Below are 55,604 nucleotides of genomic sequence, written 5' to 3'. Positions count from 1 at the left end.
CGGGGAAACCTTCATTGCTTTCTCCAAAAATTGCATCGAACTTTTTCGATCAAAAGCGAAAGCAGTTAAAATAAACGTAACTTCCTGCAGGCAGGTTTCCGGTCACACAACCGGAGTCGGAGCATAATGCCCAACCCTCTTTCAGTGATGTCATCCTCGCCAACCGCAACCGCCAAACCCCACGGAATCAATCCCGAGCAGGGGGATGAAAGTGGCGCTACGTTTGAGGCCGTGCTCAATCAACACAAAGGTGAGAACAAAGAAGAAGCAGCCGCTCTTACAGGCGCAGAACCGGACGTGGACGTTGAAACGGACGAGGCTGTCTTGCTTGAAGATGCAGAAGTGCCCGCTGATCTCAACCAGAGTGAGCGGACACCCCTTCTGGACACGCGTCTTGAAGTGGGCACAAAACGCGATCCCTCCGAAACACCCGTGTCAGCTGCGTTAACCGACCCGCGCAGTCCGAAAGTGCCTGAAACCGAGCAAACCGGCCTATCCAACAAGGTCGATAGACTGGATGCAGGCATCAATGATTCGCGCATAGTCACCCCGGATTTTCGGCACAGCGCGGCTTTGAGCCCTGCGTCACAACCAATTGCTGCGCGGGGAAAGGTGGACCTTGCGGCTTTTGCGTTGCAACCTGTGGGCGTATCCCGAAAAGAGACCGCAGACCGGACCGTTCATCCAGAGCGGCACCGGCATGAAACGCAACATCCGCCGCAAAGCAATCTTGCACCTCAACAAACGACCAACCCGGATCGCGCACCAAGCATCGCTCAATTGCAGATGTTCGCGCCGGAAAAAACCCGTGCTCAGACTGACGCGCCAGCATTTCACGAGGTCGAAGACGTTCACGCCCTCAGGGCAGATTCGCCCGTTTCGGCGGGGCGGGATCCGGTAACTTTTACACAAGCCATGGCACAGACTGCCCGGGCCGAGACAGCGCGCGCCGTCGCCGGGCAAATGGCTGCCGTCATCACCACACAGCCGAAATCCGGTTCCGTTGAAATCGCGCTGAACCCCGAAGAACTGGGGCGGGTGTCCATCATGTTGAACGGCCGCGATGACGGATTGCATCTGACAATTTCCGCCGAGCGCCCGGAAACCCTCGAGATGATGCGCCGTCATTTGGCGGTGTTGGAGGAAGAGTTCAAAAATTTTGGCTTAGGCGATCTGTCATTTGACCTCGGGACATCCGGAGACGCCGAACAGAATCAGGCCGGCCACCAGGAAGGATCGCCTGCTGAGACCGCGCAACTCACCGATTCCTCTTCAAACGCGCCACCCATTCCCAAAACCGGCCCCGTTGGCCGCATCGACATGAGGTTGTGAAATTGATTACCCCGACCCAATCCAACGCCCAACCGTCAGCCACAGTTCAAACCCAAGACGCGTCAAAGCAAACAGGTCTGGCATCGGACTTTGAGACATTCCTGACAATGCTGACCGTACAGGCCCAGAATCAGGACCCGTTGAAACCGTTGGATGCCTCGGAATATGCATCGCAACTGGCGCAATTCTCGATGGTCGAACAACAGGTTCAGACAAATGATTTGTTGGCGACACTTGGACAGGCGCTGGGTGGCGCAAATCTGGACAAACTCGGCAAATGGATCGGGATGGACGTGCGAGCGCCCGCGGCTTTCCAATATGAGGGCGAGCCTTTGACGCTGTTTGCCACACCCGCACCAGATGCTGACAAGGCGGTCATAGTCATCCGCGACAGTGACGGAGCCGTTGTCGATCGTGTGGCTGTTTCCACGACCGACGATAGAACGGTTTGGACTGGTCAGGGAAGCGATGGGCAGCCTCTGGCGGCGGGGAGTTACTCGGCCACACTGGAAAGTTATGATGGCGACGAGCTGTTATCGACACAGCTGGCAGAGACCTATGGCGAAGTTGTCGAAGCTCAGGTTACGGACAATCAGGTTATGCTGACCCTCGAAAGCGGGAAGGTTGTCGCTGCTACGACGGTAACCGGGGTCAGAGCCGGAACTTGATCTGCCGGGCAAGACAGTTCAAACCTTGGCAGATTCGACTCGCTAACTGCATTGGTGAAACTCCTGCCTGCCCCAACCCGCCCCCCTTCTGATCTGGTCGACGATCTGCGCGCCCGTGACTTTGTTCAGCCCGGCGCAGAGTTTCAAACGTTGTATGGCGGGCGAACAAATCAGGTCTGGAAAGTACTGGGTGGCAGCGGTGACAAGGTTCTGAAGCTGTATCGCGCAACACCGCGCAATCCGCTGTTTCGCAACGACCCGGAACTCGAAGCGCTATGCTTACGCACCCTTGAGCCAACCGGATTTGTTCCTCGCCTGCGTGCGACAGGAACACATGATACAGGCCATTGGGTGTTCTACGATCACGCTCCCGGATCACCGTGGCAAGAAAGGCCTGAGAGTGTCGCTGGTTTGCTGAGTGAACTACACAGGCTTGATGTTTCGGTCCAAGCGCCGGATGGCTGCAATGGCAGTCGGGACCTGGCTGAACATGCCGAGCGTATTCTAAGCGTCTGCACCTCTGATACACGAGCACGGCTCGCGCAGCTGCGCCCCAAAGGCCATGTGCCCGCGACCGCACACACATGCCTGATCCATGGCGATACCGTGGCCGGAAACATCCTTGTCGCGGCGACCGGCATAACCCTGATCGACTGGCAGTGCCCGGCTTGGGGCGATCCGTGCGAGGACATTGCGATGTTCCTGTCCCCAGCCATGCAACGGCTTTACCGCGGCGCACCCCTGAGCGTGACCGAGGAAGAGCGGTTTCTGGCAGCATATGGTCACGATGAAACTGTCGCGCGATACCGGGATTTGCGCCCGTGGTTTGCATGGCGCATGGCTGCCTACTGTTTGTGGCGCATCGAAAACGGGGCTGCAGATTATGCCCAAACGCTCGAACTGGAAGTCGCCGCGCTTTAGAGCGATAACCGATCCGCGATTGCCATCGCAGCATAGGCGGGCGGCATCAAGGCGCGCCGCCAGAACCCAAGAGGAAACCGTCCCGGCGGCTGTGCAATCGGCGCGGGCAACTCGGTCTGTTTATCCAAAACCAGGCGGGCAAGGGCGCGCCCGCAATACGTCCCCATGGCAACGCCGTTCCCGTGATAAGCAAAGGCGGCAAACATTCCGGGTTGATCGGGAACCGGCCCGACATAAGGCGTCAGCTTGCGCGACAGGCACACCATTCCGGACCACATATGGGTCACATCCACATCTTTCCATTCTGGAAACATGGCCTGAAAGTCCCGACGCATTGTCCGGCGAATGGCGGCCTCGGCCCGAGGGGACGACTGTAACCCTCCGCGCATGCCGAACAGGAACCTCCGATCAGGCATCAGGCGGAAATAGTGCAGCAGGTTTCGGGTGTCATAACACATCTGCTCCGAAGTCCACCCCTGCGCTTGCAACTCAGCGTCTGACAATGGCCGGGTCACCAGAACCGTGGATTGCGCGGGCATGTATCGTCCCGACAACCAGGGCGGCATATCCTCGCTGGAGTATCCGTTCGTACAAATCAGAACATTCGTGGCGCGGATTTGACCTGATCCGGATTCAATATCGAACCCGGCCTGAGCTTTCCTGATGGTTTCAACTGGCGATTTCTGGAAAAGCTGTACGCCCCGCGCCTGGGCCGCACCTGCCAAGCCAAACAGGTACTTTCGAGGGTTAAGAGCGAAACCAACCGGATTTGTATAGGCACCATGAAAGGAACCGCCCAGACCCAGGTGCTGCAGGTCATCAGAACCGTGCAAGACACCTGATGCTTCTGCGTTACGACGTAGCTTTTCCATCGCCCGCACCGAATGGGCCAGTTGGGTTTCCCCTTTCGAATGGGTATCGGCGTCGATCTGATGCTGTTCCAGCAAATCTGCGACAAGCTGAACAGCATCTTCTTCCGCTTGTTCGTAGGACTGCGCAGCCTCAGCGCCAAACCCACGGACCAAAGACCCATGGCTTAGCTTGGACCCTCCGAGACAGCAAAATCCGCCATTCCGGCCCGAGGCACCCCACCCCGGGGTTGCGGCCTCAAGAACCGCAACTTTCACACCTGCCTCGGCCAGATGCAGGGCTGCCGAAAGCCCCGTGAAACCGCCGCCGACGATTGCGACGTCAACGTTCAGATCACCTTTATGGGTCGGCCAATCAGGTGCCGAAATTGTCTGATCCCACCAGCAGTTCTGACGGGGTCCAGGCCCATAGGTGTAGTCCGGAAAAAGACGCTTCATTCGGTGCGCGCAGCGGCAAGTTCATCCTGCTTTTGCCGAACCATTGCGCGTTTCGTCACCAGCGAGGCGGTGATAACGCCAACCGTGACGACTGCAATCATGATGGTAGACAGCGCGTTGATCTCGGGGCTGACGCCCAGACGCACCGCCGAGAATATCTTGATCGGCAGCGTTGTCGCCGACGGGCCCGAGGTAAAGGACGCGATAACCAGATCGTCCAGCGATAGGGTAAAAGCCAGCAGCCAGCCTGAAATCACCGCGGGCGCAATGATCGGCAGTGTCACAAGACGGAACGCCTGCGCTGGCGAACATCCCAGATCCAAAGCGGCCTCTTCCAGCGATTTGTCAAAGGTCACAAGACGCGAGGACACGACGACCGACACAAAGCACATCGAAAAGGTTGTGTGGGCCAGAACGATGGTCAGAATGCCCCTGTCCAGCCCAATGCCGATAAACAGCAGCAGCAACGACAGGCCGGTGATCACTTCGGGCATTACCAGAGGCGCGTAAATCATTCCGGAAAACAGTGTCCTGCCAAAAAACCGCCCGCCTCGGACCAGAACATATGCGGCAGCGGTGCCAAGAACCGTGGCCAATGTGGATGAGAACACCGCAACCCGTATTGTCACCCAGGCCGCGTTCAGAAATGCCTCATTCTGGGCAAGCTCACCGTACCATTTGGTCGAGAACCCTGCCCATACTGTGACCAGCTTGCTTTCGTTAAAGCTGAAGATGATCAGGATGACCATCGGGATATAGAGGAACGCAAAGCCCAGTGTCAGAGACACCGCGTTGAACCAACTCAGCCTGTTCATTGCTCGGCCTCCGTCTGTTTCTGCTGGTTGCGCTGGAACAGCACAATCGGGATCACGAGGATAAGCAACAACACAACGGCAACGGCACTGGCCACCGGCCAATCGCGGTTTGAGAAGAACTCTTCCCACAGCACCTTGCCGATCATTAGCGTGCTGGACCCGCCTAACAGCGACGGGATCACGAATTCACCGATCACCGGGATCATCACCAGAAAACAGCCGGCAATGATGCCGGGGCGCGACAGCGGTATAGTCACCAGCCAGAACGCCTTCAGACGGGAACAGCCCAGATCTTCGGCTGCTTCGATCAGGGATTCATCCATGCGCTCCAACGACGAATAAATCGGCAGGATCATGAAGGGCAAATAGGTGTAGACGATACCGATGTAGACGGCAGTGTTGGTGTTCAAAATGGTCAGCGGGGTCGAAATGATACCCAGCCACAACAGAATCTGGTTCAGATAGCCTTCATTGCTGAGAATTCCCATCCACGCGTAAACGCGGATCAGGAACGAAGTCCAGAACGGCAGGATCACCAGCATCATCAGCGTCGGGCGCCATTCGGCTGGCGCACGAGCCATTCCATAGGCAATCGGATAACCCACCAGCAACGTCAGAACCGTCGAGATCAGAGCGATCTTGACGCTGGACAGGTAGGCTTTCCAGTAAAGGTCATCTTCGGTCAGCCAGACGAAGTTTTCGAAATCCAACTGGCTGAAAAAGTCGGTTATCCCGGACCAACCCTGCGACAGATCCAGTGTCGGCGTATATGGCGGGATCGCCAGTTCGACATCCGACAGCGAAATCTTCAGAACGATGAAAAACGGTATCAGAAACAGGGCCAGCAGCCAGACGTAAGGAACAGCGATCAGAAGGGCGCGGCGCATCAGTTTGCCAACAAAACCGCAGCCGTTGCCGTCCACGACAGCCAGACCGGGTCTTCCCATGTAAACGAACGGCGCGAGATTCGGCGCGTGTTGGCCGATTGCGCCCTGATGATCGTGCCATTTGGCAGTTCCACGTAATAGGTGGACAAATTGCCCAGATAGGCAATGTCAAGCACCTTACCCTGTACCGCGTTGATGGCATCCGCCGGGCGGTCGGCCGAGATCGTCACCTTTTCGGGGCGGATCGCAAGATGGCAGCTTTGCCCGTTCGAGAATTCTGTCGACGAGGTTGCGGTCAGCGGCGATTGCCCCTCGGCCCAGTCGATTTGGTAGGCTTCATCGCCGTTCGCAGTCGCCCGGCCTTCGATGATATTCACATCCCCGATAAAGTCAGCGACATAGACTGAGTTGGGGTTTTCATAGATCCTGTCCGGCGTCGATACCTGCATTAGCTTGCCCTGATCCATCACGGCGACGCGGCTGGCAACAGTCATCGCCTCTTCCTGATCGTGGGTCACGATCACAAAGGTGGTGCCGGTCTTTTCCTGAATGTCCATCAGTTCGAACTGAGTGTCCTGCCGCAGTTTTTTGTCCAGCGCACCCAAGGGTTCGTCCAGCAACAGCAGTTTTGGCGCTTTTGCCAGTGACCGTGCCAGCGCGACCCTCTGCCGTTGGCCACCAGAAATCTGGTGCGGTTTACGGCGGGCGAATTGCTCAAGCCGGGTCAGGCGCAACATCTCTTCCACGCGGTCTTCAAGATCCCGCTTGGGCATGTTGTCCCGGCGCAAACCGAAGGCAATGTTCTCCCAGATGCTGAGGTGAGGAAACAGCGCGTAGGACTGGAACATCATGTTCACAGCCCGTTTGTTTGGCGGGATCGGGTCGATGTCCTGCCCGCCCAGCATGATGTGCCCTTCGGTAGGTTTTTCAAACCCTGCCAGCATCCTCATCATGGTCGTTTTGCCGCAACCGGATGGACCGAGCAAAGCAAAGAATTCCTGTTCGAAGATGTCCAGTGACAGGTTGTCGATCGCCGTGAATCCGCCAAAACGCTTGGTCACATTCTGGAATTGGATCAATGGTTTCGCCTGTGGATCTTCCCACGGCGCAAAGACGTTTGTGTTCAAGGCGGCCCCCGTTCGACGGTCTGATTGAAAGGGCAAGGCGGTCGGGCCGCCTTGCTCAAATACTTCGGTTCAGGTGCCCGATTTGATTTTGGTCCACAGACGGGTCACGCTCCGCTGTGTTTTGACCGGATAAGGTGTCGTGATGTACAGATTCTGCATCGTGGCATCACTCGGATAGATTGCCTGATCACCAATCACGTCTTCCTCAAGGAATTCCTGAGAAGCCTTGTTGCCATTGGCATAGTACACATAGTTCGATGCGGCAGCCATGTTGTTGGCGTCCAGAATGAAGTTCAAGAACTGGTGTGCGCCTTCCGGGTTCGGAGCATCTGCCGGGATGGCCATCTGGTCGAACCACATTAGCGAACCTTCAGCGAATGGGTGGTATTCAATTTCCACGCCATTTTCGGCCTCGGCCGCGCGATCCCGCGCTTGCAGGATGTCACCTGACCAACCGACAGCTACGCAGATATCGCCATTTGCCAGCGCGTTGATGTATTCCGAGCTGTGGAATTTCTGGATATGCGGGCGAACGCCAGCCAGGACTTCTTCGGCTTTACCGATCACATCGGTGTCATGGCTGTCCGGATCTTCACCGATATACTGCAGCACCATCGGAATAATCTCGGCCGGAGCGTCCAGGAAATGGACGCCGCACGAGGCCAGCTTTTCCATATTCTCTGGTTTCAGAACCAAGTCCATGCTGTTCAGAGCAACGTCATCGCCCAGCACTTCCTTAACCTTACCAACGTTAACGCCGAGGCCGGTCGTCCCCCACATGTAGTTGATCGAATAGGCGTTGTTCGGGTCATAGCCTGCGGTACGTTCCTGAATCACGTCCCATAGGTTTCCTGAATTCGAAAGCTTTGCTTCGTCCAGTTCCTGAAAAGCGCCAGCCTGAATCTGACGCTGTAGAAACGTGCCCGACGGCACAACCACGTCATAGCCTGATCCACCGGCCAGCATCTTGGTTTCCAGAACCTCGTTGCTGTCAAACACGTCGTAGATCAGGGTCAGCCCTGTCTCTTCTTCGAATTTTTTCAGCAGATCCTCGTCGATATAGTCGGACCAGTTGTAGACGCGCACCTCTTCGGCAAAAGCCGCCGAAGTCCCCAGCGCGACAATCGCTGTCATCGTCAGCGTTTTGATTGACATATTTCTCTCCCTGCAAGTGTACGGGTATTCTCCCGTTTTTTTTGATTTGATCAAGTTTTGCGTTTTCCCCCGATCCATCGTATGGTTTCACGAGGTCAGGCGTCTGGCAAGTCGACACCACGCGAAACAGGGTAAACCACTTGGATTTGATCAAAAATAAAGCATCCAGCTCGAAGGTGGATGAGGGAAAAAGACCGGCTCATGAACAGGTGTACCAAACCCTGAAATCTCAGATCATGTACGGTGATCTGGTCCCGGGACAACCCGTCACGATACAGGGTTTGACCGAATCGCTCGGGGTTGGAATGACCCCCGTCCGCGAGGCGATCCGGCGGCTGATTTCGGACGGCGCGCTGGTGTTTCAGGGCAATCGACGGGTCAGCGTGCCGTTATTGTCGGGCACCGATGTCGAGCAGATGATTTTTGCCAGAATATCAATAGAATCAGAGCTTTCCAAACGGGCAACCGCAAATTTAAAGCCTGCTGATATCGATCAGCTCGAGAAGCTTGATCAGCGATTGGATCAGACCATCACAGACGGCGACGTCAGTGGTTACCTGCGCTTGAACCACCAGTTTCATGAAACGTTATATGCGCATGCGGATGCTCCAATTCTCAACGATCTAGCCGAGAGGCTTTGGCTGCGGTTCGGCCCCTCACTACGCGTTGTTTGTGGACGATTCGGAACACATAGCCTGCCGGATCGACACAAGGACATCATCGCAAGTTTGCGGGCGAACGATGCGGAAAAGGTGGCGAAAGCAACTGCTCAGGACATTGAGCAGGGTATGGAATTGATGTCGGACGCTTTGATCCGCGCCTGATTCAGCTCGATTCGATTGACAGCAAAAAATTTGATCATATTGTGACGGGTAACCGCCTTTTGCAGGAGATTCTCTGATGTCGACCATCACCAATCACATGCCAACCGCCGAATTGCAGGCGCTGGATGCGGCGCATCATATGCACCCGTTTTCGGCCAACGGATCATTGAGCGAGGAAGGTGCGCGTGTCATCACTCGTGCCAAAGGCGTGTACCTGACCGATAGCGAAGGCGAAGAGATTCTGGACGCCATGGCGGGTCTTTGGTGCGTCAATATCGGTTACGGTCGCGATGAACTGGCTGAGGTTGCGGCCCGTCAGATGCGTGAACTGCCCTATTACAACACGTTCTTCAAAACGACCCATATTCCGGCCATCGCTTTGGCTGCCAAGATCGCGGAACTGGCGCCGGGGGATCTGAACCATGTGTTCTTCGCGGCGGGCGGGTCCGAGGCAAATGACACCAACATTCGTCTGGTGCGCACCTACTGGGCCGAAAAGGGCCAGCCGGACAAGAACATCATCATCAGCCGCCACAATGCCTATCACGGGTCCTCCGTCGGTTCGGCCTCGCTGGGCGGTATGGCGGGCATGCATGCGCAGGGCGGCATCCCGATCCCGAACATCCACCACATCAACCAGCCGAACTGGTGGGCAGAAGGCGGCGACATGGCGCCGGAAGAATTTGGCCTGGCCCGCGCGCGTGAGCTGGAAGAAGCCATTCTGGAACTGGGCGAAGACCGCGTCGCGGCCTTTATTGCCGAACCCGTGCAGGGTGCGGGAGGGGTGATCGTTGCCCCCGATACCTACTGGCCCGAGATCCAGCGCATTTGCGACAAATACGATATCCTTTTGATCGCCGATGAGGTGATCTGCGGCTTTGGACGCACAGGCAACTGGTTCGGGTCCGAAACAGTTGGTATCAAACCGCATATCATGACAATCGCCAAGGGTCTCAGTTCGGGTTACGCGCCCATCGGCGGATCCATTGTGAATGACGAGATTGCCGAGGTGATCGGCGGCACCGAGTTCAATCACGGCTATACCTATTCCGGCCACCCGGTTGCGGCGGCTGTCGCGCTAGAGAATCTGCGCATCCTCGAAGAAGAAGGCATCGTCGACCACGTCCGCGACGTGGCCGCCCCCTATCTGAAAGAGAAATGGGAGGCCCTGGCCGATCATCCACTCGTCGGTGAGGCCAAGATCGTCGGCATGATGGCCTCGATCGCGTTGACGCCGGACAAGGCCAGCCGCGCCAAATTCGCGTCCGAGCCCGGTACGGTCGGCTACATCTGCCGCGACCGCTGTTTTGCCAACAACCTGATCATGCGCCATGTGGGTGACCGGATGATTATCTCACCCCCGCTGGTCCTGACCCCTGCGGAAATCGACGAGATGTTCGTGCGGATTCACAAGTCACTGGACGAGGCGCAGGCCGAGATCATCGCGCAGGGTCTGATGAAGGCGGCGTCATAGCCCAGATTGCTACTATTCAGGTTTAAGGGGCGCACTGGATGCGCCCCTTCCCACTTTCTGAGTCGCAATTGCCCGTCAATCGATACAGCTCAATTCCTGAACACAACTAGATTCGATCAAATCGAGCGGCAAAAAGAAGTAATTTTGTATCGCGCGACAACCAAAAATTTATCGCGCGATAATTATCTTGATTTGATGTAATTCAGATTCAAGTATGCGAATGCGACTCGGTTAATTGTATTACCTCTACCGGCGTCGCGACCCGCTCTTCTGCTGGGTCCACCTCCCGTCTATCGTAGTGAGTGCCGGTAGTCGGGAGGTTGCACAGCCAATACCTGAGAGAGTATCCGCAGTGCATACCCAGGCAATAGATCAACGCCCCTACATTGTCACCGCAACGCTTCCAAGAGGTTCAGACTGGCGTATCCGTCTGGCAGCAACCCCTGCGCCAATTGATACGCCCGAACAGCTTTGACTGTGTTTGGCCCTGTGCGCCCGTCGACGCCTTGGGTATCAAAGCCAGCCTCGGTCAGGCGGGATTGCAATTCCTTTTTCTCGGTGAAACTCAACACCCGGTCACCACGCGGCCATTCGGTTTGGAACGCCCCCCGTCCGGCAAGACGGTCAGACAGGTGTCCTATCCCGATCACATAGGCGTCGGCACCGTTGTATTCCTCAATCACCTTGAAATTGTCGAAGATCATCAGCGCGACGCCCCGCCCTCCGGCGGGTAACAGAATTGCCGCTTGTCCGTGATCCGAAATGTGGGCGCCACTCGCCGCCACCACGCCACGTGCGGCCCATTGTGAGGGCATCAATGTGTGATCCCGCCTTGCAGTGGAATAGTCGAACCCTTTGGGCAGGGTCACCTCAACGCCCCACGGCTGCCCCTTGGTCCACCCATGCCGCGCCAGATAGGCGGCGGCCGAGGCCAGCGCATCGGTTGGATCGTCCGACCAGATATCGCGCCGCCCATCCCCGTCGAAATCAACTGCGTGGTCCAGAAATGAGGTTGGCATGAACTGCGTATGCCCCATCGCCCCAGCCCAGCTACCCACCATATTGCGCGGGCTGACGTCGCCCGCCTGAATGATCTGCAATGCGGCGATCAACTGGGTTTCGAAAAACTGCGCGCGTCGTGCGTCAAACGCCAATGTCGCCAGTGATCGGATCGTGTGATCACTGCCCCGGTAGGTCCCGAACGAGGTCTCAAGCCCCCAAATCGCCGTTACCACCTCTTTTTCAACGCCGTATTTGGCTTCGATACGGGCCAACGTTTCACCGTGACGTTCCAGCCCGGTCTGGCCGTTTCTGATCCGCGTGTCCGAAACGGCGGAATCCAGGTATTCCCAAATGGGTTTCGAAAACTCTGCTTGGTTGCGGTCGCGCCTGATCACGTCCTTATCGTAGGTCAAACCTGCCAGCGACCTGTCCAGTGTTGAGGCTGATATCCCCCGCTCGGACGCCCGTTCACGAAATGCTCCAAGCCACGCCTGGAACCGCGCGTTTCCTTCCGTCGACACCCGGTACTCCTTAGCTGAGGGTCGTAAAACTGGCCGGATGGATATCGCCACGCCAGCTGACGCCAGCTGTATGGCCTGTGATCCGCCCAGAGTATTGATAGATTCCGCCTGCACAATGGATGCCCATAATGCGGCGGTCATAACGCCACCTATGCATTTACGCATTCCGAATTTTCCTGGTTTCTGCTCAACCTCAGAATACCGCAGAATTGGAATTTTCCAAAGCGTTCAGCTTGACCCTTCGCGATCTTTTGCTTTGTGCTGTGCGCGGATCTGGGCAAGGGCTTCTCGCAGCAAGGGGATACGGTTCGGCCTAAAGCTTTCATCTGTCACGGACATTTCGCGGATCCGGTCTAGCCGGAAGACCCGGAAATCCTGCCTCAGATGGCACCAGGAAATCAGAACGTTGGAGCGATCCATATAGACGATACTCAGCGGGTTCACCTTACGACGGGTGTCATCGCCCTTGGCATCGGTATAAGCAAACTCGATCGTGCGCTCATCCCACGTGGCTTGTCGCAAGTCCCCGACCGTGATGGTGGGCTTGGCCGGGCGATCAAACCGCGTCGCTGTCAACACGGCATGGGTCAGCCGGTGCGACTGACGCTGGGGTAGGCGTCCCTGAAGTTTTCGTAACGCATTGCCTGCCGCATCCGCTAAACCGGGGTCGCCAATGGCCTGCACCTCTCGCAACCCCAACACCAGCGCTTCAAGCTCATCATCTGTGAATCCAAGCGGCGGCAGTGTTGCGTCTTCGATCAGGGTAAAGCCAAAACCGGCCTCACCGTCGATCACCGCCCCAAGCCCGCGTAACGACTCAATATCGCGATGAACGGTGCGCGGCGACACGCCCAGATCCTGCGCCAGTTGTTGGGACGTTCTTGGCGAAGGGCCAGAGCGCAAGGCTTGCATCAATTGGAACAGACGGGCGGTTCGGGACATAATGCAGGTTAATCTAAACCTGATGACAGAAACTGTCATCAGGCAAAGGTATCCCTCGGGCATCCCTGATAATGGAGCCCCCGATGCTGACCCTTTTGATCTACCCTTCTGCCTTCGGCCTGTTCAGCGCCAGCCCCTTCTGCGTCAAGGCCGCATATATGCTGGAACACGCGGGCCAACGCTGGCAGCGGTCCGATATGCTGGACCCCCGAAAAATGCCCCATCAAAAGCTTCCTGTTCTGCGTACGCCAGAGCGTCTTGTCCCGGACAGCGACCTTATTCGCGATTGGCTTGAGGCGCAGGGCGCGGACTTCGACCATGGGCTCAGCGACGTACAAAAGGCGCAGGCGCGGGCGCTGATCCGCATGGCCGAGGAACATATCTATTTTCAGGTCGTGATGGACAGATGGGCCAATGACGAGGTCTGGCCAATTCTGCGCGACACCTTCTTTTCGGTCATTCCCGCTTTGATCCGCACACCTGTTTCGAACTCCATCCGGAAAAAGGTTGTCCAGGGGTTGGGATTCCAGGGTGTTGCCCGTTTCTCACCTGTCGAGAGACGGGATCGGCTAGAGCGGGACCTTGAAGCGATATCCGCCTATCTGTGGCAATCACCCTACCTTCTGGGCGACAAACCGACCTCGGCAGATTTGAGCGTTGGACCAATGCTCGCCGCAATGCGCGCGACACCAGTGGAAACACCGCTGACCCGGCGGATCAAACAAGATAGGCTGCTCAACGATTACATCGACCGAATGGAACAGGCGATACCGCTGCATGACACCATTTAATGATCCCGCCGTTCAGGCCGCCTTTGAAGCACTCCCCGAAAATACCCGTTCGGGCGCGATTGCTTTGCGTGAACTGGTGTTTTCAACAGCCGGGACATTGCCCAAAGCGCAGCCATTGAATGAAGCACTGCGTTGGGGGCAACCCGCCTATCTTGCCCCCAAGGGATCAACCATCCGCTTGGGCGGTCACAAATCGGCGTCCTTTGCGTTGTTCGTGCATTGTCAGAGCCGGCTGATGGGCGATTTAAGCACCGCCTTTCCGGGCGAAGATCGGATCGATGGCAATCGGGCCATCTTGTTTGATGACCCGGATCAGATCGACGAAACCCGCCACGGCTGGCTGATTGCTCGGGCGCTAACGTATCACCTTTGACGGCGTTTGCGCTCGACCTTGCGCTTGATCTTGTCCTTCTTGCGCTTGGTGCTGACCGCCTTGCGCCGTGTACCCCGCTTGGTGGGCCCGCCCCGCCCCCGCGGTAGGGCCTGATCATCGATAGACAGCAGCTCCAGCTCTAGCCCTCCGGTGACCGGCGTGGCTTCGGTCAGGCGCACGGTGACACGCTGGCCGATGGCGATGATCAAGCCGGTGTCTGATCCCATCAGTGTTCCCGCTTCGCGGTCGAAATGGAAAAACTCGCGCCCCAGTGATCGGACGGGGACCAGCCCATCCGCACCGGTTTCATCCATCTTCACAAAGGCGCCAAACCGGGCAATGCCACTGATACGGCCTGAGAATTCATTGCCCACGCGCTCACTCAGATATGCGGCAAGGTAGCGATCCGTCGTATCCCGTTCGGCCATCATTGAGCGGCGTTCGGTGTCCGAGATATGCGTGGCCGTTTCATCAAGGCGCGCGATTTCATCCTCGGTCAACCCGTCGTCACCCCAGCCATGCGCCGTGATCAGCGCACGGTGCACGATCAAATCGGCATAGCGGCGGATTGGAGAGGTGAAATGCGCGTAGTTGCGCAATGCCAACCCAAAATGGCCAAAATTCTCGGGGTTGTAATAGGCCTGCGCCATCGACCTAAGGGTGGTCAGGTTAATCAGCTCTGCATCCTCGGTCCCGGCGGCCGCGTTCAACAGCGCATTCAGGTGTCGGGTCTGCAGAACCTGCCCCTTAGCCAAATTCAACCCAGCAGCCTGAGCAGTCTCCCTCAGGCTTTCCAGCTTTTCTTGCGCCGGTTCCTCGTGCACGCGGAACAGCAACGGGCGGCGCTTGGCGATCAATGTCTCGGCGGCGGCGACATTGGCGAGGATCATAAACTCCTCGATCAGCTTGTGCGCATCTAGCCGGTCACGGAAGGCCACACTTTGAACCTCGCCCGCGTCGCCGAGAACGATCTTGCGTTCGGGCAAATCCAGCTCCAATGGTTGCCGTTCCGCCCGCGCTTTCTTGAGCGCGGCATAGGCGGAGTAGAGCGGCTTCAAAACAGGTTCCAACAAAAGCCCAGTGCGGTCATTTGTATTGCCGTCGATAGCGTCTTGTACTTCGGCATAGTGCAGCGAGGCGGCCGAACGCATCAGACCACGTACAAAGCGATGACCAATCTTGTTTCCATCCGCATCGATCTGCATCCGCACAGCGATACAGGCGCGCGGAACGCCTTCGTGCAGCGAACACAGGTCTCCAGAGAGGCGATCCGGCAGCATTGGCACCACCCGATCCGGGAAGTAGCTGGAGTTGCCGCGCTTGCGCGCCTCACGATCCAGCGCGGTACCGGGCTGCACATAGGCGGCAACGTCGGCGATGGCGACCCAGATCACATGCCCGCCAGGGTTCTTGGGGTCATCGTCGGCATGGGCGTAACAGGCATCGTCATGATCCCGCGCATCTGACGGATCGATGGTCAGCAGCGGCATGTCCCGCAGATCTTCGCGGCCTTTCAGCCCCACGGGTTTGGACTTGTCAGCTTCGTCAATCACCTTGTCGGGGAAATCATCCGGAATGCCATGCTGGTGGATGGCGATCAGCGAAACGGCCTTGGGTGCAGACGGATCGCCCAGCCGTTCCACGATACGCGCACGCGGCAAACCCATGCGGTTCTTTGGCCCGGCCTGTTCGGCTTCGACAAGCTCGCCGTCCTTCGCACCCAGTACGGCACCGTCCGCAACCAGCCATTCGGTCTGCCCGGCTTTGTCGATTGGCACGATCCGACCGCCTTCGGCCCCTTTGCGAAAGATGCCGACGATCTTGCGCGGGTTGGTTCCGATACGGCGGATCAGTCGTGCCTCGTAATTGTGGTCTTCCTCATGCACCACCGTCAGGCGGGCCAGAATTCGGTCGCCCTCTCCCAATGCAGGATCACTGGCGCGGGTGATGATCAGAACAATGGGCTCGACGCCTTCGCCATGCCATTCCAAAGGTCGCGCGAACAGGTCGCCATCCGCATTCGGAGCCTTCACCTGCAGTACGCTGACCGGTGGCAGGCGGTCCGGGTCGCGATAGCTGCGCTTACGCTTTTCCAGATGCCCCTCGGCCTCTAGCTCTTTCAGAATGCGTTTCAGATCGATCCGGTCCGCGCCCTTGATACCAAAGGCTTTGGCGATATCGCGTTTCGAGGTCAGGGTGGGGTTCGCCGAGATCCAATCGAGGACCTCCTGCTTGGTGGGTATCCGAGTCATACTTCCGGCCTATCACGGGTATGCGACGGCGTCATGATCAAAAAGCTCAGGGTCTCAGGTCGGCCACCGTATCAACGTCGCGCAGATGGTCCAGCAATCCTACGCGGCACCCCGGAACTGAGGCCAGAGTGTCGGCCAGTGCGGTTTCAGTAGACCAGCGCACATTACGAAACAAGTTGTTCGGCAACGCCCCGTATCGTTGGGCCCCTACCAGCCAATAGCCCCCGTCCGGCGCAGGGCCAAAAACGAATTGCGACCGCCCCAATTCCTTGAAGGCCCGTGCGACATGCTGCGATGTGATCCCGGGAATGTCCGCGCCAATCAGACAGACCGGTCCCCGCGGCATGCCGCGCAGCATGCGCCCCATGCGGTCGCCCAGATCACCGCGCCCTTGCGCCGCGCGGGGCAGATCAACGGTCCAGATGCGGCTGGTCAGGCCTTCTCGATCCGGAGCGACGGCCAGCACTATCTGCCAGCGTGGGTCCCGCAATCGCCGGATCAGCGCGCGTGTCTGATGGCGGAACCACCACGCGGCACCAACCATGCCGATGTCGCGCCCCAACCGCGTCTTGACCCGACCCGGGCGGGGTTCTTTCACCATGATGACCAATGTGCGCTGCATGGTTCAGGCGAAATAATCTCGAAGGATGCGCGTATATATCGCCTTGAGCTGCTCGATCTGCGCCACCTCGACGCATTCATCGACCTGGTGCATTGTTCGGCCGACAAGGCCAAACTCAACCACTGGGCAATGGTCTTTGACAAACCGCGCATCAGATGTGCCACCTGTTGTCGACATCTCGGGGCGCACACCGGTTTCGGTCTCGACCGCTTTCGCAACCAGATTAGACAGGGGGCCGGGCGGGGTCAGAAAGCTCTCACCTGAGATCTTGATCCTGACGTCGACTTCGACATCGTAGGTTTCAGCCACGGCGTTGGCCTCGACCTGCAACCACTCACTGAGGCTGGCGCCCGAGTGCAGATCGTTAAAGCGGATGTTCACCGCTCCGGTACATTGCGCCGGGATCACATTGGTAGCTGCGTTGCCCGTATCAATGTTCACAACAGCCAGGGTTGAGGCATCGAAATGGTCCGATCCCTGATCCAGTTCGTGGCTGGCCAGCTGATGCATCAAACGCGCCATGGCGGGCAAAGGGTTCTTGGCCCGGTGCGGATAGGCCGAATGCCCCTGCACGCCGGTCACTGTAAACCAGGCGGTCATCGAACCACGCCGCCCGATCTTCATCATCTCGCCCATTGTGTTTGGGCAGGTCGGCTCGCCCACCAAACAGGCAGACATGTGTTCTCCAGCCTCGGACATGTAATCAAGCAGTGCCGTAGTTCCGTCCACCGCGTCCGCCTCTTCATCGCCCGTGATCGCAAGAATAATCGCCCCGTCCGGGGGGGTGTCGCGCACGAAATCCACAGCGGCCGCCGAAAAGGCCGCCACGCCGGATTTCATGTCTGTGGCCCCGCGCCCATACATCACACCTTCGCGGATTTCTGCGCCAAAGGGGGGCATCGTCCAGGCCGCTTCGTCCCCCACCGGGACAACGTCAGTATGCCCGTTGAACCCAAAGCTGCGCGGATGGTCTTTCGGCCCCCAGCGCGCGTACAAATTACTGACATCGCCCCGGTCCGCGCGGGTGCAGTCGAACCCTGCGTCGGACAGAAGCTTCTCCAACAACACAAGCGCGCCACCTTCCTCAGGTGTGACTGATGGGCAACGGATCAGGTCCGCCGTCAACTTCACCGGATCTGTCATTTCTGGGCCCTTTTGGTTGGTTCAATCGCGGGATCGTGCACAGATTCAACGAATTGGACCAATTGCCAACCCCTCGCCACCGGATTCCGGGCGCTTTTTTCCGCGAGTCTTGAAATGACACCCCAATAAAACATGGCGGTTTACCTTGCGGCCACCTTGCCGTGCCTTTCAAATCTGCGTTAGAGGGCCGCGAAACAGGTGAATTGACGATGATACGTGCGCTTCTCGTTTGGATCTGCCTGACTTTCGCCGTTCTTGCACAGCAAAGCCAGGCGCAGACGCTTTCGGTCACGACCGTGACCCGCCCCCCGTTTTCCTATGTCGAGGACGGGGCCCAAACCGGTTTTTCAATGGACTTGTTGCAAGCCCTGTCCGAGGCACTGAATTGGGACTACTCAGTCACCAGGGTCGAGGCCTTCAGCGATATGCTTGGTGCCGTGCAGGATGGAACCGCGGACCTGGCTGTAGCCAATATCTCGATTACGGCTGCACGTGAAACGCAGATGGATTTCAGCCAGCCCATATTCGAGGCCGGCTTGCAGATCATGGTGCCGTCGGATGCAGCCCGCAGACCATCGCTGCTGCATGCCTTACTGTCTGTTGAGCTGTTCATTGCTATCGGTCTGGCCTTTGCAATCCTGCTTGGCGGCGGGATGCTGATGTGGGGGTTTGAGCGTCGGGCCCAGCCGTATTTCGACCGTAAGCTGAATGAGGCATGGTTCCCGTCCTTTTGGTGGGCGCTGAATCTTGTGGTCAATGGCGGGTTCGAGGAACGCATGCCGCGCACACCGTTCGGACGGTTGCTGGGCGTGGTACTGGTGGTGTCCTCACTGTTCATCGTATCGGTCTTCACAGCGCGCATCACGTCGGTCATGACCGTGGATGCCATCAGCGGCAACGTGAACTCGGTCAACGATCTTTACGGCAAGCAGGTGGGCACAATCTCGAACTCGACTGCCGCAAACTTCCTGAACCGGCGCGAGATTGAATTTTCCGGTTATGAAAACCTGGATGATGTGCTCACCGCATTCCGGGATAAGGAATTGGACGCCGTCGTCTTTGACGCGCCGATCCTGTCCTATTTCACCGCGCATGAAGGACGCCGGATCGCGACGATGACTGGCGGTATTTTCCTGCGAGAGAACTACGGGATCGCGTTCCCGACCGGCTCGCCACTGGTCGAGGACGTGAACCAGGCCTTGTTGGCGCTGCGCGAAGACGGCACCTATGACGAAATTTACCGCAAATGGTTCGGGGTCCGGAACTAAGCCGGTTCTTCATCCCCGAAAAACGGCGTCATTTGCGCCACGATAACGGCGTTTTCGTCCAGCGCCCTCTGCATCAGGGCGCGTTCGTCAGGATCAATATCGTGACCTTGCGCTTCACGCTCGGCCAGGGTGCCGTATCCTGTAACGTCCAGTGGCGCAGTGTCCGCCTGCTTCAGAATCGCAACGGTTTCACGCACGGCCTCGGCCTCATCCACACCGCTGGCAAAACACATCAGCGCCGCTCCGGTCGCGCCTTCGGGCAGGCCGTCGCCTTCTTTGCGGCCGATCTGAACGAGCAATGTATAAACTTGCTGACGGGACGGTTTCTTTTGCTTTTCCATGCAGGGGGCCATAGCTGCGCGTCTGTCCGCGGTCAAGCAGCCGGGAATTGCGGGAAGCCCTAAGCGCGTCCATAGTACCCGCGAAAACCCATTTCAAACTGCAAAGGATTTTTCATGGCCTACCCAGATTTCATCACAGACTTCCCTAGCCTCGACGTGCCATTCCCCGAGGATGTGGTTCAGACCGCCGTCGTCCGATCAGATGCGGGTTTGGTTGCGTTCTTCACGTTCCTCAAAGATTTCGAACTGCCACCGCATTCACACAAGGCGCAATGGGGCACGGTGGTCGAGGGCGAGGTTGAACTGACAATCGGCGGAGAGACTAAGACCTATCGACCCGGCGACAGCTATTCGATTCCGTCGGGCGTGGAACATGGCGGAAAAATCAAGGCGGGCTCGCGGGTGATCGACGTATTTGAGGAGCCTGACCGCTATCCAGTCAAAGGATAAACAGAAAAGGGCTGCGGCGAGATACGCCACAGCCCCGTTTCAAATCCGCGCTTAATTTAGTCGCGCAGCAGTTCGTTGATCCCGGTTTTCGAACGAGTCTTCTCGTCCACGCGCTTTACGATCACGGCGCAATACAGGTTGACGTTGTTCTTGGATGGCATCGAGCCCGCGACAACAACCGAATAGGGCGGCACTTCGCCATAAGTGACTTCGCCGGTTTCGCGATCCACGATCTTTGTGGACTTGCCGATAAAGACGCCCATTCCCAAAACCGAGCCTTTGCGCACGATGCAGCCTTCGACCACTTCCGAGCGTGCGCCGATAAAGCAATTGTCTTCGATGATGGTCGGGCCAGCTTGCATTGGCTCCAAAACTCCGCCGATGCCAACACCGCCTGACAGGTGTACGTTTTTACCAATCTGCGCGCAGGAACCAACGGTGGCCCAAGTGTCGACCATGGTGCCTTCGTCGACATAGGCGCCCAGGTTCACGAAGGACGGCATCAGAACCACGCCGGGTGCGACATAGGCGGATTTACGGACGACACAGTTCGGCACCGCGCGGAAACCAGCGGCACGCCACTGGTTTTCACCCCAACCGGCGAACTTGCTGTCCACCTTGTCCCACCAGCCGCCGTCCTGCGGACCACCGGTCTGGATTTCCATATCCTTGATGCGGAAGCCAAGCAGAACCGCCTTCTTGGCCCACTGGTTCACATGCCAATCGCCGCTCTCCAGCTTTTCAGCAACCCGCAACGTGCCGCTGTCCAGCGCGTTCAGTGTGTCTTCGATAGCTTCACGTTGTTCGCCGGTGGTGGCGGGCGTGATGGTGTCTCGCGCCTCCCAGGCGGCTTCGATAGCGGTTTCCAGTTGCGCGTTGGACATCGGATGGCTCCCTGCAGAATCTGTTCACGTTTGTTTGGCCTATACGCAACTGCATCTCGCGGTGCAATGCGACGCAGAAGGTACGATTTGCGGCTAGCTTGACCTGTGTTCAGCTGGCGCGGCGGATATGGCGCGTCAGAATGGCCGTCGCCGTGGCCGCGTCCTTGCGCTTGAGCGCCTGAACGATGGCTGCGTGGTCACCATCCGCGCGGTGTACCCACTTGGGGCGCCAATGGGCAAACAGATGGCGCGCGCCGGCGATATGCAGGTCATCAATCGCATGCAGCAGGCGTGGCAACCCGCATGGCGTCAGGATCGAGCGATGAAAGGTACGGTTGCACGCTTCCCACTCGGGCATCGTTTGCGCGGCATCACAGGCGATCCGAGCGTCATCCGCCTCTTTCAGCGCACCAGGCGTCATATTCTGTACCGAATGCTGCAAGGCGAGAGATTCCAACACGACGCGCATTTCAACCACTTCGCGCACTTCTGCCGGGTCCAGCGCCGAAACACGCATACCGCGGCGCGGCTCACTTTGGGCCAACCCGTGCGCTTCGAGTCGCAGCAATGCCTCGCGCACCGGTACATGGCTGGTCTCAAAGGCCCGCGCGATGTGATCCTGACGCAGCTTTTCACCGGCAAGCAGTTCGCCGGTGATAATCTTCTGTCTAAGATTTTGGTAGATTGTGTCAGCGATCGTAGTGGTCATAGATTATCGATAAAATCCTTAACCACCTTCCACAAGCCGATAATTCACCCCATCAGCGGGTCCGGGGCGATATTTCCCCCGCACACCAGAGCCGCCACGCGTTCGTCCGGTTCTGGCTTATATACACCTGAGGTCAAAGCCGCCAACGCGGTCGCACCGGCCGGTTCGACCAATACGCGATGGTTCCGCCATAGCGCCTTTTGCGCATCGGCAATCGCCTCATCAGAGACGAGAACAGACGTCATTCCCTGTGCAAGATCGAAACAAATCCCTCCGATCCGCCGCGCGCCCAGCGCATTGGCTGCAATCCCCGAGACCGAGACATCCACCGGTTCACCCGCCTGCAGCGCCGCGTTCAGCGCGCAGGAGGTTTCCGGTTCGACTGCTGCGACCTTGCGAGCGCCATCAAACCAACCCAAAGCCCCGCCAATCAAGCCACCGCCGCCCACGGCCACCAGAATGGTGTCAGCCTGCAGTCCCTGTGCCTCCCATTCGGCAAAACACGTGCCCTGCCCTGCTACGGTTGCCGGTGCATCATAGGCGTGGATTTGCATCGCCCCGGTTGCTGCCTCATGCGCTTGGGCCTCGCTCAGCGCGTTAGCGTATTCACCCTGTACAACTGTCAGATCTGCGCCCGTCTGTTCAATCAGGGCGATCTTGGATGGTCCGGCAAGGTCTGGCACGAAAATCTTGGCCGGATACCCCAGCGTTTGTGCCGCATACGCCGCCGCCGCACCGTGATTGCCGCCAGATGCTGCCACAACGCCAGCCTCGGGCACGTCCAAACTGAGCAGCGTATTGAACGCCCCACGCGCCTTGAAGCTGCCCGTGTGCTGCATATGCTCCAGCTTCATTTCGACCGGATAATCCAATCCGGGCACGCGGATTTCAATCACCGGTGTCACCTGCGCATAGCCATCGATCCGGTTGGCTGCGGCTGAAATTTCACTCTTCCAATTCATTCTTGTTCTTCCGTGACTGGCACTCTGCCTGCGAACACTATAGCTGTTTTATGAACACGCAAGCAGGGAACCATCACCCATGAGAGAAGACCGCCTCAGCCCTTTCCGCGACGCCCAGACTGACCGCTCGACCGCGAGCGAGGTGCCGGACACGCCGCAGACGCGTTCACCCGCCTATCGCCTTGCCTTTGCGGACGATGATTTCCTGTGCCGGGATGAGCTGCGCCCCGTGCGCCTGCAGCTGGAATTGCTGAAGCCCGAGATGATCATGACCAAGCGCGAGATCACCTCGACCATCGTCATGTTCGGTGGCGCGCGCATTCCGGAACCCGCGCAAAAACACACCGCGCGGACGGATACATTGGCAGGATTGTCAAAATACTATGACGAAGCGCGTGAGTTTGCCCGCCTGATGACCGAAAAGTCCAACGAAACCGGTTGCCGGGAAAACGTGATCGTCACCGGTGGTGGCCCCGGCGTGATGGAGGCCGGAAATCGCGGTGCCCAGGATGCCGGCGGTTGTTCGATTGGCCTGAACATTGTTCTGCCGCACGAGCAGGCGCCGAACCTGTATGTAACGCCCGATCTCAGCTTTAACTTCCACTATTTCGCCATTCGCAAGATGCATTTCCTGATGCGCGCCCGCGCCATCACCATCTTCCCCGGCGGCTTTGGCACGCTGGACGAGTTGTTCGAATCCCTGACGCTGATCCAAACCGGCCGGATGGAGCGTGTGCCGTTCCTATTGTTCGGCCGCGATTTCTGGGAAAAAGTCATCAACTGGGAGGCGCTGGCTGATGCGGGCACGATCTCGGACGAGGATCTCGACCTGTTCCGCTTCGTGGATACCGCGCAAGAGGCGGTCGAGATTATTGAAAACTGGGAACCGGCCCCACCCCGCGATGAAATTCCGGGGCGCTGAGACATGAAGCCGCCAAAGACCGGTGAGATGTTGCACCTGCGCGGGAACGCATTGAGCAAGGGCGATCCGGTGGCCCTGCCACTGACACAAAGCAGTATGTACCATCTGCCCGGCGCACCTGACGGACACCCGACCTATGGACGGGTCGACAACCCGACATGGGTGCATCTGGAACATGTGTTGGCGCATCTGGAAGACGCGCCCTGTCTGACCTTTCCGTCAGGCATGGGGGCGATTTCTGCCGCTTTGTTAGCGACGGTGAAAGCCGGGTCTCATATCCTGATCCCCTCGGACGGGTATTATGTCACACGACTGCTGGCCGACCGGTTTTTGGCCAATCTTGGCATCTTAGTTACTGAACGTCCGACGACGGCGTTCGCTGAGGGCGGGTTTGACGGCTTCGACGTGGTCTTTTTGGAAAGCCCCTCGAACCCAGGGCTGGATATGATGGACCTGCCCGCGATCGCTAGCGCCGTTCGCGCGGCGGGCGGTCTCACGATTGCCGACAACACAACGATGACCCCATTGGGTCAACGCCCGTTGGATTTGGGCATCGACGTGGTGGTCGCTTCGGATACCAAGGCAATGGGCGGACATTCGGACCTGCTAATGGGTCATGTCGCCAGCCGCAACGCGCAGATCATGGAACGGGTCGAAGAATGGCGGCGCGTTTCCGGCGCGATCCCCGGCCCGCATGAGGCATGGCTGCTGCATCGCGGGTTGGAAACGCTGGACGTTCGTTTCGACCGGATGTGTGCATCGGCGCAAGTGCTCGCGGAACGGTTGGCAGAACATGAGGCCGTGAAACAGATCCGCTATCCCGGCCTGTCGGATGACCCGTCCTATGCTCTGGCCAAAGCGCAGACGTCCCGGTTCGGGTTCTTGTTGTCGATCACGTTAGAGACCGAGGAAAAGGCCGAAACTTTCATCAACACCTGCCCGATGCTGCGACCGGCCACATCGTTCGGCGGTGTTCACAGTTCTGCCGAACGACGCGCACGCTGGGGCGATGATGTCGATCCAGCCTTTATTCGTCTTTCAATAGGTTGCGAACCAACGGATGAACTGTGGCAGGCGATGGAAACCTGCCTGAACGCGTTATGATTTCTTCTTAGGCTCGCGCAGTTCGGTGAACACATAGATCGGCAGCACAATGCTGGCGATCAGTGCGCCTAGCCAAACCAGCAGAGTCGCCGCCAACAGGTTGGCAACGCCGCCAACGGTCAACCCGGCCGTAATCAGATCGGTCACCAACAGGCCGACGAACGTCACGATCAAGGCAATCCCACCTTTGATCGAGGGGGCTTTTTTCTCACCCAGTTTCAGGATCAGCGGCTCGGCCACCACCTGCACCAGTGTGAACACGATCACCACGACGATGAATGAAATCGGCTTGATCGCAAACCCCGACAACAACAGCGTTGCAAGCAACAACCCGATGGCATTCCCGGCCAACAGGGCCAGTGCGGATTTTATTCTGCGCGTCATGGGGTTCTCCGTGAGTGATCAGTTAGAAACATGCAGATGTTAACAGACCCGAAGGAATTTGCGAGCGGTTTCAAAAGCCACTTCCTTTTGGGTCATTGAAATCGCATGATAAAACACATTCATCCTGTTCAGACCGACCCGCGAGAGGTGAGATGAGCGACGATCCCTATACCATCCTTGGCGTCGCCAAAGACGCCAGCGCCGCCGAGATCAAAAAGGCATATCGGCGCATTGCAAAAGAATGCCACCCGGATCTCAAGCCCGGGGATGCCGAGGCAGAGGCCAAGTTCAAAGGCGCGGCATCGGCCTATGACCTATTGAAAGACCCGGACACGCGCGCGCGGTACGATAGTGGTGAGATTGATGCCTCGGGTCAGGAACGTCCCCAGCAGCAGTATTATCGCGAATATGCCGAGGCCGCCGGGAACCCTTACCGTGGGCGCGCAGCAGACCCGGATGACATGTCAGACATCTTTGCCGAATTCATGCGTGGCCGCGGAGGATACCAGCAGCGCACGCACGAATTTCACGCACCGGGGCACAATCGCGCTTACAATCTGCAGATCAGTTTTCTGGACGCGGTGTTCGGCGCCAGCCAAAAGCTGACGCTGCCAGATGGTGACCGGATCGAGGTGAAGATTCCTGCGGGCATCACCGATGGACAAACCATCCGCCTGCGCGGCAAAGGCGATCCGGGTTTTGGCGAAGGCCCGCCCGGCGATGCTTTGGTCACTGTGTCAGTGGCAAAGCATCCGGTCTTTGATCGCAAGGGCGACGATATTCATATCACACTACCGATCACGATCGATGAGGCCATTCTGGGTGGCAAGGTTCCTGCCCCCACGATTGACGGTGGCGTCAATGTCAGTGTCCCGGCTGGAACCAGCAGCGGTAAAACCCTGCGCTTGCGTGGCAAGGGAGTTAAGAAGCGCGGCTCGTCTGATCGCGGGGATCAGTTGATCGAACTGACCGTGTACATGCCGGACCAAATTGATGATGATCTGAAGCAATTCATGAAGACATGGCGCGAAACCCACAGCTATGATCCGCGGAAAGGAATGCCGTCATGACCCGCACCCTGACCGAGGAGCAGCTGATCGCAACCGTCACCCGCCTGACCTCGACCCGCCTGACCGAATACCTGGCTGCCGAGATCGTCATTCCCGAGCAAACCGAGCAGGGACTGGTGTATCACACCCTTGACGTTGCGCGGCTGGAGCTGGCATGCGAGCTGCACGACCAATACGAGATGGAGCCTGATGCGCTGTCGATGATGATCTCACTGATCGACCAGATGCACGGCCTTCGGGCCGAGTTACGCGAGGTTCTGAATGCGGTAGAAACGCAACCGGAGCCGGTGCGTCAGACATTGATCGAGGTGATCGGTTCGGCGCGGTTCGGTCGCAAGTGACCCGCGCTTAGTTGCCGACAACATACTCTTCGGGAACAAAGAACGTGTAATCCCGATCAGCCACCGCTTCGTGACAATCATGGCAATAGACGACAGCGTCCGAACGCGCGCCCATCGTGTCACCAAACAGGGACCCATCCGGCATCACCATGATGTAACGCCAGTCCGCTGTTTCCGGGCTGGTACCTTGTGCCAGTTTTTCCATCACGAACAGGGCACCGGGATGGACGTTGCCCTCGTCGGTGACCGTGACACTGTCCTTGGCCAGCACTGACCCCATCGGCAGCTTTTCACCCTCGGCCAAAGTGCCATAGTTGTGCGCCATGCGGTTGGCATAGCTGTTCACATAGCGCTGCCCATGGGTTGCCGAGATGTAAGGCGCGTCGTTGAACAGTGGCCATGCCTGATAGTTCATCAGCAAATCCAACTGCGCGGCTGCATAGCCACGCTCCATCCGGCGCTGCAGGGACTTGTAGATGCCCAAGGCTTCTTCTTTGGACAGCTCGGCAGGATTTTCAATGGCAAGGTGAGCATCCTCACCACTGGATTGAGCGCCAACCTGATGCGCAGCAAGCCCCACCACAAACAAAGCCGCAAGAGATGTCGGAAACAGTCTTGAAAATCGTACAAACATTTATTTGGCCCACCTGGTTCAAAAGGTTCGCCTGAACGCCGCAAATTTCGTCTAAAATGATAGCGGCCATGAACAAACGCGCCACGACCGGAATGCGACTCTCACTGCTTTGTGCGCAAGCGTGAGGCCTAGGCAGCCGGTTTCAGCCCATAAAACATATCAAATTGTGCATACAAATAACAGCGGCCAGAACATTAATTTCTTGGCGTAGTTTGCACGAAAGCTGGATGTGTTAGCTTTGCAATCCCGCTTCGGCTTCGATCTGCTTCCGCGACTTGCGCGCGCGCTCTGTGGCCGATTTCAACTGACCACATGCCGCCATGATGTCCTCGCCACGTGTTTTGCGAATGGGAGAGGCATAGCCTGCCTGATAAATAATGTTCGCAAACGCCCGAATGCGGTTATTCGAGCTGCGCTTATAAGGCGCCCCGGGCCATTCGTTGAACGGGATCAGGTTGATCTTGGCGGGAATGTTGTGACTTTTGATGTGGTCGATCAAGCGATGCGCATCTGCGTCACTGTCGTTCACGCCATCCAGCATCACGTATTCAAAGGTGATCCGCTCGGAATTCGACACTTTGGGATAGTTTGCCAATGCCTGCAGCAGCTCTTGGATCTTCCAGCGCTTGTTGATGGGCACCAGAACATCGCGAGTTTCATCCGTTGTCGCGTGGAACGAGATCGCCAGCAAACAGCCGATCTCGTCAGCTGTGCGCGCAATTTCCGGCACCACGCCCGACGTCGACAGGGTGATCCGACGGCGCGACAGGGAAATCCCTTCGGGATCCATGGCGATCTTCATCGCGTCGCGCACGTTTTCAAAGTTATACAGCGGCTCACCCATGCCCATCAGAACGATGTTCGACAACAGGCGCGTTTCGTCCTTGGGCGCACCAGGGGTTGGCCATTCGTCCAGATCGTCGCGGGCCATCATCACCTGACCAACGATTTCTGCAGCCGTCAGGTTGCGCACCAGTTTCTGCGTGCCCGTATGGCAGAAGGAACAGGTCAGCGTGCAGCCAACCTGAGACGAGATACACAGCGTCCCGCGATCCTCTTCGGGGATGTAGACAACCTCAACTTCATGGCCACCCGCGATGCGGCAAAGATACTTGCGCGTGCCGTCCTCGGACACCTGCCGGGTCACGACCTCCGGGATTTCAACAACGAAATTCTCAGCCAGTTGCGCACGATACGCTTTGGCGAGGTTGGTCATCTCGGCAAAATCGCGCACGCCCCATTGATAGATCCACTGCCAGATCTGCCCGGTCCGCATCTTGGCCTGCTTTTCCGGCGTACCATGTGCGATCAGAGCGTCACGCAACTGATCACGGGTCAACCCGACAAGGTTGATCTTCCCCTCGGGCAGTTTGCGGGGGATGGTCATGACATCTTGAGTGATCGGCGCTTTGGGCGACATGTTGCTATCTCAACGAATTCGGGCTTGGGATGCGCCTCTATATAGGATCGCGCGCAAAGATCAAAAGAATTCGTATCGTTTAATTTGCCATACGCAGCAATTCGTCCGCACGCGCCCGGCCAAGATCGACGCGACAAGACGCGATGGCGATGCCGGTACCAGAGCCGCCGCCGTATGAAGCACCCACAGCTTCACATTGCGCATCGCGATATCCTCTCCATGCCTCTTGCGCAGCCTCAAGCGCCGGTTGTGCGACCACACGGTCTGTGACCTCGTCCAGCTCAACTGCGGACTGCATGGCGAAGCCATAGCTTGTCTCAACAGCCATATTCACGCGTTTCTCCATTTCCCCAACGCAGGCTCCGATTTCGACCTGCGAACCTGCGTCGTAACATTCCAGGCTGGGATCCGCCCACGCGGCCGACGAGAAAAACACTGCAATCAAGACGTAACGCATTATCCGTTTCCACATATGAACCCTTGTATGTGGCCACCGTAGCACGCGTTGCGCTGTGGTCCCAATTGCAAGTCGGCCGCAAAGGCCAAACCGATGCGGCCGAACTATCTGCATTACGATTGCGAGGAATCAGATCAGGTGAACATGTCAGATCCCTGCAGGGAGGATGTCGCAATCATCCGCGTCCAAAGTTTGCACGGGGTCTTTCGGGCCGCATTGCTCGCCAGATACCGGATATGTTTCGTTGTTTTTTTCACATGCACTCAAAAACACGGCGGCAACCACCAACACGACAGCAAGGGGTTTGTTCAGCATGGATAAGCTCCTTCCATATATTTGAACTGATTGGTTCAGAAAAATGGATCGCTTGCCTTGATGCGGATCAATTGGGGGGGGTGGACGTAACGTAATGATCAGATGACACGTATGATCGCCCACGAAAAAGCCCCGCCAAATGACGGGACTGCGCGAACCTGTTGTCCTTGCTTATTGGGTGCAGCGCTTTTCGGCGTCTTCGATCGCAGCACTGAAACCCAACAGCGAGAAGGTGTCTTTGGTCTGGGTGCCGCGCTCGGACCGGGCGGTCAGAACAGCCTCGGTGCCGCGCTTCATCGCTGCGACGACCTTCAGATCTTCGCCTTCGGTTGCCGGCCAGGCCCATTCACCTTCGGTGATCAAAGCGAACTCGGTGCCGTCAATCTCAAGGGTGACCGTCGATCCTGCCGCGAAAGGATAGCCGCCAGTAAAGGTCACCTGACCTTTGACTTCGGCATTCGGGCGGTAGAATACGAACAACAGGATGTCGCTGCGGCGCACCGAAACCACGCGTCCACCTTTGGTGTTCACAGTCTCTTTGGGCGCGGATACGCTCCAGCATTCTGTGGGATCTTTCTCCACAAAAACGCTCCAGTCGGTCTTCGCAGCAACCCGATTGGTGCTGGTCGCCTGCTGAGCGATTGCGGTTGTGGCCATCCCTGCCACGCACAGACCCGCAATTGTGCGGACGAGTTTTGATCCCATCTGTCCAGCCTCCTAGCTCGACCTAATACCTCATACCCATCGAGACCGCATACGAACTCTGTCGGTTCGTCTGTAAGTTGCGTATTCCGATGATTGTCGACATACACACACTAACGCAGGTTTCGCCACAGGCGAAAGGGCGATTGGCAGATTTTTGCGCATATAATGGAGGGGCCAGATGACGCAGCCGGTACCAATGACAGAACTATGGCGAGGCCCCTTGTTGGAAAGCCTGCATCTGGGCCACGCAGTGATCTGCGACGACAGCGGTCAAATCGTACGCAGCTGGGGCGATCCGGACGCGGTGATTTACCCTCGGTCTTCTGCGAAAATGATCCAGGGGTTGCCGCTGATCACATCGGGTGCAGCCGCCAAATATGGCCTGAACTCCGAGCATCTGGCCCTCGCCTGTGCCTCGCATAGCGGCGCACATATCCATACCGACAGGGTTACTGCCTGGCTGGATCACTTGGGCTTGACCGAACACGATCTGCGCTGCGGTCCGCAAGAACCGCAGGACATGGCCGCGCGCGACGGGCTGATACTTGCCGATGACACGCCCTGCCAGATCCACAACAATTGCTCGGGCAAACATTGCGGGTTTCTGACGGTCGCACAGCACATGGGCGCGGGACCGGAATACCTTGAGATCGACCACCCCGTACAGCAAGCCTGCCTGTCCGCGCTGGAAGATACCACTGGAGAAACCAGTCCTGCCTATGGAATCGATGGATGTTCGGCCCCGAACTTTGCGACATCACTGGTGGGACTGGCGCGATCCATGGCGTGGTTTGCCTCGGCCGCAGATCGGTCGGACCGCGCCAGCGACGCGGCACAGCAACTGACGGCTGCGATGATCAAGCACCCGGAGCTGGTGGCGGGCGAAAGCCGCGCCTGCACCGAGTTAATGCGCGCCATGGACGGCCGTGCCGCAATTAAAACCGGAGCCGAGGCGGTGTTCATCGCCATCATTCCAGAAAAGAGAATGGGTGTTGCGCTGAAAATCACTGATGGCACCACCCGCGCCAGCGAATGCGCAATCGCCGCGATTCTGGTAAGCCTTGGTGTGCTGGAGGCCGATCACCCGGCCACCCGCAAATTCATGAATGCCACGCAATACAGCCGTCGCGGGCTGGAATGTGGCGAGATCAGACCTGCGCCGGGGTTCCCCGGCTAAGGTTACATTTCGATTTCATGCACCTCGGCCACCTCGACCGAGCCTGAACCGTTGACCACCATGGGACAGCCCTTGGCCATTTCGGTCGCGGCATCAATGCTGTCGGCCTTTACGACCGTAAAACCGGATGCCGGGTTTGCGCCGCCATTGTCGACGACGCTTCCGTTGCTGACCGTATAGGATTGACCAACCGGGTTACCGGGAATGTCCAGCGCCTCGCCCATGCCTTGGAACCATGCGCCCCACGCGGCCATGGTTGCTTCGACTTCGGCGGGGTCGGTTGGTGTGGTTCCGCCGTGATACACAAACAAAAATTGTGGCATTTTATTTCCTCCCTAATGAAAACTTATCCAAACTGCGCCTCAAGCTTGGCCAGCGACGATGTCCAGCCCATGTTGTGGTTTGCTGCGGCCTCGGCATCTGCCAGTTCGCGGTGGTCCAGAACCAACCGCGCGCCGTTTTCCGTTGCGACGACCGAAAACGTCACGTGGCTTTCCGCCCCGCGCTGATCCTGATCGTCATGCCAGGCCCAAGTAAACCCAACCGAATTGGGCGGATCAACATGGGTGACATGACCGGACACCTTGAATGTCTGGCCTTCTGCATTCTTCATTATTGAATACCAAGGCCCCGTGCGTGAGAAATTCAGGTCATGCTCGGGCACATGCACCCCTTCGGGCCCCCACCACTGCAACAGTTTCGCCCCATCGCTGATCCAGGCAAACAGGTTTTCTGGGGTGGTCGGGAACTCACGTTCCAGTTTCAGGTCGGCCATGAGTTTTCCCTTTCAATGAGGTCGCCCAGACGATCGAGGCTGTTTTCCCAGAACTGACGTTTTGAGATGGTCCATTCCGCAATCGCCCGCAGCCCGTCGGGCTGGATAGAATACATCCGCTGGGTGCCGTGGACGCGCTGTTGCACCAATCCGGCCTCGCGCAGCACTTTCAGATGGCGCGAAATCGCTGCGCCCGACATACCGCGCCCTTGGATCAGGTCACCGGCAGGCAGCTCTCCGTCCTGCATCAGTTGCTCAACGATCGAGAACCGAGTGGAATCGGACAAAGCAGAAAAAGCATTTATCAGAGTGTTCATAGCCTTTATTTAACACGTAAGTTAAATAAAGGGAAGACCTTTAATCGGACACAAATTCCGAGCGGCTATAGCCCTGAACGTACAGCAATGCTGTCAGATCGCCATGGTTGATCCGAACCTCGCATTGCTCGGCAACCGTGGGCTTGGCATGCAGGGCCACCCCTGTTCCCGCGCGGTGCAGCATCCCCAGATCGTTGGCCCCGTCGCCTACGGCAATAACGTCTTCTTCACGCAAACCCAGTCGCGCGGTGATCTGTTCCAAGGCATCCACCTTGGCTTGACGCCCCAAAATGGGCCGCAGTACATCCCCGGTCAGTTTTCCGTTTTGGGCCAGCAGGGTGTTGGCACGGTTCTCGTCAAAGCCCAGCACCTCGGCCACTTTTGCGGTAAACGCCGTGAAACCGCCCGAGACCAAGGCGGCATAGCTTCCGTTCTGGCGCATCGTCGCGACCAGTTCCTTGCCGCCCGGCATCAGAGTGATGCGTTCATCCAGTACTTTACCGATCACCGCCTCATCCAGACCTTTCAACAGACCAACCCGTTCGGTCAGCGCGCCCTCAAAGTCCAACTCGCCATTCATGGCGCGTGCGGTGATATCCTTAACGCGGTCGCCGACGCCGGCCTCATCCGCCAGTTCGTCGATGCATTCCTGTTGGATCATGGTGCTGTCCATATCGGCCAACAGCATCTTCTTACGGCGGCCTTCGGTCGGTTGGACAACCAGATCCACGCCCATTTGCTGCAGGTCCGCCCAGGCATCCCACCGGTTGCCCGGCATTTCGCTAAGATGGAACTCTGCTGCTTCATCCGGGCTGAGCCAAACGATCTCACCACCGCCCCATGCGTTCCGCAAGGACTCGACCAGCGACAATTCCAGATTAGACACATCGGGGTCGGTCAACAGGGTGGCAACGTACATATTCGATCTCCGGCAAGCTCACCTGCGCATATCGCAGGTGCAGCATTTTCGCCAGAGTCTGTTTCGAACTAGCCCAAAATACCCGGCAGGCGCAGCCCATGGGCCCGCGCGCAATCCTTGGCAATGTCGTACCCTGCATCCGCATGGCGCCAGACGCCCGAGGCCGGGTCGTTCCAGAGAACCCTTTCCAACCGCCGCGCGGCATCTTCGGTGCCATCGGCACAGATCACAACACCCGCATGTTGGCTAAAGCCCATCCCGACGCCACCACCGTGATGCAGAGACACCCATGTCGCCCCGCTCGCCGTATTGATCAGCGCATTCAGCAACGGCCAGTCGCTGACCGCATCCGAGCCATCCAGCATCGCCTCAGTCTCGCGGTTGGGGCTGGCCACAGACCCCGAGTCCAAATGGTCGCGTCCGATCACCACCGGCGCCTTTAGCTCGCCATTGGCGACCATCTCATTGAACGCCAGCCCAGCCCGGTGTCGGTCACCCAATCCAATCCAGCAGATACGCGCAGGTAGACCCTGAAACGCGATCCGCTCTTGCGCCATGTCGATCCAGCGATGCAGGTGCTCATTCTCGGGGAACAGTTCCTTCATCTTGGCATCGGTTTTGTAGATGTCCTCGGGGTCGCCCGACAGAGCACACCAGCGGAACGGGCCGATGCCTTTGCAAAACAGCGGGCGGATATAAGCGGGTACAAAGCCGGGGAAGGCAAAGGCGTTCTCAAGCCCCTCATCCTGAGCGACCTGCCGGATGTTATTGCCGTAATCCAGCGTCGGAACGTCCGCGTTCCAGAAATCCACCATCGCCGCGACATGCTGCTTCATCGAAGCGCGAGCGGCTTTTTCCACCGATTTAGGGTCTGTTTCACGCTTTTCGCGCCACTCTCCCATAGTCCAGCCCAATGGCAGATAACCGTTAATCGGGTCATGCGCGCTGGTTTGGTCGGTGACGATATCAGGACGCATCCCGCCCGCCTGCATCCGGGCGTAGATCTCGGGGAAAACCTCAGCGGCGTTGCCCAGCAGACCAACCGACTTCGCTTCGCCCGCCTTGGTCCAGCGGTCGATCATCTCCAACGCTTCGTCCAGCGTCGCGGCTTTCTCGTCGAGGTATTTGGTCCGTAGGCGGAAATCGATGCTGTCCGGGTTACACTCAACAGCCAGACATGAGGCGCCTGCGAACACGGCCGCCAGCGGTTGCGCGCCGCCCATTCCACCCAGACCTCCGGTCAGAATCCACTTGCCTGTCAGGTCACCGTCGTAGTGCTGACGCCCTGCCTCGGCAAAGGTCTCATAGGTGCCCTGAACGATACCCTGCGTACCGATATAAATCCACGAGCCAGCGGTCATCTGGCCGTACATCATCAGGCCCTTCTTATCGAGCTCGTTGAAGTGATCCCAGGTCGCCCAATGTGGGACGAGGTTGGAATTGGCGATCAGCACCCGAGGCGCATCCTTGTGCGTGCGGATGATCGCGACCGGCTTGCCGGACTGGACGATCAGCGTTTCGTCTTCCTCCAAATCCTTCAGACCGGCAACAATAGTGTCGAAATCCTCCCACGTGCGGGCCGCGCGACCGATACCACCATAGACCACCAACTCATGCGGGTTCTCGGCCACATCCGGGTGCAGGTTGTTCATCAGCATCCGCAGCGGGGCCTCGGTCACCCAGCTTTTGGCGTTCAACTCGGGGCCGGTCGGTGGATAGATGTCGCGGGTGTTTTTGCGCGGATCGCTCATTTCTGGGCTCCTTGTCTGGTCAATTCGCCCGAGAGGGCAAGATCGTTGATGCGGGTCAGCATAGTTGTCAAATGGGGGCGCAGTTTCGCAGCGCGGTCCTCGCGCCATGTCCACGGGGGTGTCTCGTCCATGTAAGCCCGCTGCGCGATCTCCATCTGGATGGCGTGTATGCCATCAGAAGGGCGACCATAGTGGCGGGTGGTCCATCCCCCGCGAAACCGGCCATTCAGGACCGAAGTGAAACCTTCGGCCTTGCTCGCCACGTCGTGCACGGCTTGCTCAATGGCCGCGTCACACGTCAGCCCATCATTGGTTCCAGTGTTGAACACCGGCAATTCGCCTTCGAACAGAAACGGGATCAGCGACCGGATCGAGTGGCAGTCAAACAAGATCGCCACACCGTGCCGGTCCCGAACGCAGCTCAGTTCATCCAGAAGGGCAGCGTGATAAGGTGCGTGGTATTTGCGCCGTCGATCTTCGACTTCATCCTCGGATGGTGATTGCCCGTCATTCCAGATCTGCTGCCCGTCGAAATCGGTCAGAGGCACAAGTGTAGTGGTATTCTGGCCCGGATATAGCGAGGCGCCGAACGGATCACGATTGGCGTCGATGACGTAGCGATGAACATGCGACCGCACAACCGTGGCATCATCCAATATCCCTTTATAGAGCCTATTTATGTGCCAGTCCGTATCCGCCAAACCGCGCCCGTTGTCATTCAGGCGGGCCTTTATTTCGTCTGGCACATAAGTTCCGCCATGAGGCTGGCCCAGCACAATGGGACCGTCCCCGCGCTGCACGCTGAACACCTGCATCAGAACAGCCCCGGCATCTGGGCACCCACTGCCCCAAGGATGTCACCCTCAGCCACCAAGCACTTGGATGTTTCCAGATCGGGTGCCAAATAGCGGTCTTCGTTCAGTGTTGGTATCTCTGCCCGTACTCTATCCATTACCCGTTGCAACGGTTCGCTGGTTGCCAGCGGTGCGCGGAACTCCACGCCCTGAGCAGCACAAAGCAACTCAACTGCCAGAATGTAATTCAGGTTCTCGACCATCCGTGTCAGACGCCGCGCGCCATGTGCAGCCATCGACACGTGATCCTCCTGGTTGGCCGAGGTCGGTGTGCTGTCGGTCACGCAAGGATTGGCAAGGTGTTTGTTCTCGCTCATCAAGGCGGCGGTCGTGACTTCGGCAATCATCAGGCCCGAGTTCAACCCGGGATCAGGTGTCAGGAACGGCGGCAGATCAAAGCTGAGCGTCGGGTCGACCATCAAGGCAATGCGCCGCTGCGCAATCGCGCCAACTTCGGACACAGCCAGCGCGATCATGTCTGCGGCAAAGCCGACCGGTTCGGCATGAAAGTTTCCACCTGAAACGATGGCACCCGCCTCAGTCAGAACCAGCGGGTTGTCGGTGGCCGCGTTCGCCTCGATCTCAAGCGTGGTGGCCGCTTGGCGCATGACGTCCATGGCCGCGCCGGTGACCTGCGGCTGACAGCGGATGCAATAAGGGTCCTGAACGCGCGTGTCGCCATCCCGGTGGCTTTCGCGGATCTCGGACCCGGCCAGTGTGGCACGCATGGCGCTGGCGGCTTCGGTCTGGCCGCGGTGCCCACGCAGGGTATGGATTTCGGGCTGCAAGGGCGCGGTCGACCCCATGATCGCATCCGTCGACAGGGCCGAGATGACCAGCGCGTTTTGCGCTGCACGCCAGGCATCGAACAGACCGGCCAGCGCGAATGCAGTCGAGAATTGCGTGCCGTTGATAAAGGCAAGCCCTTCCTTTGGACCGAGTTGAATAGGCTCTAATCCAGCTGATTTTAGCGCTTTTCCCCCCGGCAGGATGGTACCGTCAACCTCGGCTTCACCTTCGCCGATGACTACGGCTGTCATATGCGCCAGGGGCGCAAGATCGCCCGAAGCCCCGACCGACCCCTGCGCGGGAATAACCGGGGTCACGCCCTTGGCCAGCATCTGCTGCAACAGCTCGATCAGTTCCCAACGCACGCCCGATGCTCCACGTCCGAAGGACAACAGCTTTAGCGTCATCATCAGCCGGGTTACACAGCGTGGCACGGCCGAACCAACGCCGCAGCAATGGCTAAGGATCAGGTTGCGCTGAAGGGTCGAAGTGTCCTTGGCCGCGATCTTGTGGCTGGCCAGCTTTCCGAACCCGGTGTTAACGCCATAAACCGGGTCTTCCCCGGCCGCAGCTTCGAGAATGCGATTGGCTGCAGCCTCCACCTTGGGTTTGCATCCGTCATCCAGCGATACTGCAGGCTGCGACCAATACACTTCAGACAGATCTGACAGCGTAACCTGACCGGGCACAAGCGACAGCGTCTTCATTACAAACCTCCGAAAATGCGGGTGTGCAGCGGGTTGAAGCCGATCCGATAGGACAGCTCGGCTGGGTGCGTGATGTCCCATACCGTCAGGTCTGCGCGCTTGCCTTCAGTTATTGTGCCAGTGTCGGTCAGGCCCAAGGCTTGCGCCGCATTGCGGGTCACGCCAGCCAATGCCTCTTCCGGCGTCAGGCGGAACAGGGTGCACGCCATATTCATGGTCAGCAGAACCGACGTCAGAGGGGACGAGCCGGGGTTGCAATCCGTCGCCAGCGCAATCGGCACCCCATACTGGCGCAGCAGTTCAACCGGCGGCGCCTGCGTTTCGTGCAGCGTATAGAACGCCCCCGGCAGCAGCACGCCCACGGTTCCGGCTTGTGCCATGGCGGCCACGCCAGCCTCGTCCAGATATTCGATATGATCTGCCGACAACGCCCCGTACGAAGCCGCCAGGGCTGCCCCTCCGAGGTTCGAAAGCTGCTCCGCATGCAACTTGACCGGAAGGTTCAATTCTTTCGCCACATCAAAGACCTTAGCGATCTGAGACGGATCAAAGGCGATCCCCTCGCAAAAGCCATCAACGGCATCCACCAGACCCTCTTCATGCGCCAAACGCAGAGTCGGGATGCACACATCGCGAATGTAGGCATCGGCGCGACCCGGAAACTCAGGCGGTACCGCATGAGCTCCTAGAAAACTTGTTTTCACTCGCACCGGGCGCACTTCGCCGATCCGGCGCGCGGCGTGCAGCATCTTGAGCTCTGTGTCGGTGTCCAGGCCATAGCCCGATTTGACCTCGATGCACGACACGCCCTCGGCCAACAGGGCGTCCACTCGCGTCAGGGCATCCTCTAACAGGGCCTCTTCGCTGGCCGAACGGGTCGCTGTGACCGTCGACAGAATTCCACCACCTGCGCGCGCGATCTGTTCATATGAGGCACCATTCAGGCGCATTTCGAACTCGACCGCCCGGTTGCCACCAAAGACGACATGGGTGTGGGCGTCGATTGGCGCCGGCGTTATCAGCCGGTCGCCATAGTCCACGGTCGGCCAGTCAGAATAGTCGGCAGGCAGCGCATTCCGTGGTCCGATCCAGGCAACATTCTCACCATCAACAGCAAGTGCTGCGTCCTGAACCATCCCATAACGTTCGGCGCCATCGTCCATGGTCGCCACCCGCGTGCTCAAAAGGACAGATTTTTTGGCCATATCGATTCTTTTGGGCTCCCTTTGTCGTTAGATTTTTCGTATACGTATAAAAGTTTAAAGTCTACACAAAATGGAAATGCGATGACCATCCATGCGAAAACGGCTTTATTAGGCTCTGATTGGGTCAGTAACTTGCGGGTAGAAATCGCGCACGGTCAGATCCAAAGCTTGGAATCACAAGCGACCGCGCGATCCGGAGACACACAGGTTGATGTCTTGCTGCCAGCCTTGGGAAACCTGCACAGCCACGCCTTTCAGCGCGCGATGGCCGGTATGACAGAAGTGCGCGCCGCCGGCCGCGAGAGCTTTTGGACCTGGCGCACCCTGATGTACCGGTTTCTGGACAGATTGACGCCGGACCACGTAAAGGCCATTGCCGCTTTGGTCTATATGGAGATGCAAGAGGCCGGATATGCCTCGGTCGGTGAGTTTCACTATGTCCATCATCAGCCGGGCGGCGGGCGCTACGACCACGTGTCGGAACTGAGCCAGCGCATATTTGCCGCAGCCGCCCAAACTGGAATCGGGCTGACGCACCTTCCGGTTCTCTACACCTACGGCGGTGTCGAACAACAACCCTTGGCTGGCGGTCAGCTGCGCTTTGGCAATTCTGTGGATCAGTTTCTGAATTTGGTCGACGAATGCCGCATGGCCCTACCGCATGCGGATTCTGTGATCGGTATCGCCCCGCATTCACTGCGGGCAACATCGCCTGACGATTTGCGCGAGCTTCTGAATGCCACTTCTGATGGTCCCGTCCACATCCACATCGCCGAACAGCTAAAGGAAGTGGCCGATGTAGAGGCCGCGCTGGGACAGCGGCCGGTCGAGTGGCTGCTGGACCATGCCGACGTCGATGACCGGTGGTGCCTTATCCACGCGACTCATATGACAGATGCCGAAACACGCGCCGTTGCGCGCTCGGGCGCCGTAGCCGGGTTGTGCCCGATTACCGAGGCGAATTTGGGCGACGGTATTTTCAACGGTGCAGTTTATGTCGAAGAAGGTGGTCGCTTTGGCGTGGGATCAGACTCTAACGTGAGGATTTCTTTGCCTGAGGAACTGCGGGCTTTGGAATATTCCCAACGCCTGCGGGACCATGCGCGAACGGTTTTGGTCAAAAATGAAGGCTCAGTCGGTCAGGCGTTGTATACAGGGGCCGCACAAGGGGGCGCGCAGGCATTGGGACGAAATGCCGGGGAAATCGCAGTCGGCAAGCTGGCCGACCTTGTTGCGATCGACCGATCTCACCCCACGATCTGCGCACTGACTGACGAACAGGTGCTTGACGGGCTGTGCTTTGCAGCGCCGGACGGGTTGGTGACGGATCTTTGGTCAGCAGGGCGCCACATTGTGCAGCAAGGCCGCCACATCGAACGGGATCGGATAATTCCCACGTACCGGTCGGCGATTGCCGATCTTTTGGCAGACGTCTAAACGCACCTACTCAGGTAACCAGAGGCACCATGACCCAATCTAACGAAACCACCAGCTACAGGGACATCAAGGAAACCGTGCTGGCGCGCATTCGGTCGGGTGAGTGGCAGCCGGATTCGCTGCTGCCCAACGAGCAGGACCTGGCCGTCGAATTCTCGTGCACCAGAACGACCGTGAACCGCGCAATGCGAGAGCTGGCGGACGAAGGATTTCTGGAGCGTCGTCGCAAAGCCGGTACACGGGTTTTAAGCGCGCCGCAAAGGCAGGCCCGTTTCACGATCCCCAAGGTGCGGGACGAGGTTGAGGCGTTGGGCGGAATCTATCGTTACGCGCTGGTCTCGTCAGTTGCCGGGCAAGCGCCCGATTGGCTGTCCGCAAGACTGGCGCTAAAACCGGACCAACACGTGATGCACGTGCGCTGCATGCACTTTAACGGCAACACACCTTTTCAGTACGAAGACAGATGGATCGTCATAGACTCGGTTCCACAGGTGGTAAATGCGGACTTCGCCTCAATAGGCCCGAATGAATGGCTAATACAGACCGTTCCCTTCACCAATGTCGAGCTGAGTTTTCTGGCCAGTCGCGCCGATGAATCGGTGGCCGCGTTCCTGGACCTGCCCATCGGTGAGCCGGTGTTTACGGGCGAACGGATCACATGGCTTGAGGGCCAGCCTGTCACCTTTGCAAAGATGTACTTCGCCGCAGGGTACCGGATGACCACTCAGTTCTAAACCTGACCAAGATTTCCGCTTTACCGTGCCTCTAATCCACGCCAGATTCGGGGCAATCTGGTCCTGCGAGAAGGAAGTATGGGATGGGTAACCCGCTCTATGATCGGTTGTTTGGTATCCATGCGGGCAAGGATACGCCGTTTCTTCACCTGCCTGACGGCCAAACCATTACCCATGCAGCTTTTCTGGACATGGCGTCGCGCATAGCAAACACGTTGAACGGGTACGAGCTTGAGCCCGGAGACCGAGTTGCTGTTCAGGTGGAAAAGTCGCCAGAAGCGTTGGCGCTCTATGCGGCTTGCGCGCAAACCGGATTGATCTTTTTGCCGTTGAACACGGCCTACACATCCGGCGAGCTTAGCTATTTCATCGAAAACAGTGGGGCTGCGCTGGTGGTTTGCGATGCCGCCAAACAAGCGGAACTGACGCCCATCGCCGAGGCGCAAAACGCAAGGTTAGAGACGCTCAACGCTGACGGCTCGGGCAGTCTGATGCGGCGGGCTTTGGGCATGCTTCCTGCTTTCGGACCGGTTAAGCGGACAGAGAATGATCTTGCCGCGTTCCTATATACGTCTGGCACGACCGGGCGCTCCAAAGGTGCGATGATGACGCAAGCCAACCTGCTGTCCAACGCCGAGACCCTGGTGGACGAATGGCGGTTTACGCAGGATGATGTGCTGCTGCACGCCTTGCCGATCTTTCATACCCACGGGCTGTTTGTAGCGACGAACGTTATTCTGGCCTCGGGCGGATCGATGATCTTTTTGCCGAAGTTTGATCTGGATGACGTTCTACGCCTGATGCCCAATGCGACCTCGATGATGGGCGTGCCGACCTTTTATACCCGATTGCTGGCGGATGATCGGTTCACCGGTGATCTGGCGCAGCACATGAGGCTGTTCATCTCGGGTTCGGCCCCGCTGCTGGCCGAAACGCATGAACGTTTCGAAGACCGGACCGGACACCGCATCCTGGAACGCTATGGGATGACAGAAACCAATATGAACACCTCGAACCCGTATGACGGTGAACGTCGCGCAGGAACTGTCGGGTTCCCGTTGCCGAGTGTCGAGCTAAAGGTAACCGACCCTGAATCCGGCGAGGCGTTGCCACTGGGTGAAATTGGCATGATCGAAGTGCGCGGACCCAACGTCTTCAAAGGCTATTGGCAAATGCCCGAAAAAACCGCCGCGGAATTGCGCGAAGACGGGTTCTTTATCACCGGTGATCTCGGGCGCGTGGATGCGGATGGTTACGTACACATCGTGGGTCGCGGCAAGGACCTGATCATTTCTGGCGGGTTCAACATCTACCCCAAGGAGGTCGAGCTGGTGCTGGACGACCAGCCCGGTGTTTTTGAAAGCGCCGTGATTGGCGTACCACACCCTGACTTCGGCGAAACCGTTCTGGGTATTCTGGTTGCAGAACCGGGCCGAGCGCTTGATCTTGATGCCATTATGGCCAGCGTTCAGAACCAACTGGCGCGGTTCAAACACCCCAGCCAACTGATCGTGCTGAATGAGCTGCCCCGAAACACCATGGGGAAAGTGCAAAAGAACGCCTTGCGCGAGCTTTACAAAGATATGTTTACCGCGGATTAGGCTCTAACGGGACTCGACCGGCATCAGTCAGCAACCAGCACTGACGCCCTTCGAACACAGCTGTGGCTAGTGGTCGACTATAGCCTGCCCCTGCGTCCAGATTGACGCGATTTCCGTAATGCTCGGCCCGGTCCACCGGAGTATGCCCATGCACAATCAGCCAGGGGTACGCACGTGCATCGTGCAGGAACTCCTGGCGTATCCAAACCAGATCATCCTCGGATTGCTGCGCCAAAGGGACACCGGGCCGGATGCCAGCGTGAACGAACAAAAGCTCACCCTCTTGGTGATAGGTCGGCAGAGCATTGATAAAGTCTAGATGTGCCGGCTGCAGAGCGGCGCAGGCCCGTTCGTGAACCTGAAAGATCCGGTCATTGTCCGTGACCTCGACACCGTAAGATGCCAGCGTCTCCTGACCACCAAGCCGGGGATTCAGCCAGTTCAAAGTAATCGGCAACTGCTTGTCTGCAATCTCGCAATCCTGCACGAAACGGACCATCATTCGGTCGTGGTTGCCTTTGACCATAACCCAGTTTCGCCCGGCGCGTTGGCCTTCGATCAGCAGATCCAGCACCTCGCGGCTGTTCGGGCCACGATCCACGTAGTCCCCCAGAAAGACAACCCGCGCATCCGGCCCGCCATCCGCCTCGATAAGGGATAGCGCGTTTTGCAGCATGCCCAGTTGCCCATGGATATCGCCGACCGCGTAAATTGGGATGCTCAAAACGTTGCCTCTTGGAATATGTCAGACACTTTGTGCAACAACTCGGTTGCAGAAAAAAGACAATGCCCGCACAAATTTTGCACGGGCATCGCTATGGTCACAATCTTCGGGCCAAAACTCAGGCCACGTCAAATTCCAGCGGCTTGATCTGAGTGAACAACCCAGTTTCCGCCAGTTTCGCGCGCGCTTCGGCGGGAACCGGCTCGTCCACATAAAGGAGCGCAATCGCTTCTCCGCCCGCCTCGGCACGGCCCAGAGTAAAGTTAGCGATGTTTACGTTGTTCTCGCCCATGGTCTGACCCAGCGCACCGATGATACCCGGAACGTCTTCGTTGGTAGTATAGAGCATGTGGGCACCGACCTCGGCATCGATATTGATGCCTTTGATCTGGATAAAGCGCGGCTTGCCATCGCTGAAAACCGTACCCCCGATTGAGCGTTCGCGCTTGTCGGTTACCACAGTCACCTTGATGTAGCCGTCAAAGACACCGGTCTTGTCCTGATTGGTGGTCGACAGCTGAATCCCGCGCTCTTTCGCTACAACCGGGGCCGACACCATGTTCACTTCCGGGTTGAACTTTTTCATGATCCCGGCAACCACGGCGCAGTTCAGGGCAGCCAGGTTCATCTCAGCCGCGACGCCATCATACAGGATGTTGATTGCCTTAACTGGTTCATCGGTCATCTGACCAATGAAACTGCCCAGGTGACCGGCCAGCTTAATCCATGGACCCATGATCTTGGCTTCTTCTGCAGTGACGCTGGGCATGTTCAGCGCGTTTTCCACCGCACCAGTCAGCAGATAGTTCGAGATCTGTTCAGCCACCTGCAGGGCAACATTTTCCTGTGCCTCGGTCGTTGCAGCGCCAAGGTGTGGCGTGCAGACGACGTTCGGCAAGTTGAACAGCGGGTTGTCCTTTGCCGGTTCTTCTTTGAAAACATCAAACGCGGCCCCTGCGACATGCCCGGATTGCAGCATCTCGGCCAGTGCCTCTTCGTCGACCAGACCACCACGGGCGCAGTTGACGATGCGCACGCCAGGCTTGGTCTTGGCCAGGTTTTCGCGGCTCAGGATATTACGGGTCTGGTCTGTCAGCGGTACGTGCAGGGTGATGAAATCGGCGCGGGCCAGCAATTCGTCCAGCTCGACCTTTTCGACGCCCATCTTGGCGGCTTTCTCTTCGCCCAGATAGGGATCGTAGGCGACGACTTTCATCTTCAGGCCCAGCGCGCGTTCACAGACGATGCCGCCAATGTTGCCCGCGCCAATTACGCCGAGGGTCTTGTTGGTCAGCTCGATGCCCATGAATTTGGACTTTTCCCATTTGCCTGCATGCGTCGAAGTGCTGGCCTCGGGGATCTGGCGCGCAACGGCGAACATCATCGCAATTGCGTGTTCGGCGGTGGTGATCATGTTGCCAAACGGCGTGTTCATGACGATCACACCCTTTTTCGACGCCGCATCCTTATCGACATTATCGGTGCCGATACCGGCGCGGCCGATGACCTTCAGATTGTCGGCTTTTTCCAGCAGCGTCGGCGTGACCTTTGTGGCCGAGCGGATAGCCAGACCGTCATACTGGCCAATCAGCTCGGCCAGCTTGTCCTTGTCCTTGCCCAGGTCGGGCATGAAATCCACGTCGATGCCGCGGTCGCGGAAGATCTGCACGGCGGTTTCGCTGAGTTTGTCGGATACGAGTACTTTGGGGGCCATGTTTGAGGTCCTTGAATTTCATGAAAAATCCGGGCCTGAAACGGCCCGGTAAAAAGGGTCAGGCGGCTTCTGTCTGCGCCGCGATCTCAGCCTCAAAGGCCCATGTCAGCCAAGGCAACATCGCCTCGATATCCGAGGTTTCAACCGTGCCACCGCACCAGATGCGCAGGCCTGCGGGTGCGTCTCGGTAGGCACCGATATCCAATGCGATATTCTCAGCCTCAAGCCGCTTAGCCACAGCTTTGGCGAATGTCGCACCGTCCTGAATGCGTGCGTCGGTGAACTTCAGGCAGACCGAAGTATTCGACTGTGTCGCCGCATCTTCTGCCAGATTGGCGATCCAGTCGTTTTGGTCGCAGAACGCGTGAACCGCATCGGCATTGGCATTCGCACGGGCGATCAAGCCCTGCAAACCACCAACCGAACGTGCCCAGTCCAATGCGAACAAGTAATCTTCGACCGCCAGCATCGAGGGCGTGTTGATCGTTGCACCGGTAAAGATACCGTCGATCAGCTTGCCGCCCTTGGTCAAGCGGAAAATCTTGGGCAAGGGCCATGCGGGAGTGTAGCTCTCCAGCCGCTCCACCGCGCGGGGGCTCAGGATCAACATCCCGTGCGCCGCTTCACCACCCAACACTTTTTGCCAGCTGAACGTAGTCACATCCAGCTTATCCCACGGTAGGTCCATCGCAAACGCAGCCGAGGTTGCGTCACAGATCGTCAGGCCCTGACGATCATCCGCGATCCAGTCGCCATTGGGAACCCGGACGCCCGAGGTGGTGCCGTTCCATGTAAAGACAACGTCATTGGCAAAATCAACCGAGGCCAAATCAACGAGCTGACCGTAATCCGCCGTCTTCACCTCGGCGTCGATTTTCAACTGCTTGACTACGTCGGTCACCCAGCCAGAGCCAAAGCTTTCCCAGGCCAGCATCTCAACCTTGCGTTCGCCCAGCAACGACCACAGAGCCATCTCAACCGCACCAGTGTCCGACGCGGGAACGATACCGATCTTGTAGTCTGCCGGAATGCCCAGCACTTCGCGCGTGCCTTCGATGGCCGCCTTCAGCTTGTCCTTGCCGACGGCGGCACGGTGCGACCGGCCCAGCGCAGCATCGGCCAATTTGGTCAGATCAAATGTGGGGGGTTTGGCGCAGGGGCCCGAGGAAAAACGCGGATTGGCCGGCCGCGTCGCCGGTTGTTCAGTGCTCATGTGTATTACCCTTACAGATACACGCCCCTCGTTGGGGAGGGGTGTCCCACAGACAGAGCTATTGCCTCGAACGACGCCCAGCAAGCGGAAAAGACGCATCGGGTGCCAAAAACGACACCCGATTATGTGCGTATCTGGAACGCGGGTTTCCTATCGGCATCAAGACGAGAGGCGCACAGTCTCTCCGGTTTCCAATGCCTGTTGCGCCGCCAAACCGATGCGCACGGCCCAAAGGCCATCGTTCAGGGTGACGTCAGGTTGTGCCTTTTCGCCTCGTAGAACAGCTAAGAACCCCTGATGTTGGTAGAAAGTTGAACCATTGTGGTCCCCGGCGGCCAATAGGCGCGGATCGACGGGGATCTCTTTGGTGACCGGACCTTTTGGGGCACGTGGGCTGACAATGATCTGCGGCACCGGCGGTGCGCCCAGATGTTCCGGCCAGAACCGTCCCGGCCCCGGCACAAGGGCTTCAATCTTGACATCCGGCCCAACTGCCGAGATTTCCTCCTGATATCGGGACCCTTCCGCGAACATGCAAAGTTCCAGCATCGCGCGCGCGCCCGAGGCGAAATCCACGATGACATAACCATGGTCGAGGATATCGGGCGTCTCGCCCTCATAGTCCTCATCCAGATGGTTGACCGCCTGCCCGCCGCTGGCTGTTACGCGAACCGGGTCGGATTGCAGGATCAGACGCATCAGGTCGAAGAAATGGCAGCACTTCTCGACAAATGTTCCGCCTGTATTCCGGTTGAACCGGTTCCAATTCCCGACCTTTTCCAGAAACGGAAACCGATGCTCGCGAATTGACAGCATCTTTACGCCGCCCGTGACCTCAGCCTCGGCAATCAGCGCGGCAATGGGCGGCATATAGCGGTATTCCATCGCAACCCAGATCGGGTGCGGATAATCACGCTGCAGCGCCTCAAGCCGCGACGCATCCACCGGATCTGTGAAAAGAGGTTTCTCTACCAACAACGGCAACGGGCGCGTCCGGGCAATCTCTTCGATTTGATCCACATGCAGGTGGTTGGGGCTAACGATGACGGCGCAGTCCAGATCGTCGACCGCAAGCAATTCTTCGACTGAAGACACCATCACCGCATCAGGCGCAATCGCCTGCGCTGCCTTCGCCATCTCGGCGTCAGGCTCAAAAATCGCTGAAACGCGCGTGTCGTCCAGCAGGGCAATATTGTGCAGGTGTTCCTGCCCCATCATACCGCATCCGATCAGCCCGTAGTGAATGGTCCGGGTCATGCGCAGTTCCTTTTACTTCAGTCGTTGGACATAGGTGGCTCGATCCGGGTCGAACCATGTTTTTGAAAACTCAACCGGTTCGGGTTTTTCCGACCAGCTGAACCGTTCGATGTAGCCAACCGTTTCTCCGGCTGGCCTGGTGAAATCAGGGGGCGTCCAATCCGGCAACATCCCGAGGGAAACCCTGTCTTCAGCACGCGTGATCCAGAACCCCAACTGGTGCTGGTAGTACCGATAAAGCGAGTCGGACAGCAGCTGTCGATCAATCAAACCAGCAGACTCATCCAGCCAGATTTCTTCAACCGCGATAATTGTATCATTCAGGTAGCGCATTCGGCGCACCCGCGAGCCCATGTCCGACGAACCAAATCGCGGCAAATCTGCGGGCTTTTTCAGATGGTCAACTGACAGGATATCCGCCCGCGGCAACCCACCGCCTTCAGGCAGCTCTAGTCGGAACATCGCATAGACGCTGTTTTGCGTTCCGGTCTCGCGTACATAATTTCCCGAACCCTGAATACGCTCCAGCATCCCCTTTTTTTCAAGCTCAGCCAGCGATTTTCGCAGGGTCCCTACCGATACCTTCAGTTCCGCGGCAAGGTCTCGTTCGGGCGGCAAGCGTTCGCCATCGATCAGGCGACCGGCAGCGATGTCGCGGATCAAAAGCTCGGCAATCTGAACATAAACCGGCAGGGCGTTCGGGTTTCGGTTGGCTGACGACATCTTTGGGCGCTTCACTCAGTCGCAGGAAAAATTGATACACCATTGATCTACATCAATGTGATTGCTACGCAAGAGGAAAGTCACAGCCACGCGGAGAGCGAATCAGATGACCATCGTCCCCATCACCTCACCCGATCTGAATGCGGCCGAGGTTTCGTGGTTTGCGGCGTTGTGTTCCGACGATTACCAGTTTCTTGGAATACCTGATGGCGATCTACGATCGAGCTGGGACCACTGCTCGGGCATCGTGAAAGAGGCCGAGGCGCAAGGGTTCCGAAACATCCTCTGCCCGTCGTCCTATCAGGTGGGGCAAGACACGTTGAGCTTTGTCGCCGGCTGCGCGCCGATCACCGACAAGATCAACATGTTGGCCGCTGTGCGCTGCGGCGAGATGCAGCCCATCATGCTGGCCCGCACCATCGCAACGCTGGACCACATGCTGCAGGGGCGCTTGACGGTTAACATCATCTCGTCCGATTTCCCCGGAGAGAAAGCCGACAGCGCCTATCGCTACCAGCGCTCGCGCGAAGTGGTGGAAATCCTGAAACAGGCGTGGACGCAGGATGAGATCAACCATGCGGGTGAGGTCTATAACTTCTCAGGGCTCACGACCGACCCGGCGAAGCCATATCAGGCAGGTGGCCCGCTGCTGTATTTTGGTGGTTATTCCCCATCCGCTCTGGATCTGTGTGGCGAGCATTGCGACGTCTACCTGATGTGGCCCGAAACCAAGGATCAACTGGCCGAACGGATGAAAGCCGTCCACGCGGTTGCCGAGAACTACAACCGCACACTCGATTACGGCCTGCGCGTGCACATGATCGTCCGCGATACCGAGGCCGAAGCGCAGGAATACGCCGACTACATCGTCTCAAAACTCGACGACGAATATGGTCGCGCCATCCGTGAGCGTGCTTTGGATTCGACATCACTGGGCGTCGCGCATCAGGCCAAGAACCGGGATCTTGCGGATGAATACGGCTATGTCGAACCCGGCCTTTGGACCGGCGTTGGCCGCGCGCGGTCCGGGTGCGGCGCCGCTCTGGTCGGATCGACCGATCAGGTCATGTCCAAGATCGAAGAGTATCAGAAGATGGGCATCCGCGCCTTCATCTTCTCGGGATACCCGCACATGGACGAAGCTCGCCATTTTGGCAGCCGTGTTATGCCTAATCTGAAAACCTGTTCCCTTCCCGAAGCCTACGGAAGGGTCCCTGCAAATACCCCGGCCACGCCGCTGGGCAACGGAGTTCGTCGCTGATGCAACGTGTGAAACTATCTGACTCGCTGGATATGAGCCGCCTTGTCTATGGCATGTGGCGACTGGGCGACGACGACGACACTTCGACGGGTCATGTCGAGGCCAAGATTCAGGCCTGTCTGGATCAGGGCATCACCACCTTCGATCAGGCCGATATCTATGGCGGCTACGCGGCCGAGGCCGTTCTGGGCAACGCCTTACGCGCAAATCCGGGCCTGCGTCAGCAAATGGAAATCGTCACCAAATGTGACATCGTCGCACCGATGGGTCGGTATGCGGACGCCAAGTGCAAATACTATGACACGTCGCGCGGGCATATACTGAAATCGGTTGAGACATCGCTGTCCGAAATGGCCATCGATCATATCGACCTGCTGCTGATTCACCGCCCCGATCCATTCATGGATCATCACGAAACAGGTGCCGCGCTGGACGAAGTCGTCGCCGGCGGCAAGGTCGGCGCGGTTGGCGTGTCGAATTTCCGCCCATGGGACTGGAGCCTGCTGCAATCGGCGATGAAAACCCAACTGGTGACCAACCAGATCGAGATTTCTCTGGGCGAAATCGGCCCCTTCACCAACGGGGATCTTGCGTTTCATCAGCAGCATAGCCAGCCGGTGATGGCATGGTCACCCTTGGGTGGCGGGTTGCTGATGGCTGGAAACCCTCCGGTCGGGGTTGTAGCGGACGAAATCGCCGAGGAATTCGGCGTGGATCGCGCTGCCGTGGCGGTGGCGTTTCTTCTGGCCCACCCTGCAGGCATTCTTCCGGTCTTGGGCACCAACAATCTGGACAGGATCAAGCGCATCTCTGACGCGCTGAAAGTCAATCTGGATCGCGAGAGCTGGTACCGCCTGTATGAGGCGGCACTGGGGCATGAGGTACCATGATGAATGCAATCTCAAAGGACATGACCCGCACATTCGTTCCCCACAGGGACGATACCCGAACCTTGCGCGACGCTTTTGGTCGTTTTGCCACCGGTGTCACTGTTGTCACCTGCGACAGCACAGACGGGCCGGTTTGCATCACCGCCAACAGTTTCTCGTCCCTTTCGCTGGACCCACCACTTGTCATGTGGGCAGGCGATCGCAACTCGCGCCGGTTCCGTTATTTCCAAGAAGCACGGCATTTCAGTGTTCACGTCCTTTCAGCGGAACAGGCCGAGCTTTGCTTTGGATGTTCGAAAGACGCGTTTGCGCTTCAGGATATCGACCACGAGCGCTGTGAAAATGGAACCCCGCTGCTGCCGGATTGTCTGGCCCGTTTCGAATGTGAGCAACACGCTTATCACGACGCTGGCGACCACGTTATCGTTATTGGAAAGGTCCTGCGTGCCAGTATGGCGGACGGAGACGCATTGACCTTCTACGCCGGAAAGCTCGGCCAATTCGCGCACCAGTAAGCGCGGAATAACTGTCGCGGTGAAAACCCGCGGCTGAAAAGGGAGGATCCGCATGGGCGGATTGACGTCGGTGCTTGCGCCGATCGCGTTTGTAAATGAAGCCGTGCTGCGATTGGGCCGCGCGGTTGGTGTCGTTGCGATTGCACTGATGGTGATCGCAATCCTGATACAGGTGTTCTTCAGATACGTTTTGGGCAACGCGCTGCCCTGGCCGGATGAGGCCGCTCGGTTCTGCATGTTATGGATGACTGGCCTGATGGCCCCCACTGCATTTCGGCGCGGCGGGTTTGTCGCCATCGACATGGTGCCCCTGATGCTGCCGCGTGGGATTGGGCAAACCCTGAACATCCTGCTGCTGCTGGTTTCGCTGGCCGTTTTGGTGGTGGCTGTCAAAATCGGCTGGTCCGAGGTCACCGGGTTTGGCGGCAAGTTCGCCACCGCTGCACTGTATTTGCCAACGTCCTTTGGGTTTGACGAGTGGTATCGCATCCCGCGCAGCTGGATGATGGCCTCGCTTCTGGTGGGGGTCGTCCTGCTGATCTCAGTCAATATCGAGCTGATCCTGCGCGCCGTCGTAACCCTGTTGGGCGGCGGACATCTGCTGCCGGATATTGCCGATGCACCTGTAGGGGCCGAATAGATGCTGATATGGTTCCTACCCACATTTCTGGTGTTTCTGCTGATCGGTCTGCCGGTCTTTTTCGCATTGCTGGCCGCGCCCGGCATTCTGCTTTGGCTGAACGGTCAGACGGCCGACATCACGCTGCTGTATCGCAATGTCTATAACGGCATGGATAGCTTTCCGCTAATGGCGATCCCCTTCTTCATGCTGGCCGGAGAGCTGATGAACCGGGGCGGCATCACGCTGCGGCTGGTTGAATTCAGTCAGGCGCTGATGGGCCACTTTCGAGGCGGTCTGGCCCATGTGAACGTACTCAGCTCGATCCTGTTTGCCGGGCTGTCAGGCTCAGCCGTGGCCGATACGTCGGCGCTGGGTTCAATGCTGATCCCAGCGATGGAGAAACAGGGCTATACCCGCAAGTTCGCCGCCGCGATCACAGCGGCCAGTTCGGTGATCGGACCGATCATTCCACCCTCGGGCATCATGATCATCTACGCCTATGTCATGGGCGAAAGCGTTGCAGCGTTATTCCTTGCAGGGATCGTGCCGGGCGTCATGGTGGGTGTTGGCCTGATGCTGATGATTAAGGTCATGGCCGACAAATACGACTTCCCGGTCGCCAGCCGAAAATACACCTGGGGCGAGCGACGTCAGGCCAGCCTTAAAGCGTTCTTCCCCCTGCTGACGCCAGTCATCATTCTGGGAGGTATTCTGGGTGGTATCTTCACTCCAACCGAGGCCGCGGCGGTTGCTGTGGGCTATGCGTTCATCATCGGCTTTTTTGTCTTGCGCACACTGACCTTGAAAGAGGTGCCTGAAATTCTCAGCAATGCGGGTCTGACCTCGGCCGTCGTTTTGTTGCTGGTCGGCGCGGCGATGGCCTTCAAAACCGTGGTCAGCCTCAGCCACGCGCCTGAACAACTGGCCGAGTTGATCCTCAGCCTTTCGGAAAACCCACTGATCCTTCTGTTCCTGATCAACCTGTTGCTGTTCATCGTAGGCATGTTCCTGGACGCAGGCCCCGCGATCATCATCCTTGGCCCGATCCTGGCCCCGATCTTTACCAGCCTTGGCGTCGATCCGATCCACTTTGCCATCATCATGAGCGTCAACCTGACCGTGGGCCTTGCGACACCGCCTATGGGGTTGGTCCTGTTTGTGGCCGCCGCCGTGTCACGCGAAAAAGTTGAAACCATCGCCAAGGCAATCCTGCCATTCCTGGCCGTCGAAATCATAGTGATCTTTCTGATCACCTATATCCCCGCACTATCCATGACGATCCCACGCATAACGGGATTTGCAAACTGACTGAGTATCACAGGGAGGAAACGCATGCTCGGAAGATTTATCAAAACAGCAGCCTTAGCGACATCGCTGGTTGCCGCAACCGCCATCGCGGCAACTGCAGCTGACTACACGCTGCGCGCGACTGCAAACTCTAATGAAAACGATGAAGATTATGACGGTCTGATCGTCTTCAAGAACTTCGTCGAAGCGGCCTCGAACGGCGCGATCGAGGTCGAATTGTTTATCGGAACACAGCTGTGTTCAAATGGTGCGGAATGCCTGCAGGGCGTTGCTGATGGCACCATCGACATCTACATCTCCACCTCGGGCGGTGCCTCGGGGATCTTCCCCTACGTTCAGGTCCTCGACCTGCCCTACCTGATGGCCGATGACCGTGTCGCTGAGCGTGTTCTGTCTGGTGATTTCACGCGCACAATGCGCGAAATGGCGTTGGAGGATTCCGGCGGTGCCATCCGCCTGATGACGATCGGCAACACTGGCGGCTGGCGCAACTTTGCCAACACGCAACGCCGCATTGCCGAGCCCGCCGACATGGAAGGACTGAAGATCCGCACCGTGGTCGCCGACCTACCGCAGGAACTGGTCAAGGCACTGGGCGCTTCGCCGACCCCGATCCCGTGGCCCGAGCTGTTCACAAGCTTCCAAACCGGCGTTGTTGAAGGATCCAAGAACGGCATCACAGATATCATGGGCATGAAATTCCCGGATGCGGGTCTGCAATATGTTACGCTGGACGGCCACGCCTATATGGGTGCGCTGTGGTGGATGAATAACGCCAAGTTCCAGGAGATGCCCGAAGATCTGCGCCGCGTGGTCGTCGACGGTTTCTATGCGCTGCAGCAGGCCACTTTTGCCTCGCCCAAGCGCAAGTCGATCCAGGCTTATGAAGATTTCGTTGCGGGCGGCGGTGACCTCTACGTCCCGACACCCGATCAGAAAGCCGCGTTCAAAGATGCGGCCACGCCTGTTTACGAGTGGTTCCAGTCCAACGTAGCTCGTGGTGATGAGATCTTTGCCGCGCTGACCGAAGCCGTTTCGATTGCGGAAGGCGAGATCAATGCGTCGCGCGATGCGGACCTGAACTAATCAATTGTGGGTCGGGCCTTGTGGCCCGGCCCTTTCACCGAAACGGGTACATCCACCCTTTGTAGTCGTTGACCAGAACATGCGCCCTTTCAATCTGCTCCGGCGACATTTTCTTGACCACTTCCTCAAGGCTGATCGCCGCGTCGGGATCGCCGCCAATGGCGCTGAGCGTGTACCACATGTAAGCCCGCACCAAATCAGGCGCGGGCATGCCAAGGCCCAGTTCATAATACCAGCCGACGCCGGATTGCGCCCCGGGATGCCCCTTCATCGAGGCCCGCAGATACCACTCAAACGCTCTTTCATAGTCCTGCTCGACACCCAAACCAAGGCCGTACATCACTCCGATCAGTTCCTCGGCCTCGGCGTTGCCAGAACGCGCGGCAGGCCAAAGTTCCTCGCGCGCGGCTTCGAACTCACCCGCCTCCATCATGTCACGGGCCTGTTCCAACTCGGCCAGCGCCGGGGTGGTAAAAAGACAAAAGGCAAAAACAAACTGGCGCATGGGATGGCTGCTTTCCTCTGGGCCGGGATGGCAATGGCGCAAGAGCTACCACGACCGCTGACAGATGACGATTTCCTGTTCTTTGATATGGAACAGGCCGCCATCGGTCATCAACTGTTTTACGACCCGATCCTGTCCGGCAATCAGAACATCGCCTGCGCCCATTGCCATCACCCCGATTTCGGAACATCCGATGGATTGTCGCTGGGCATCGGCGAAGGCGGTCAGGGCTTGGGACCCGACCGCACTCCAGGCACCGGAGCCGACAAGATTCGAAAACGTATCCCCCGAAATTCTCCGGGCCTTTGGAATCTTGGGGCAAAGGACATTCACACCCTGTTCCACGATGGCCGCCTGAGTATTTCGGATGATTATGGCAATGGCTTCAACTCGCCTGCACAGGAATGGTTGCCCGAGGGGCTGAATTCACTGCTGGCCGCGCAGGCGCTTTTCCCGCTGACTTCGCAGTTCGAAATGGCGGGTAACGTGGCCGAGAACCAGGTAACTGGGGCCGTACATGACCGGATCGACAAAGGCTGGCCAATATTGGCCAAACGCGTCCGTACCGATCCTCGTTACGGCCCGGCCATCATGGCCGCGTATGATGATGTTGAAACGACCGAAGACATCTCGATCACACAGATCGCCAACGCGTTGGCCGCCTTCATGGCCATTGAATGGCGCAGCACTGACAGCCCGTTTGATCGATATTTAGCCGGGGACACCAATGCCCTGTCGCCGGAACAAGTGAATGGGATGGATTTATTCTACGGCAAAGCCCGTTGTTCGGCCTGCCATTCTGGCCCGCTGATGTCCGATCAGGAGTTTCACGCTCTGGCCCTGCCGCCCTTTGGTCCCGGCCGAACCCGGCAGTGGGACCCTTATGTCAGGGACGTTGGACGTATGGGCGAAAGTGACCGGCTAGAGGATGCCTATCGCTTCCGCACTCCGATGCTGCGCAACGTGGCCCTGACCGCACCTTACGGCCACAACGGAGCCTTCCCGGATCTCGAAAGCATGATCCGCCATCATTTGGACCCTGTAGCAAGTTTCGCAAATTGGACACCCGAGACGGCAGCACTGCCCAACGTACCATGGCTACAAAAGGCAGATTTCCTTGTACGGCACGACCGATTTGAAATGCAGCGTGTACGCAGCAAAATCGACATTACCCCGCTGGAATTGTCTGAAGATGAGATCAACAGCCTCGTCGAATTTCTGCATGCCCTTACCGGTACCAGCGTGGACACACCGCCATTTGGCGTGCCCGTTGGCTTCACACCCTAGGATAAACCCCCGCTTTGAAACGGGGGCTCCAAATTTACTCAGCGGCTTCTTCGTAAGCGTCCATTGGGGGGCATGTGCAGATTAGGTTTCTGTCGCCATATGCGTTGTCGA

General features: G+C 58.0%; 59 protein-coding genes (1 of these 59 running past the window's edge). 24 read left to right on the top strand and 35 right to left on the bottom strand.

Going from position 1 to position 55,604, the window contains the following annotated elements; translation table 11 throughout:
• On the bottom strand, positions 1–15 hold the 5' portion of the coding sequence (locus AC2FJF_RS17645; protein ID WP_496726536.1) for a rod-binding protein. The gene continues 267 nt to the left of window position 1, outside the view; 15 of the gene's 282 nt are visible here — the first part of the coding sequence; its start codon is at positions 13–15; its stop codon lies beyond the left edge, outside the window.
• 111 nt (positions 16–126) lie between these two features.
• Here AC2FJF_RS17645 and AC2FJF_RS17640 point away from each other — a divergent pair, with 111 nt between their 5' ends.
• The 3 genes from AC2FJF_RS17640 to AC2FJF_RS17630 are packed head-to-tail and all read left to right on the top strand — an operon-like array spanning position 127 to position 2,921.
• On the top strand, positions 127–1,332 hold the full coding sequence (locus AC2FJF_RS17640) for a flagellar hook-length control protein FliK (RefSeq protein WP_496726535.1): 1,206 nt from the start codon (positions 127–129) through the stop codon (positions 1,330–1,332).
• Positions 1,329–2,000, top strand: a complete 672-nt coding sequence (locus AC2FJF_RS17635; RefSeq protein ID WP_496726534.1) for a flagellar hook capping FlgD N-terminal domain-containing protein — start codon at positions 1,329–1,331, stop codon at positions 1,998–2,000. Before AC2FJF_RS17640 ends, AC2FJF_RS17635 begins: the two co-directional genes overlap by 4 nt.
• A 54-nt stretch (positions 2,001–2,054) precedes the next feature.
• On the top strand, positions 2,055–2,921 hold the full coding sequence (locus tag AC2FJF_RS17630; protein ID WP_496726533.1) for a phosphotransferase: 867 nt from the start codon (positions 2,055–2,057) through the stop codon (positions 2,919–2,921).
• On the opposite strand, the gene AC2FJF_RS17625 is transcribed toward AC2FJF_RS17630, so the two are convergent.
• The 5 genes from AC2FJF_RS17625 to AC2FJF_RS17605 all read right to left on the bottom strand — a co-directional run bounded on the left by AC2FJF_RS17625 (position 2,918) and on the right by AC2FJF_RS17605 (position 8,212).
• On the bottom strand, positions 2,918–4,228 hold the full coding sequence (locus AC2FJF_RS17625) for an NAD(P)/FAD-dependent oxidoreductase (RefSeq protein WP_496726532.1): 1,311 nt from the start codon (positions 4,226–4,228) through the stop codon (positions 2,918–2,920). The genes AC2FJF_RS17630 and AC2FJF_RS17625 overlap by 4 nt on opposite strands.
• The gene (locus AC2FJF_RS17620; protein ID WP_058272596.1) at positions 4,225–5,043 is read right to left on the bottom strand and encodes an ABC transporter permease; all 819 of its coding nucleotides are present in this window, start codon (positions 5,041–5,043) and stop codon (positions 4,225–4,227) included. Before AC2FJF_RS17620 ends, AC2FJF_RS17625 begins: the two co-directional genes overlap by 4 nt.
• A complete protein-coding gene (locus AC2FJF_RS17615) occupies positions 5,040–5,930 on the bottom strand; it encodes an ABC transporter permease subunit (RefSeq protein WP_108861206.1) in 891 nt (296 codons plus the stop codon). Before AC2FJF_RS17615 ends, AC2FJF_RS17620 begins: the two co-directional genes overlap by 4 nt.
• The gene (locus AC2FJF_RS17610) at positions 5,930–7,057 is read right to left on the bottom strand and encodes an ABC transporter ATP-binding protein (protein ID WP_496726531.1); all 1,128 of its coding nucleotides are present in this window, start codon (positions 7,055–7,057) and stop codon (positions 5,930–5,932) included. Before AC2FJF_RS17610 ends, AC2FJF_RS17615 begins: the two co-directional genes overlap by 1 nt.
• 69 nt (positions 7,058–7,126) lie before the next feature.
• Complete coding sequence (locus AC2FJF_RS17605; protein WP_113791802.1) at positions 7,127–8,212, bottom strand: polyamine ABC transporter substrate-binding protein; 1,086 nt, start codon at positions 8,210–8,212, stop codon at positions 7,127–7,129.
• Positions 8,213–8,352: 140 nt separating this feature from the next.
• Here AC2FJF_RS17605 and AC2FJF_RS17600 point away from each other — a divergent pair, with 140 nt between their 5' ends.
• Together AC2FJF_RS17600 and AC2FJF_RS17595 are read left to right on the top strand one after the other, a co-directional pair.
• Complete coding sequence (locus tag AC2FJF_RS17600) at positions 8,353–9,036, top strand: GntR family transcriptional regulator (protein WP_496726530.1); 684 nt, start codon at positions 8,353–8,355, stop codon at positions 9,034–9,036.
• Positions 9,037–9,112: 76 nt separating this feature from the next.
• Positions 9,113–10,510, top strand: coding sequence for an aspartate aminotransferase family protein (locus tag AC2FJF_RS17595; RefSeq protein WP_496726529.1), 1,398 nt, complete (start codon positions 9,113–9,115; stop codon positions 10,508–10,510).
• Positions 10,511–10,899: 389 nt separating this feature from the next.
• Here AC2FJF_RS17595 and AC2FJF_RS17590 read toward each other — a convergent pair whose 3' ends face one another.
• Together AC2FJF_RS17590 and AC2FJF_RS17585 are read right to left on the bottom strand one after the other, a co-directional pair.
• A complete protein-coding gene (locus AC2FJF_RS17590; RefSeq protein ID WP_496726528.1) occupies positions 10,900–12,198 on the bottom strand; it encodes a lytic murein transglycosylase in 1,299 nt (432 codons plus the stop codon).
• A 63-nt stretch (positions 12,199–12,261) separates the two neighbouring features.
• Positions 12,262–12,975 carry a helix-turn-helix transcriptional regulator gene (locus AC2FJF_RS17585; protein ID WP_170563635.1) on the bottom strand — a complete coding sequence of 238 codons (714 nt, stop codon included), beginning with the start codon at positions 12,973–12,975 and terminating at the stop codon, positions 12,262–12,264.
• Positions 12,976–13,058: 83 nt separating this feature from the next.
• Between AC2FJF_RS17585 and AC2FJF_RS17580 the strand changes: the two genes are divergently transcribed.
• Positions 13,059–13,766: a glutathione S-transferase family protein gene (locus AC2FJF_RS17580; RefSeq protein WP_496726527.1), complete on the top strand. Its 708-nt coding sequence runs from the start codon at positions 13,059–13,061 to the stop codon at positions 13,764–13,766.
• Positions 13,753–14,139: a DUF1801 domain-containing protein gene (locus tag AC2FJF_RS17575; RefSeq protein ID WP_496726526.1), complete on the top strand. Its 387-nt coding sequence runs from the start codon at positions 13,753–13,755 to the stop codon at positions 14,137–14,139. Before AC2FJF_RS17580 ends, AC2FJF_RS17575 begins: the two co-directional genes overlap by 14 nt.
• On the opposite strand, the gene rnr is transcribed toward AC2FJF_RS17575, so the two are convergent.
• Genes rnr through dapE form a run of 3 tightly spaced genes read right to left on the bottom strand, consistent with a single transcriptional unit; the run spans position 14,130 to position 18,156 of the window.
• Entirely contained in the window at positions 14,130–16,391 is a 2,262-nt protein-coding gene (rnr, locus tag AC2FJF_RS17570) for a ribonuclease R (RefSeq protein WP_496726525.1), read from the bottom strand. The two genes, AC2FJF_RS17575 and rnr, sit on opposite strands and share 10 nt — an antisense overlap.
• Before the next feature lie 46 nt (positions 16,392–16,437).
• The gene (locus tag AC2FJF_RS17565) at positions 16,438–17,013 is read right to left on the bottom strand and encodes a TIGR04282 family arsenosugar biosynthesis glycosyltransferase (RefSeq protein WP_496726524.1); all 576 of its coding nucleotides are present in this window, start codon (positions 17,011–17,013) and stop codon (positions 16,438–16,440) included.
• Positions 17,014–17,016: 3 nt separating this feature from the next.
• Positions 17,017–18,156 (bottom strand): succinyl-diaminopimelate desuccinylase, encoded by a 1,140-nt coding sequence (gene dapE / locus AC2FJF_RS17560; protein ID WP_496726523.1) that lies wholly within the window; start codon positions 18,154–18,156, stop codon positions 17,017–17,019.
• Positions 18,157–18,365: 209 nt separating this feature from the next.
• On the opposite strand from dapE, the gene AC2FJF_RS17555 reads away from it, so the two are divergent.
• Entirely contained in the window at positions 18,366–19,424 is a 1,059-nt protein-coding gene (locus tag AC2FJF_RS17555) for a transporter substrate-binding domain-containing protein (protein ID WP_496726522.1), read from the top strand.
• Here AC2FJF_RS17555 and AC2FJF_RS17550 read toward each other — a convergent pair.
• Positions 19,421–19,765 (bottom strand): DUF8846 family protein, encoded by a 345-nt coding sequence (locus AC2FJF_RS17550; protein ID WP_058272663.1) that lies wholly within the window; start codon positions 19,763–19,765, stop codon positions 19,421–19,423. The genes AC2FJF_RS17555 and AC2FJF_RS17550 overlap by 4 nt on opposite strands.
• 114 nt (positions 19,766–19,879) lie before the next feature.
• Here AC2FJF_RS17550 and AC2FJF_RS17545 point away from each other — a divergent pair, with 114 nt between their 5' ends.
• Positions 19,880–20,215: a cupin domain-containing protein gene (locus AC2FJF_RS17545; protein ID WP_496726521.1), complete on the top strand. Its 336-nt coding sequence runs from the start codon at positions 19,880–19,882 to the stop codon at positions 20,213–20,215.
• Positions 20,216–20,271: 56 nt separating this feature from the next.
• On the opposite strand, the gene dapD is transcribed toward AC2FJF_RS17545, so the two are convergent.
• The 3 genes from dapD to AC2FJF_RS17530 all read right to left on the bottom strand — a co-directional run bounded on the left by dapD (position 20,272) and on the right by AC2FJF_RS17530 (position 22,770).
• Positions 20,272–21,099 carry a 2,3,4,5-tetrahydropyridine-2,6-dicarboxylate N-succinyltransferase gene (gene dapD, locus AC2FJF_RS17540; RefSeq protein ID WP_496726520.1) on the bottom strand — a complete coding sequence of 276 codons (828 nt, stop codon included), beginning with the start codon at positions 21,097–21,099 and terminating at the stop codon, positions 20,272–20,274.
• A 109-nt stretch (positions 21,100–21,208) separates the two neighbouring features.
• The gene (locus AC2FJF_RS17535; protein ID WP_496726519.1) at positions 21,209–21,808 is read right to left on the bottom strand and encodes a GntR family transcriptional regulator; all 600 of its coding nucleotides are present in this window, start codon (positions 21,806–21,808) and stop codon (positions 21,209–21,211) included.
• A gap of 44 nt (positions 21,809–21,852) precedes the next feature.
• On the bottom strand, positions 21,853–22,770 hold the full coding sequence (locus AC2FJF_RS17530) for a threonine/serine dehydratase (RefSeq protein ID WP_496726518.1): 918 nt from the start codon (positions 22,768–22,770) through the stop codon (positions 21,853–21,855).
• A gap of 79 nt (positions 22,771–22,849) precedes the next feature.
• On the opposite strand from AC2FJF_RS17530, the gene AC2FJF_RS17525 reads away from it, so the two are divergent.
• Entirely contained in the window at positions 22,850–23,692 is an 843-nt protein-coding gene (locus AC2FJF_RS17525; protein WP_496726517.1) for an LOG family protein, read from the top strand.
• Positions 23,693–23,695: 3 nt separating this feature from the next.
• Positions 23,696–24,796, top strand: a complete 1,101-nt coding sequence (locus AC2FJF_RS17520) for a cystathionine gamma-lyase (protein ID WP_496726516.1) — start codon at positions 23,696–23,698, stop codon at positions 24,794–24,796.
• On the opposite strand, the gene AC2FJF_RS17515 is transcribed toward AC2FJF_RS17520, so the two are convergent.
• Positions 24,791–25,180, bottom strand: a complete 390-nt coding sequence (locus AC2FJF_RS17515) for a hypothetical protein (protein ID WP_113791816.1) — start codon at positions 25,178–25,180, stop codon at positions 24,791–24,793. The genes AC2FJF_RS17520 and AC2FJF_RS17515 overlap by 6 nt on opposite strands.
• A 152-nt stretch (positions 25,181–25,332) precedes the next feature.
• On the opposite strand from AC2FJF_RS17515, the gene AC2FJF_RS17510 reads away from it, so the two are divergent.
• Both AC2FJF_RS17510 and AC2FJF_RS17505 read left to right on the top strand, forming a co-directional pair.
• Positions 25,333–26,250 carry a DnaJ C-terminal domain-containing protein gene (locus AC2FJF_RS17510; RefSeq protein ID WP_496726515.1) on the top strand — a complete coding sequence of 306 codons (918 nt, stop codon included), beginning with the start codon at positions 25,333–25,335 and terminating at the stop codon, positions 26,248–26,250.
• On the top strand, positions 26,247–26,591 hold the full coding sequence (locus tag AC2FJF_RS17505) for a hypothetical protein (RefSeq protein WP_496726514.1): 345 nt from the start codon (positions 26,247–26,249) through the stop codon (positions 26,589–26,591). The genes AC2FJF_RS17510 and AC2FJF_RS17505 overlap by 4 nt, the downstream gene beginning before the upstream one ends.
• A gap of 7 nt (positions 26,592–26,598) precedes the next feature.
• Here AC2FJF_RS17505 and AC2FJF_RS17500 read toward each other — a convergent pair whose 3' ends face one another.
• The 5 genes from AC2FJF_RS17500 to AC2FJF_RS17480 form a co-directional block, all read right to left on the bottom strand.
• Positions 26,599–27,225, bottom strand: coding sequence for a cytochrome P460 family protein (locus AC2FJF_RS17500; RefSeq protein WP_496726513.1), 627 nt, complete (start codon positions 27,223–27,225; stop codon positions 26,599–26,601).
• Between the two features lie 232 nt (positions 27,226–27,457).
• Positions 27,458–28,645, bottom strand: coding sequence for a dual-specificity RNA methyltransferase RlmN (rlmN, locus tag AC2FJF_RS17495; protein WP_496726512.1), 1,188 nt, complete (start codon positions 28,643–28,645; stop codon positions 27,458–27,460).
• Between the two features lie 79 nt (positions 28,646–28,724).
• Positions 28,725–29,102 carry a lysozyme inhibitor LprI family protein gene (locus AC2FJF_RS17490; RefSeq protein ID WP_496726511.1) on the bottom strand — a complete coding sequence of 126 codons (378 nt, stop codon included), beginning with the start codon at positions 29,100–29,102 and terminating at the stop codon, positions 28,725–28,727.
• 147 nt (positions 29,103–29,249) lie between these two features.
• Complete coding sequence (locus AC2FJF_RS17485; protein WP_199520039.1) at positions 29,250–29,417, bottom strand: hypothetical protein; 168 nt, start codon at positions 29,415–29,417, stop codon at positions 29,250–29,252.
• Positions 29,418–29,588: 171 nt separating this feature from the next.
• A complete protein-coding gene (locus AC2FJF_RS17480; protein ID WP_496726510.1) occupies positions 29,589–30,122 on the bottom strand; it encodes an invasion associated locus B family protein in 534 nt (177 codons plus the stop codon).
• A 178-nt stretch (positions 30,123–30,300) separates the two neighbouring features.
• On the opposite strand from AC2FJF_RS17480, the gene AC2FJF_RS17475 reads away from it, so the two are divergent.
• On the top strand, positions 30,301–31,299 hold the full coding sequence (locus AC2FJF_RS17475) for an asparaginase (RefSeq protein WP_496726509.1): 999 nt from the start codon (positions 30,301–30,303) through the stop codon (positions 31,297–31,299).
• A 2-nt stretch (positions 31,300–31,301) separates the two neighbouring features.
• On the opposite strand, the gene AC2FJF_RS17470 is transcribed toward AC2FJF_RS17475, so the two are convergent.
• The 8 genes from AC2FJF_RS17470 to hutI form a co-directional block, all read right to left on the bottom strand.
• Positions 31,302–31,622: a YciI family protein gene (locus tag AC2FJF_RS17470; protein ID WP_496726508.1), complete on the bottom strand. Its 321-nt coding sequence runs from the start codon at positions 31,620–31,622 to the stop codon at positions 31,302–31,304.
• A gap of 23 nt (positions 31,623–31,645) precedes the next feature.
• Positions 31,646–32,074, bottom strand: coding sequence for an SRPBCC family protein (locus AC2FJF_RS17465; RefSeq protein ID WP_496699487.1), 429 nt, complete (start codon positions 32,072–32,074; stop codon positions 31,646–31,648).
• Entirely contained in the window at positions 32,062–32,391 is a 330-nt protein-coding gene (locus AC2FJF_RS17460) for an ArsR/SmtB family transcription factor (RefSeq protein ID WP_282120371.1), read from the bottom strand. The genes AC2FJF_RS17465 and AC2FJF_RS17460 overlap by 13 nt, the downstream gene beginning before the upstream one ends.
• Positions 32,392–32,431: 40 nt before the next feature.
• Complete coding sequence (gene serB / locus AC2FJF_RS17455) at positions 32,432–33,310, bottom strand: phosphoserine phosphatase SerB (protein ID WP_496726507.1); 879 nt, start codon at positions 33,308–33,310, stop codon at positions 32,432–32,434.
• Between the two features lie 68 nt (positions 33,311–33,378).
• Positions 33,379–35,061 (bottom strand): urocanate hydratase, encoded by a 1,683-nt coding sequence (gene hutU / locus AC2FJF_RS17450; protein WP_496726506.1) that lies wholly within the window; start codon positions 35,059–35,061, stop codon positions 33,379–33,381.
• Positions 35,058–35,876 (bottom strand): N-formylglutamate deformylase, encoded by an 819-nt coding sequence (gene hutG / locus AC2FJF_RS17445; protein WP_496726504.1) that lies wholly within the window; start codon positions 35,874–35,876, stop codon positions 35,058–35,060. The genes hutU and hutG overlap by 4 nt, the downstream gene beginning before the upstream one ends.
• Positions 35,876–37,411 (bottom strand): histidine ammonia-lyase, encoded by a 1,536-nt coding sequence (hutH, locus tag AC2FJF_RS17440; protein ID WP_496726503.1) that lies wholly within the window; start codon positions 37,409–37,411, stop codon positions 35,876–35,878. The genes hutG and hutH overlap by 1 nt, the downstream gene beginning before the upstream one ends.
• Positions 37,411–38,616 carry an imidazolonepropionase gene (hutI, locus tag AC2FJF_RS17435; protein ID WP_496726502.1) on the bottom strand — a complete coding sequence of 402 codons (1,206 nt, stop codon included), beginning with the start codon at positions 38,614–38,616 and terminating at the stop codon, positions 37,411–37,413. The genes hutH and hutI overlap by 1 nt, the downstream gene beginning before the upstream one ends.
• Before the next feature lie 81 nt (positions 38,617–38,697).
• Between hutI and AC2FJF_RS17430 the strand changes: the two genes are divergently transcribed.
• The 3 genes from AC2FJF_RS17430 to AC2FJF_RS17420 all read left to right on the top strand — a co-directional run bounded on the left by AC2FJF_RS17430 (position 38,698) and on the right by AC2FJF_RS17420 (position 42,388).
• Complete coding sequence (locus tag AC2FJF_RS17430; protein WP_496726501.1) at positions 38,698–40,053, top strand: formimidoylglutamate deiminase; 1,356 nt, start codon at positions 38,698–38,700, stop codon at positions 40,051–40,053.
• 29 nt (positions 40,054–40,082) lie between these two features.
• On the top strand, positions 40,083–40,787 hold the full coding sequence (gene hutC, locus AC2FJF_RS17425; protein WP_496726500.1) for a histidine utilization transcriptional repressor HutC: 705 nt from the start codon (positions 40,083–40,085) through the stop codon (positions 40,785–40,787).
• 83 nt (positions 40,788–40,870) lie between these two features.
• Positions 40,871–42,388, top strand: coding sequence for a malonate--CoA ligase (locus AC2FJF_RS17420; protein ID WP_496726499.1), 1,518 nt, complete (start codon positions 40,871–40,873; stop codon positions 42,386–42,388).
• On the opposite strand, the gene AC2FJF_RS17415 is transcribed toward AC2FJF_RS17420, so the two are convergent.
• From AC2FJF_RS17415 to AC2FJF_RS17395, 5 genes are all read right to left on the bottom strand, one after another.
• Entirely contained in the window at positions 42,375–43,112 is a 738-nt protein-coding gene (locus tag AC2FJF_RS17415; protein WP_496726498.1) for a metallophosphoesterase family protein, read from the bottom strand. The two genes, AC2FJF_RS17420 and AC2FJF_RS17415, sit on opposite strands and share 14 nt — an antisense overlap.
• A 118-nt stretch (positions 43,113–43,230) precedes the next feature.
• Positions 43,231–44,826, bottom strand: coding sequence for a phosphoglycerate dehydrogenase (gene serA, locus AC2FJF_RS17410; protein WP_496726497.1), 1,596 nt, complete (start codon positions 44,824–44,826; stop codon positions 43,231–43,233).
• A 58-nt stretch (positions 44,827–44,884) separates the two neighbouring features.
• Positions 44,885–46,039, bottom strand: a complete 1,155-nt coding sequence (locus AC2FJF_RS17405) for a phosphoserine transaminase (protein WP_496726496.1) — start codon at positions 46,037–46,039, stop codon at positions 44,885–44,887.
• A 159-nt stretch (positions 46,040–46,198) separates the two neighbouring features.
• Entirely contained in the window at positions 46,199–47,296 is a 1,098-nt protein-coding gene (locus AC2FJF_RS17400) for a Gfo/Idh/MocA family protein (protein ID WP_496726495.1), read from the bottom strand.
• A 12-nt stretch (positions 47,297–47,308) separates the two neighbouring features.
• On the bottom strand, positions 47,309–48,019 hold the full coding sequence (locus AC2FJF_RS17395; protein WP_496726494.1) for a GntR family transcriptional regulator: 711 nt from the start codon (positions 48,017–48,019) through the stop codon (positions 47,309–47,311).
• Positions 48,020–48,125: 106 nt separating this feature from the next.
• Here AC2FJF_RS17395 and AC2FJF_RS17390 point away from each other — a divergent pair, with 106 nt between their 5' ends.
• The 6 genes from AC2FJF_RS17390 to AC2FJF_RS17365 are packed head-to-tail and all read left to right on the top strand — an operon-like array spanning position 48,126 to position 53,701.
• The gene (locus tag AC2FJF_RS17390; protein ID WP_496726493.1) at positions 48,126–49,280 is read left to right on the top strand and encodes an LLM class flavin-dependent oxidoreductase; all 1,155 of its coding nucleotides are present in this window, start codon (positions 48,126–48,128) and stop codon (positions 49,278–49,280) included.
• A complete protein-coding gene (locus tag AC2FJF_RS17385; protein WP_496726492.1) occupies positions 49,280–50,170 on the top strand; it encodes an aldo/keto reductase in 891 nt (296 codons plus the stop codon). Before AC2FJF_RS17390 ends, AC2FJF_RS17385 begins: the two co-directional genes overlap by 1 nt.
• A complete protein-coding gene (locus AC2FJF_RS17380) occupies positions 50,170–50,685 on the top strand; it encodes a flavin reductase family protein (RefSeq protein WP_058272664.1) in 516 nt (171 codons plus the stop codon). Before AC2FJF_RS17385 ends, AC2FJF_RS17380 begins: the two co-directional genes overlap by 1 nt.
• Before the next feature lie 52 nt (positions 50,686–50,737).
• Positions 50,738–51,325 carry a TRAP transporter small permease gene (locus AC2FJF_RS17375; RefSeq protein WP_496726491.1) on the top strand — a complete coding sequence of 196 codons (588 nt, stop codon included), beginning with the start codon at positions 50,738–50,740 and terminating at the stop codon, positions 51,323–51,325.
• Entirely contained in the window at positions 51,326–52,615 is a 1,290-nt protein-coding gene (locus AC2FJF_RS17370; RefSeq protein ID WP_496726489.1) for a TRAP transporter large permease, read from the top strand.
• Between the two features lie 24 nt (positions 52,616–52,639).
• A complete protein-coding gene (locus AC2FJF_RS17365; protein ID WP_496726488.1) occupies positions 52,640–53,701 on the top strand; it encodes a TRAP transporter substrate-binding protein in 1,062 nt (353 codons plus the stop codon).
• Positions 53,702–53,735: 34 nt separating this feature from the next.
• Here the strand turns inward: AC2FJF_RS17365 and AC2FJF_RS17360 are convergent, their stop codons facing one another.
• On the bottom strand, positions 53,736–54,206 hold the full coding sequence (locus tag AC2FJF_RS17360; RefSeq protein ID WP_496726487.1) for a tetratricopeptide repeat protein: 471 nt from the start codon (positions 54,204–54,206) through the stop codon (positions 53,736–53,738).
• 3 nt (positions 54,207–54,209) lie between these two features.
• Between AC2FJF_RS17360 and AC2FJF_RS17355 the strand changes: the two genes are divergently transcribed.
• Positions 54,210–55,493 carry a cytochrome-c peroxidase gene (locus AC2FJF_RS17355; RefSeq protein ID WP_496726486.1) on the top strand — a complete coding sequence of 428 codons (1,284 nt, stop codon included), beginning with the start codon at positions 54,210–54,212 and terminating at the stop codon, positions 55,491–55,493.
• Positions 55,494–55,604: the final 111 nt, after the last annotated feature.

It is taken from the genome of Ruegeria sp. CDSB013 (genome assembly GCF_059611165.1).
Note: the sequence above shows the minus strand (reverse complement) of the source record. Positions and strands in the feature narration are given on the sequence as shown.

Coding starts and splice junctions, on each gene's coding strand:
- hutU (WP_496726506.1), bottom strand. CDS start 35,061: ATGAGCGATCCGCGCAAAAACACCCGCGACATCTATCCACCGACCGGC.
- AC2FJF_RS17585 (WP_170563635.1), bottom strand. CDS start 12,975: ATGTCCCGAACCGCCCGTCTGTTCCAATTGATGCAAGCCTTGCGCTCT.
- AC2FJF_RS17480 (WP_496726510.1), bottom strand. CDS start 30,122: ATGGGATCAAAACTCGTCCGCACAATTGCGGGTCTGTGCGTGGCAGGG.
- AC2FJF_RS17530 (WP_496726518.1), bottom strand. CDS start 22,770: ATGAATTGGAAGAGTGAAATTTCAGCCGCAGCCAACCGGATCGATGGC.
- AC2FJF_RS17385 (WP_496726492.1), top strand. CDS start 49,280: ATGCAACGTGTGAAACTATCTGACTCGCTGGATATGAGCCGCCTTGTC.
- AC2FJF_RS17460 (WP_282120371.1), bottom strand. CDS start 32,391: ATGAACACTCTGATAAATGCTTTTTCTGCTTTGTCCGATTCCACTCGG.
- AC2FJF_RS17370 (WP_496726489.1), top strand. CDS start 51,326: ATGCTGATATGGTTCCTACCCACATTTCTGGTGTTTCTGCTGATCGGT.
- AC2FJF_RS17375 (WP_496726491.1), top strand. CDS start 50,738: ATGGGCGGATTGACGTCGGTGCTTGCGCCGATCGCGTTTGTAAATGAA.
- AC2FJF_RS17470 (WP_496726508.1), bottom strand. CDS start 31,622: ATGCCACAATTTTTGTTTGTGTATCACGGCGGAACCACACCAACCGAC.
- AC2FJF_RS17615 (WP_108861206.1), bottom strand. CDS start 5,930: ATGCGCCGCGCCCTTCTGATCGCTGTTCCTTACGTCTGGCTGCTGGCC.
- AC2FJF_RS17380 (WP_058272664.1), top strand. CDS start 50,170: ATGAATGCAATCTCAAAGGACATGACCCGCACATTCGTTCCCCACAGG.
- AC2FJF_RS17500 (WP_496726513.1), bottom strand. CDS start 27,225: ATGTTTGTACGATTTTCAAGACTGTTTCCGACATCTCTTGCGGCTTTG.
- AC2FJF_RS17510 (WP_496726515.1), top strand. CDS start 25,333: ATGAGCGACGATCCCTATACCATCCTTGGCGTCGCCAAAGACGCCAGC.
- AC2FJF_RS17360 (WP_496726487.1), bottom strand. CDS start 54,206: ATGCGCCAGTTTGTTTTTGCCTTTTGTCTTTTTACCACCCCGGCGCTG.
- hutG (WP_496726504.1), bottom strand. CDS start 35,876: ATGCAGGTGTTCAGCGTGCAGCGCGGGGACGGTCCCATTGTGCTGGGC.
- AC2FJF_RS17395 (WP_496726494.1), bottom strand. CDS start 48,019: ATGTCGTCAGCCAACCGAAACCCGAACGCCCTGCCGGTTTATGTTCAG.
- AC2FJF_RS17590 (WP_496726528.1), bottom strand. CDS start 12,198: ATGCGTAAATGCATAGGTGGCGTTATGACCGCCGCATTATGGGCATCC.
- AC2FJF_RS17565 (WP_496726524.1), bottom strand. CDS start 17,013: ATGCAGCGCACATTGGTCATCATGGTGAAAGAACCCCGCCCGGGTCGG.
- AC2FJF_RS17555 (WP_496726522.1), top strand. CDS start 18,366: ATGATACGTGCGCTTCTCGTTTGGATCTGCCTGACTTTCGCCGTTCTT.
- rnr (WP_496726525.1), bottom strand. CDS start 16,391: ATGACTCGGATACCCACCAAGCAGGAGGTCCTCGATTGGATCTCGGCG.
- serB (WP_496726507.1), bottom strand. CDS start 33,310: ATGTACGTTGCCACCCTGTTGACCGACCCCGATGTGTCTAATCTGGAA.
- AC2FJF_RS17620 (WP_058272596.1), bottom strand. CDS start 5,043: ATGAACAGGCTGAGTTGGTTCAACGCGGTGTCTCTGACACTGGGCTTT.
- AC2FJF_RS17605 (WP_113791802.1), bottom strand. CDS start 8,212: ATGTCAATCAAAACGCTGACGATGACAGCGATTGTCGCGCTGGGGACT.
- AC2FJF_RS17490 (WP_496726511.1), bottom strand. CDS start 29,102: ATGCGTTACGTCTTGATTGCAGTGTTTTTCTCGTCGGCCGCGTGGGCG.
- AC2FJF_RS17525 (WP_496726517.1), top strand. CDS start 22,850: ATGAGAGAAGACCGCCTCAGCCCTTTCCGCGACGCCCAGACTGACCGC.
- AC2FJF_RS17485 (WP_199520039.1), bottom strand. CDS start 29,417: ATGCTGAACAAACCCCTTGCTGTCGTGTTGGTGGTTGCCGCCGTGTTT.
- AC2FJF_RS17390 (WP_496726493.1), top strand. CDS start 48,126: ATGACCATCGTCCCCATCACCTCACCCGATCTGAATGCGGCCGAGGTT.
- AC2FJF_RS17545 (WP_496726521.1), top strand. CDS start 19,880: ATGGCCTACCCAGATTTCATCACAGACTTCCCTAGCCTCGACGTGCCA.
- dapD (WP_496726520.1), bottom strand. CDS start 21,099: ATGTCCAACGCGCAACTGGAAACCGCTATCGAAGCCGCCTGGGAGGCG.
- AC2FJF_RS17355 (WP_496726486.1), top strand. CDS start 54,210: ATGGCTGCTTTCCTCTGGGCCGGGATGGCAATGGCGCAAGAGCTACCA.
- AC2FJF_RS17580 (WP_496726527.1), top strand. CDS start 13,059: ATGCTGACCCTTTTGATCTACCCTTCTGCCTTCGGCCTGTTCAGCGCC.
- AC2FJF_RS17515 (WP_113791816.1), bottom strand. CDS start 25,180: ATGACGCGCAGAATAAAATCCGCACTGGCCCTGTTGGCCGGGAATGCC.
- AC2FJF_RS17430 (WP_496726501.1), top strand. CDS start 38,698: ATGACCATCCATGCGAAAACGGCTTTATTAGGCTCTGATTGGGTCAGT.
- AC2FJF_RS17365 (WP_496726488.1), top strand. CDS start 52,640: ATGCTCGGAAGATTTATCAAAACAGCAGCCTTAGCGACATCGCTGGTT.
- rlmN (WP_496726512.1), bottom strand. CDS start 28,645: ATGTCGCCCAAAGCGCCGATCACTCAAGATGTCATGACCATCCCCCGC.
- AC2FJF_RS17520 (WP_496726516.1), top strand. CDS start 23,696: ATGAAGCCGCCAAAGACCGGTGAGATGTTGCACCTGCGCGGGAACGCA.
- AC2FJF_RS17400 (WP_496726495.1), bottom strand. CDS start 47,296: ATGACCCGGACCATTCACTACGGGCTGATCGGATGCGGTATGATGGGG.
- AC2FJF_RS17575 (WP_496726526.1), top strand. CDS start 13,753: ATGACACCATTTAATGATCCCGCCGTTCAGGCCGCCTTTGAAGCACTC.
- AC2FJF_RS17640 (WP_496726535.1), top strand. CDS start 127: ATGCCCAACCCTCTTTCAGTGATGTCATCCTCGCCAACCGCAACCGCC.
- AC2FJF_RS17465 (WP_496699487.1), bottom strand. CDS start 32,074: ATGGCCGACCTGAAACTGGAACGTGAGTTCCCGACCACCCCAGAAAAC.
- AC2FJF_RS17625 (WP_496726532.1), bottom strand. CDS start 4,228: ATGAAGCGTCTTTTTCCGGACTACACCTATGGGCCTGGACCCCGTCAG.
- AC2FJF_RS17595 (WP_496726529.1), top strand. CDS start 9,113: ATGTCGACCATCACCAATCACATGCCAACCGCCGAATTGCAGGCGCTG.
- AC2FJF_RS17420 (WP_496726499.1), top strand. CDS start 40,871: ATGGGTAACCCGCTCTATGATCGGTTGTTTGGTATCCATGCGGGCAAG.
- AC2FJF_RS17405 (WP_496726496.1), bottom strand. CDS start 46,039: ATGAGCACTGAACAACCGGCGACGCGGCCGGCCAATCCGCGTTTTTCC.
- dapE (WP_496726523.1), bottom strand. CDS start 18,156: ATGACAGATCCGGTGAAGTTGACGGCGGACCTGATCCGTTGCCCATCA.
- AC2FJF_RS17475 (WP_496726509.1), top strand. CDS start 30,301: ATGACGCAGCCGGTACCAATGACAGAACTATGGCGAGGCCCCTTGTTG.
- hutC (WP_496726500.1), top strand. CDS start 40,083: ATGACCCAATCTAACGAAACCACCAGCTACAGGGACATCAAGGAAACC.
- AC2FJF_RS17550 (WP_058272663.1), bottom strand. CDS start 19,765: ATGGAAAAGCAAAAGAAACCGTCCCGTCAGCAAGTTTATACATTGCTC.
- hutH (WP_496726503.1), bottom strand. CDS start 37,411: ATGAAGACGCTGTCGCTTGTGCCCGGTCAGGTTACGCTGTCAGATCTG.
- hutI (WP_496726502.1), bottom strand. CDS start 38,616: ATGGCCAAAAAATCTGTCCTTTTGAGCACGCGGGTGGCGACCATGGAC.
- AC2FJF_RS17535 (WP_496726519.1), bottom strand. CDS start 21,808: ATGACCACTACGATCGCTGACACAATCTACCAAAATCTTAGACAGAAG.
- AC2FJF_RS17505 (WP_496726514.1), top strand. CDS start 26,247: ATGACCCGCACCCTGACCGAGGAGCAGCTGATCGCAACCGTCACCCGC.
- serA (WP_496726497.1), bottom strand. CDS start 44,826: ATGGCCCCCAAAGTACTCGTATCCGACAAACTCAGCGAAACCGCCGTG.